Source organism: Acetobacter sp. DmW_125128, from assembly GCF_008704325.1.
GTDB classification, from domain to species: Bacteria; Pseudomonadota; Alphaproteobacteria; order Acetobacterales; family Acetobacteraceae; genus Acetobacter; species Acetobacter oryzifermentans.
In genome coordinates, this window is sequence record NZ_VHOP01000003.1 from 1 (window position 1) to 57671 (window position 57671).

The window sequence follows — 57671 nt, forward strand, 5'->3', positions numbered from 1 at the left end:
GAGCCAGAGCCAGAGCCAGAGCCAGAGCCAGAGCCAGAGCCAGAAGTGGTTGCTGAGAATGTTGAGGGTGCTGCAGATCTATCACCAGAAATGGAAGATGCAGTGGTGACATTTGCATCTATTGAGCCGCATCCGCATATGACAGAACTGGTGGAACAGAACCGTCAGCTACGTCAGGATCTGGCAGATGTGCTGGTGGAGCTAGAAGAGTTCCGTAAAAAGCTGGTTTCTTAAAAAATTGTGTCAGGGGTGGGTTGTGTTGCAGAAAACCTCCTGCTAAACACCACTCCACACTTAACGGGCAGTAGCGCAGTCTGGTAGCGCATCAGTCTGGGGGACTGGGGGTCGTGGGTTCGAATCCCGCCTGCCCGATATTTTCTCTGAAAAATCAGTGTTGCAGAACAACCCAAAAGCCTAACTGGCTTTTGGGTTGTTTCCGTATGCCCACCGGCACCACAGCAGATTAAGTGCAGCCATAGCCGCAGGCCCAACAAACAGGCCAATCAGCCCCCATGTTTCTGCGCCGCCCAGAATACCCAATAGCACCCAAAGGAAAGGCAGCTTGGTGCTGCCGCCAATAAGGGCAGGGCGGATAAAGTGGTCAGCGGTAAAAATAATCACTGCGCCAATGCAAAAAGTTGTAATGGCGGCAACAGAGCTACCCTGCACCAGAATGAGCAGAGAGACCAAGCCGACAGCTATCATGGCGCAAAAAGGAATCATGGCTGCCACGGCCGTAATCACACCAAATAAAGCAGGGTGGGGGGCATGGGCAAATACATAGATAATGCCAAGCAGCAAGCCTTCCCCAATACCTACCAGCACCAGCCCTTGAACAGAGCCGTGAATGGAAGCAACAATCTGGCGCCCGATGCTTTCTCCGCGTTTACCAAAAGCGCGGCATGAAACCACGCGGCACTGGCGGATAACGGAAAGCCCATCTTTATACAGAAAAAACAAGGTTAGGATGGAAAAGCAGAACAATGTGGCGCGATGCGCAACCTGCGAACCCACGGCGCGTGTAACAGCCACACCCTTGCTATCCAGATTACCCAGCATGCCAGAAAGATCACGCGGGTCTGAAAGATGCGCCTCCCACCATTTGCTTATCGCGGCACTTCCAAAAGGTAGGCGATGAATAGCATCGGGCACAGGCACACCATATTCGCGCGCATGAGATAGCCATTCCAGTGCGCTCTGGGCTTCTCCCACAGCTTCCAGCGTTACAAGAGTAAGCGGAATAACAAATAGCAATGCCATGGCTGCCGTAAATAACAAGGGCAGAAGCGTGCCAGAGGCTGCATGAGGCCATTTATTACAAGCGCGCGTATAAAGAGGCCATGTGGCAATGGCAAAAACACTTCCCCATGCCAATGCGGGCAAAAAGCCTTGGATAGTGTAAACGGCTACTCCCACAATAAACAGCGCCAGAACTGTACGCGCCATTTCCTGCCCCCGACGAGAACGCTGGCTTGGTTTGATAAAAGAGCAGCGCGGTGAATCCGGAAGAAATTGTGATGGCAATGAATCGGGCATATTCTGGTGTGTTCTCCCAGGGGTTCCGCAATAACATTTTATCTTCAGCATATTTTGTATGCTGGGGGCGAGCATAAGCTTTGTTATCAGACCATATCGCGGTATGGCGGCGCTGCCTATGCCATAACCAGATATGCCGCATAAGGATCATATTTCCGTATCTTTTTCTGACACTTTCGTTAGTGTCGCGCAGTTTCCTGCGGCGTAGTAAGAACTGATCCTGTCATGCTTAAAAATTTCCTTACCGTTGGCGGCTGGACAATGCTCAGCCGTGTTCTTGGCCTTGTTCGGGATCAGCTTCTGGCAGCTTTTATGGGTGCAGGGGCATTGCAGGATGCCTATCAGGTGGCATTTCGTCTGCCTAACATGTTCCGGCGCTTGTTTGGAGAGGGTGCATTTAACGCAGCCTTTGTGCCTTTGTTTTCTTCTGTAATGACGCGAGAAGGCAAAGAGGAAGCACAGCTTTTTGCACGCAGGGCCTTGGGCGTTATGCTGGTCTGGCTGGTATTTTTATGCGTGCTGGGCGAAATTTTTATGCCGCAGGTACTTAAGGTTATCGCTCCCGGCTTTTTACAAAGTGGGGATAGATACGCTCTAGCCGTCAGCCTGAGCCGTATTACCTTTCCTTATCTGGTGTTGATTTGCGCGGCAGCGCTGCTGGCCGGTGTTCTTAATGGTTTGCACCGGTTCGGTGTGGCCTCGGCGGCTTATCTGGCTTTCAACGTAGTGGGTATTGCAGCCATTCTGCTGGCTTCACCCTTTTTGCCGAATGTTGCTTACGCTGCGGCATGGGGGGTAACGGCATCTGGCGTTGCACAACTGGGGCTGCTGTTCTGGGCGTGTGAGCGTGCGCATTTTGGCCTAATGCCTTTGTGGCCAGCCCTTACGCCCCGTATCCGCCTGTTGCTGCGCCGTATGGTGCCGGGGCTGATCGGCAGTGGTGTTGGGCAGATTAACCTTACTATTGATACCATTATTGGCACACTGCTTCCGGCAGGCAGTGTTTCCCTTATGTATTTTGCGGACCGGATTAACCAGTTGCCTTTGGGGGTTTTGGGGGCGGCGGCTGGCACCACGCTTTTGCCTGTGCTCACGCGCCATTTAGCAGCAGGAGAAACAGATGCAGCGCACGCAGCGCAAAACCGGTCTATTGAATATGTTCTGCTGCTCACACTTCCGGCTGTAGCTGGCTTGCTGGTATTGGCAGGGCCGATCATGATTGTTCTGTTCGGCCACGGATCTTTCACCGAGCATGATGCGCTGCTTTCAGCGCAATCCTTGCGGGCTTATGCTATTGGCTTGCCCGCTTTTGTGCTTGTGAAAGTTCTCTCTCCAGCATTTTTTGCACGCGGGGATACGCGCACACCGGTTTACATCGGTGTTGGTGTGCTGCTGCTTAATTTTGTGCTTAATCTACTGTTCATGAAGCCTCTGGTTCATATGGGGCCACCTTTGGCCAGTAGTTTGGCCGCTGTTATAAATGTGGCTGTGCTGGCTTTTTTACTTCGGCAAAAAAATGCGCTGTTGCTTGCTCCGGAACTATTGGGTGGCATTGCTCGGGTTGGCCTAGGGGCGGCTGTTATGGCGCTGCTGCTTGTTGGCGTAGAAACCTTGCTGCCGCTGCCCACACATTTTCTTATGCGGTTAATATGGCTGACCGTTATGGTAGGGGCCGGGGGCATATTTTATGCCGGTATGTTGCACATGCTGGGCGTTATAGACTTGGCAGATGTGCTGGCGGGGCTGCGCAGGCGCTTAAACCGTAAGCGCGGCTAACGGGCATAAAAAACAAAGGGAGCCGGGGATGGTTGAGATTGTACTGGCGCACCAGGTGGATCTGGCAACATGGCGGGCCGCTACACGCCATTATGTGCAAAAGCAGGTGCTCCCCGAAAGCATAACCTGGCGTGTAGCGGGCAAAGGGCAAACACCTTGGGTGCTGGAAGCGCTAGATTCCACCGATAATGACGCGCCTCTTAACCTTCCGCGTAAGTTGGTAACTGCCGTGTTGGAAGCATTGCAGGCGCATCATCCAGGGCGTTTTGAGCTTTTATATCGTGTTGTTTACCGCTTCACGCATGGCTTGCTGGATATGGAAAATTTACGGGAAGATCCGGATATCCAGCAGCTTCGAGAGCTTGTGCAGAGCGTTAAGCAAGAAACGGAGCAGTTTCGCCTAGCTTTTTCGACATTCAGTAATCAACACCAAAGTAAAAGCCTGCAATACACACCGCAGAACTACATTGTGGAAGCAAATGGACGCTTCTGCATAGAGCGCAATGCCCAACCATGGGAGGTTATGACACCTTATCGGCGGATGTGGTGGGATGGAAACCAACTGCATTTTGCCGTAGGTGAGGCTGAGGCCGCGCATGTTTCTGCGGATATGTGGCAGGCAGACGGGCAGGGCATGTGGCAGGGGTATCCCAACACAGTGCTGGTGCCTACGTTAGAGGATGTTGCACAGGCGGCTTCTCTCACGTCTTTGTCTGCAGAGGCCATGGACTGTAGAGCTTGTTCTTTATGGCAACCTGCCAAGCGCACGGTTTTTGGAGAAGGCGTAGAAAATACGCCTCTGATGTTTGTTGGGGAACAGCCGGGAGATCAGGAAGATCTGGCAGGCCGTCCATTTGTTGGGCCAGCAGGGCAGGTGTTTGATAAGGCGCTGGAAGAAGCAGGTATTTTACGGAATCACATTTACGTGACAAATGCTGTAAAGCACTTCCGCTTTACATGGAGAAACACCAGGCGCCTGCATCAGAAGCCAGATCAGGAGTCTGTCGAGGCCTGCCGAATCTGGTTGGATGCAGAGCGTAGGCTAGTACAACCCAAGCTGATTGTTATGTTAGGTGTTACGGCAGCGCAGAGTCTTCTCAAGCGGCCTGTTACCATCTCGCGCGAGCGCTCTCGCATCTTCCAGTTGAATGAGCAGTGCTCGGGGTTGGTCACGGTGCACCCGTCTTACTTGCTGCGCCTGCCGAATGAAGAGGCCAAAGCGCGGGAATATGCACGCTTTGTAGAAGACTTACGCCTGGCACATAGTTTTATAACGCAGCAGTCAGACTGAGGAGCGTGAGCGTTTGCTACCACTAACAGGCTTGTTCAGGCGCTGGTGTAGCTCTTTGCCCGTTTTAAAGAAGGGAACGAGCTTTTTGCCAACCTGAACCTGCACCCCTGTTTTTGGGTTGCGGCCAACGCGTGGGTCACGCTCTTTTACAGAAAATGCACCAAACCCACGTAATTCTACGCGACTGCCTTCCGCAAGGCTGCTGGTAATGGTGCCAAATACAATATTTACAAGTCGTGTTGCTTCTTTCAGCTGAAGATGCGGATTTTTTTGCATCAGGGCTGTAATCAGCTCGGATCTGGTCATCTTAAGTTCTCCCACCCGGCTGTTGTGTGTACAATAATTATACTCAGAACATTCCGTAATGATGAAGAAGACGTCAAGATAGAAAAGTCTGACGGTATGAACCAGAGAAATACCGCCAGACCTTTTTAGTCGTCAGTTCCTACAAATTTATGCTGTAGGAGACTTCTTGCGGCGGCCACGGCCACCCTGTTCTTCTTCATCCCCAGCGGCATGAATTTTACGGCCAAGGCCAATTTCACGAGCCAGAGTAGAGCGGCGCTCTGCGTAGTTAGGGGCTACCATCGGGTAGTCTGCGGGCAGGCCCCAACGTTCACGGTATTGTTCAGGTGTCATGCCATAAGCGCTCTGTAGGTGGCGCTTCAGCATCTTCAGCTTTTTCCCGTCTTCCAGACAGATAATGTAATCCGGGAATACCGAGCGCTTTACTGGCACTGCTGGCTGAAGTTTTTCCGGCTCATTCTGCGGATGTTCAGCGGTTTTCAGTGCCTGATAAATATCACGGATCATGCCCGGGATAAGTGCAGGGTCTGTCTGGTTATTGGAGACGTGTGCGGAAACGATCTCTGATACCAGATCAAGAAGGGGAGAGTAGTCCTGGTTCTCACTCATGATAAATCCAATAGGAATTTGGTGTGAATATCTGCACTCCATACTCCTTTAACTGTAGTTTGTGAATGGTGAACTCACAATTTCAGCGCATAATTGTCCATAAAAGAACATTATTGGAAGCAATGCAGAAAGTTTTGCTCATTTCAAATAATAAACAAACGGTAATATTTCGGCTCTCTGTAATCGTGTGTTCGGGTTTATTGTTCTGCTTAGGGCTGTGTGCTCGTTTTATGTAAACGCAGAAACATCACTTAAGGTTGCAAGAAATATCCAGTGCCATGATTTTCTAAAATGTTTGGTTTTTACATAAGCTCAAAGTAAAATATTATGATGGAAGACAGATGCAGCAAAAATTACACATATTTATCAGAAAAAATTAAGAATAAGAGCTACTGGAATATTTCTGTTGAGAGGGACGGTGGTATTTGAAAATAAAAAAGCCCGCCCCCTAAAAATGGGGGCAGGCTTTTTATTGTGAGATATTTGGTAATGCGAGAATATTTACCGAATACCTAATTCACTCATAAGAAAATCACGGAAAACAGCTACGCGTTTAGAGCTGCGCAGTTCTTCCGGATAAACAAAATAAGCATCTACAGTTGGAGTGGTAATTTCCGGCAGGATCTGAACCAGATCTGGAAATTCTTTTGCTGCGTAAGTTGGAATGGACCCAATGCCCAAGCCCGCAGCAATAGCAGAGGCCATAGCAGCCATGCTGTTAACTTCTAGCCGAGCAATTTGCGTGCTGCCATCGTTGCGGCAGGCTTGGGCCAGCCAGTTAACATGCGCAACCGGAGGATGGTGTTCACCAAACAGCACCAATTGATGTTCTTTGATTTCCTCCAGAGATTTTGGCATGCCGTATTTCTCAATATAGAGAGGGGCAGCAAAAATTGGCAGGCTAAAATCCGCCAGATGGCGTTGGATCAGGTCTGGCTGTCTGGGTGCATGCATACGCACCGCCACGTCAGCCTCCCGCATGCCTAAATCAAGATCATTATCTTCCAAAATCAGGCAGATATCTATTTCTGGGTTATCTGCCATAAAGCGATGAAGCCGCGGCATAAGCCAACAGTTACCAAAGCCGGTGGTTGTGGTTACGCGCAGCCGCCCGGCTGCCTTTTCCTTACTTTCTGTCAGCAGTGTTTGCGTCATTTCCAGTTTGGAAAAGACTTCGCGCACGGTTTTATGAAGTGTTTCACCCTGTTCCGTTAGGATCAGGCCGCGGGCGTGCCGATGAAAGAGAGGAACCTGAAGGACGTCTTCCAGCGCAGAAATCTGCCGTGATACGGCAGATTGGCTGAGGTTGAGCACATCCCCCGCGTGGGTAAAGGAACCGGCTTCTGCCACTGCATGGAAAACCCGGAGTTTGTCCCAGTCCACGCATGCCTCCTGCAAATTGAATGAAGTTACAAAAACACAGCCGTGTTTTATGCGGTGTATTACGTGCAGGAATTGGCTCCCTTGGTCAAGGGATGAAGCCGTTTTCTGTTAAGTTATCAGGCTAAACCAGCAAGATAGCGTTCTGCATCCAGCGCTGCCATGCAGCCAGTTCCTGCGGCTGTTACGGCTTGGCGATATGTTTTGTCCTGCACATCCCCCGCAGCAAAGACTCCGGGTACAGAAGTGCGTGTGGTGCCGGGTGAAGTTTCAATATACCCTTCAGCATCCAGCGTAAGCTGATCACGGAAGATAGCTGTGTTGGGGGCATGGCCGATTGCAATAAATACGCCATCGGTGGGGATGGTCTGTTCGCTTTCATCTTGCGTATTTTTCAGTCGGACACCACACACTGTTTCAGGCGAGCCATCAGACAGAATGTCTTCCACAACACTGTTCCAGATAACGGAAACCTTGGGGTTTGCGAAAAGCCGGTCTTGCAGAATTTTTTCAGACCGCAAGCTATCGCGCCGGTGAACCAAGGTAACATGCGCAGCATGGTGGGTGAGATACAGGGCTTCCTCAACAGCAGTATTGCCGCCGCCTACAACCACCACATTTTTCCCGCGGTAGAAAAAGCCATCACACGTAGCGCAAGCAGAAACACCAGCACCTTGTAGGCGTTTCTCGCTTGGTAGGCCTAGCCAGCGAGCCTGTGCACCTGTGGCAACAATAACTGAACGCGCTTTGTAAATGGTGCCCGAATCGCCTGTGAGCAGGAATGGTGAGCCCGCTTTGAAATCAACAGATGTAATAATGTCGTATTCAATACGTGTGCCCACATTCTGCGCTTGTTCAGCCATTTGTTCCATCAGCCACGGGCCTTGGATGGCTGTGGCAAAACCGGGGTAGTTTTCAACTTCCGTTGTAATGGTGAGCTGGCCACCTGGTTGCAGCCCGGCAACCAGAACAGGAGAAAGGTTGGCGCGTGCCGCATAGATAGCAGCAGTATACCCGGCCGGTCCTGCGCCAATAACGAGCAGATCAGTTGTAATGGTTTCAGCCATATTGGCAGCGCTCCCGCATATGGAAATCAGGCATACAGGCCGCTATTGTGGAAGCAGCCTGCATATAACTGTTGGAAGCATATGGCTGCCACATGGGTTTTGGGCAAGGGTGTGCCTCTTTAGGTGTTTGCCGCCAGATGTGGTGCGTGGCATATACTCGCCCGAGTTGAATTGGGGTGCATGCCTCTTGTGCAGGATGGATCAGGAAACGTGACAGATCTGGACGCAGTTGATCTTCGCATTGTGGCAGAGCTTCAGAATGATGGCCGCATGACCAATGTGGAACTGGCCCGCCGTGTCGGTATTTCAGCGCCTCCGTGCCTGCGTCGTGTCCGGCGTTTGGAAGAAGAACGCATTATCCGTGGCTATCATGCAGAGCCTAATGCTGCCGCTTTGGGCTGGCCCATTACCTTTTTTGCGTTGATCGGGCTGGAAAGCCAAAAAGAGGCCATTCTGTGCAGTTTTGAGCAGCAACTGGCCCAATGGCCAGAAGTGCGCGAATGCCACATGATCCGTGGGGGAGGCGATTTTCTGGTTCGTTTGATTGCGCGTGATGCCGCGCATGAAAACCTGCTGACCCGCCAACTCACAGAGGCCCAGCACGTGATACGTGTGCAAACTTTGCAAACCATCCGGACAAGTCTGGAGCGCTGGGGGGTGCCGGTGCAGGTTGAGGAGGAAGGGCAGACCCCGTGACAGACCATCAAACGGTTTCAACAGAAACCGTTGCAAGAGGGCCGGATATTAGCGTGGTTGTGCCATGCTATAACGAATCGGAAAATGTGGCGCCTCTTGTCAAAGCTCTGGAACAGGCGCTGGCGGGCAGGCGGTGGGAAGTTATCTTTGTAGATGATAATTCGCCCGATCATACAAGCCAGCGTGTGAGAGATCTGGCGCGAAATAATGCCCGTGTGCGTGGTATCTGCCGCATAGGGCGGCGGGGCCTTTCATCAGCAGTTATTGAAGGTGCGCTATCTTCTTCCGCGCAGGTGGTGGCGGTGATGGATGGAGATCTTCAGCATGACGAATCACGCCTTGGCGCGCTGATAGATGCCGTTCTGAACAATACATGTGATGTTGCAGTTGGGAGTCGGCATGTAGAGGGTGGCAATAATGCGGGTTTGGCTAATGCGTGGCGGCATGCGCTCTCTGATGGGGGCATTTGGCTTGCGCAACGCTTTTTGCCAGTAAAGCTGACAGACCCGATGAGCGGTTTTTTTGCGTTAAGGCAAGAAACATTCGCCGCAATTGCCCCGCGTTTATCTGGTACTGGTTTTAAAATTTTACTGGATTTGTTGCTTTCTGCCGCCAAGCCCTTGCGCGTGCAGGAGGTGCCTTGTGGGTTCCGTCCACGTGTGGCGGGGGAAAGTAAGCTGGATGCATTGGTTATGCTCCAGTTTGGCGCACTTCTTTTAGATAAATTCGCCAAAGGCTGGGTGCCTTTGCGGTTTGTTGCCTTTTGTATGGTCGGGCTGGCGGGCGTTGGCACAAATCTTGCCGTTATGCAGTGCGCTCGGCTTGTGGGGGCGCATTTTTCTATGGCGCAGGCCATTGGCACTGTTGCCGCCATGATTCTGAATTTCTTTTTGGATAACAACTTCACGTATCGTGACAGGCGCTTGCGTGGGTGGGCGTGTATGCGCGGGCTTGTTCTTTTCATGCTGGTGTGTTCGGTGGGGGCATTGGCGGATGTGGGTATTGCCCGGATGATTTACGGCCAGAATCATATGCCGAATGAGGCAAGCTTGGCTGGTGCTATTCTTGCCGTGGTGTGGAATTACGCCATGTCTTCAACTGTTGTCTGGCGCTCGTGACTGCAAAAATTTCAAACCACAATCGTGGTGTATGGATGTGCCTGGTAGCACTAGGGCTGCTCACATTGTTCCGGCTGATTCTGGCCGCATGGATTCCGCTTTCCCCAGATGAAGCCTATTATCGCCTCTGGGCATTGGCTCCGGCTGCGGGGTATCTTGATCACCCCCCCATGGTGGCGCTGTGGATGCGCATTGGCATGTTTTTTGCGGGTGATACCGCTGAAGGCCTGCGTTTTATGGGGCCAGTTTCTGCGGCTATCGGCACGGTTTTGTTGGTGCAGGCCGCGCAGCAATGGCTGCAATCTCAGAAACTGTTTGCTGTCAGTGTCGGCAACGGGTTTGTAACGGCTCTTAAACCCGGCATTATATTAAACTGCACATTAGCTGTGGGGTTGGGCACTCTGATCATGACACCAGATACCCCTCTGGTGTTTTTTATGGCCCTGCTGCTGTGGAGCGTAAGCAATCTGCTTTCTGGCAGGCATCCAGCATTCTGGTTGCTGGTAGGTCTTTCTGCCGGGTTGGGGTTTGATAGCAAATATACGGCTCTTTTGCCTGTAGCTGGTTTAGGCATGTGGTTGCTGGCAACACGTGCAGGCAGGCAATGGTTACGCACTCCATGGCCTTGGCTTGGTGCTGTAGTGGCAATGGGATGTATGGCGCCGGTGGTTGAGTGGAATGCGACACACCACTGGGTTAGCTTTCTTAAACAAGGAGGCCGAGCAGGGGATTGGCAGCCCACCCGTATGTTCACCTTTATGGGGGAATTGCTGGGCGGTCAGGTTGGTTTGGCATCTCCGTTTATTTTTGTGCTGTTCGCGGTGGCCATAAATTATTTGCTCAGGCTGCGTGATCAATTTGCCCAATTACTGCTCTGCATGGTTTTGTTGCCTGCGGCTGTTTTTTTGCAGCACGCTATAGGTGCGCGCGTGCAGGCAAACTGGCCTGTTGTGCTGTATCCAGCGCTTGCCTTGTCTGTTGTGTGTGTACCGTATCGCTGGTGGAAAGCAGCCTGCGCGCTTGGCGCTGCCATGTTTGTTGTTGTGGTTGTGCAAGCTTTGTGGGCTCCTGCACATTTTTCGCCCCATTTTGATATGACGTTACGGCAAATGGGCGGCTGGCCTGAATTTGTGCAGACCGTAGAAAAGCAGATTCCACCTGATGCCCTGCTGATTGCAGATGAATATGGGCTTGCGGGTGAACTTTCTTTTTATGCCCAGAATCGCAAAGTGCTGGCGGTTGAACCGAGATGGCAGTTTTTTGCGTTCCCACATTCTACATGTGGAGCGGAGGGGTATTTGCTGCGCAGCCACAGGCGGCATGATCAACCTGACCCAGCACTTTTTGATGTTCTCTCTCAATATCCAGACATTTCACGCAGCCGCCGGGGATCTGTGGCCGATAGTTACGCAGTTTATCGTGTAAGATTGCGTTGCTTAGGCGGCGCTACGGTGCGGGAAGACACTGCGGTATTGCCCGCCAATAAGCGTTAGACCCGCGGCCTCTGGTTGAGTGTTGTTTGCACCGGGCAGGCAAGGCAGGATACGCTGCATTCTAGTTTTTATGGCCAAGAATAACAGGAAACATACCTCAATGGCATCATCCTTACAGGTTGCGGTTCAGATGGACCCTCTGGAGCACATTAACATCCATGGGGATTCAACCTTTGCGCTTATGCTGGAAGCTCAGAAACGCGGGCATGCCCTGTATGTGTATGAGGTGAATACGCTGGCATTGGGTGAAGGGGCAGCGGAACCAGAGCAATCTTCCAAAACTCGGGTAACGGCTTTGATGCGGCCTGTGACCGTCCGGCGGGAAGAAGGAAACCACGCCACATTTGGTGCACCAATGCGCCAGTCATTAGGTGATCTGGATGTGGTGCTGATGCGGCAGGATCCGCCTTTTGATATGGCATATATTACAGCTACGCATATGCTGGACCACGTGCATGGTATTGGGCCGGGCAAAGCTTTGGTGGTGAATGACCCGCGCTGGGTGCGTGACAGCCCTGAAAAACTTTTGGTAACCCACTTTCCAGATCTGATGCCGCCAACATTGGTAACATGGGATATCGAACAGATTCGAGCTTTCCGGGCCAAATGGCACGATATTATTGTAAAGCCACTTTTTGGGAATGGCGGGAGCGGCGTTTTCCGTATCCGTGAAGATGACCAGAATTTAAATGCTTTGCTTGAAATGCATTTTGCACGCTCGCGCGAGCCGCTGATGATCCAGCGTTATGAACCCGCTGTAACAGCCGGAGACAAGCGTATTATTCTGGTGGACGGAGAGCCCGTAGGCGCAATTAACCGTGTGCCATCGGGGGAAGATCACCGGTCAAACATGCATGTAGGCGGTGTGGCTAAACAGATCGGGCTGAGTGCGCGTGACCGTGAAATCTGCACGGCTATTGGCCCATTTCTGAAAGAACATGGCCTGATTTTTGTGGGAATAGACGTGATTGGCCAGTATTTAACAGAAATTAACGTCACTTCTCCTACTGGCCTTCAGGAGTTGGAACGTTTTGATGGAATCAATGGCGCAGGCGCAATCTGGAACTGCATCGAGCGTAAACTGCACGCTGCGTGATCTTCAGTCTTTGCTTTTTTCCTGTGCAGGTGGTTCGTCCTGTTTGCTTGCTGCTTCCAGATCAGCCAAGGGCGTGTCCTTCCCAAAGCGGTTGTCTAGCCATTGAAATATCGATTCACGGAAATAGTAGGCACCAATACTGATCCAGACAGCGATGGCGAAGATGGCGAGAAGAAATTCTAACATGGCTCTATATTAACACTATCTATTGCACTGTTGCAGCGTAAAAGGAGTATATGCCCTTACACAAGGGCGCTTTTGTGACGCGTGCCTTGTGCAGAAGAGGAAGACCTTTTGTGGCTCTTGAAGAAATGTCCACCAGCAGGCAGAGAGAGGACATGAGTGACGTTCTCCAAAATTATCCTTCCGGCGGGGGGGATAGTCCCGCGCCTCCTCCTTCCCGTTCGGCACTGGATGCGGAGGCTGTCAAAGCCGCCTATCGTCGGTGGGCAAATGTGTATGATGTTGTTTTTGGCGGCATCTCCCGGTTTGGGCGTTTGCGTGCTGTAGAAGCCGTAAACGGTCTGCCCGGCACGGATGTGCTGGAAGTGGGGGTGGGCACCGGCTTGGCGTTGCCTCATTACCGGGCAGAAAAGCAGATTACCGGCATTGATCTTTCTGCCGATATGCTGGCCAAGGCGCGTGAGCGTGTGCAGCGTGATAAGCTGACAAACGTTAACGGCCTGCTGGAAATGGATGCCGAAGATACGAAGTTTGAAGATTCTTCCTTCGATATCGCTGTGGCCATGTTTGTGGCTTCTGTGGTGCCGCATCCACGCCAGTTGCTGCATGAACTCAAGCGCGTTGTGCGCCCCGGTGGTTATATTCTGTTTGTAAATCATTTTCTGGCTCCCGGTGGCGTCCGTGGTGCTGTCGAACATGCGTTGGGCCGGGCCTCCCACTCCTTGGGGTGGCATCCTGATTTCGCAATGGAATCGTTGTTACCAGCCGAAGATATTCGGCGTGCATTTATTCAGCCTGTTCCGCCATTAGGGCTGTTTACTTTGGTCACCCTAGAAAATCTGCCTGCATAACCTGTGCGCTCCTGCCAAGGCAGGGGCGTTTCTTCTGCGTGGCAGAAAATGGTATTTGCGCGTATGTAACGTAAATACGATGGAACAGTTTTATGCCGTGCCACGCGCCAAGGGCGTAGGGCTGCATGATGCCAGTAAGAAATTGGAAATTGGAGCATGATGGTCGCCCATAACCAGAGCCAACAGAATGAGACATCTGGAGATGGCATGCGTGTTGCCAGAAAAGGGAACGGCACGGGGGCTGCTTACGTGGTGCTGGCTGCTCTGGCGGCATTAGCTGGCGGAGGTGCTTCTACACTTTCTGAAATGGGCATGATGCCAGCAACAGCCGGATGGCATGCTGTTGTGCAGGCCCATCCTGTTCTTATGCTTTTATATGTTGTTGTTCCGGCTTTGCTGGGGGGATTTGGTTCCTTATGGCTGCCGCGTGCCGTGCAGCGTGCGGGCGTATTGCTGCCGCGGTTGAATGATGCTGGTTTTCTGTGTGTCTTTGCTGGAGCCGCGCTGACGGTTACAGGGGCTGAGCTTAAAACCGCTACGTTGCTGTGGTGTGTAGGCACGTTGATGACAAGCATGGCCCTGTTGGCAACTGTGTTTGATAGCCGCGCCGATATGGATGAACGCAAGCCATTCTCTCCTTTTGTGTGGGGAGAAATGCTGGCGGCCGCTGTTATGCTGCTTACGGTGCCTGTTATGGCCGGGCAGATTGTTAAACATTGGCATGATGCAACTGCGGTAAATGTAGAAAGCTTTGCTGGCCCAGTAGGGCTAGTTGTGCTGCTTGCTGGCTTTGGTGTGGTGTTTGAAATTAGTGCCCGCGTTGGCAAGTTTTCTGAAAAACCTGTTGCGTTCATTATGGCTGCCGCCGCTGCTTCTGGCGTTGTGGCATGGACCAAAAGCGTTTTTATGCAGGGCACGGAAAGTGCTGGTGCCATGCAGGTGGGTAGCACCATGCTGGCTCTGTGTTCCTTTGCGGCCACCTGTCTGGCTGTATTGTGGCTGGCAGGTGCATGGAATGCCCGTGCCACACTTCGTGTACCTTTGCTGTGGGGCTTGGGTTTTATGAGCGTGGTTTCTGGTGGTTGGCTTGTACAACTTGTGCAGGGGAATGGCCTGCATTCTGCACTTCAGCTTGGCGCCTTGTATGTTGTGTGCGGCGGTTTTTATCTGTGGCGTGGTGAGGAGTGCGGATATTGGTATCCGCAGCTTATGGCGTATCTGCATTTTGCCTGTACTGCTGTAGCTACGGCCTTGGTATTTGTGCCGGGTGCACAAATGGCAAGTGGTGCATTTTTTGGTTTGGCAGCCCTGTGCTTTATTGGAGCTGTGGTGGTGAGCTTTCGGCGTAACCAGCAGGCAACAGCACATTGTGCGGCCATGCCTGTTCAGGTTTCCAAGGGATACCGGGCATGAGTGATAGCGTGGCAACAGCTTCCTTGGAAGCAACAGCGGAACGTCGTCCGCGGTTTAAAGCCGATCAGGTTGGCACCCGTGCGCGAGATTGGATTCAGCTATTAAAGCCACGCGTAATCTCACTGGTTGTTTTTACAGGTGCGGCAGGCATGATTGTCGCGCCCGGCCACATGAATTTTTTTGTGGCGTTGGTGACCATCTTTTGCATCTGTATGGCCTCGGGTGCGGCCGGTGCCATCAATATGTGGTATGATCGCGATATTGATGCCGTAATGCAGCGTACTATCACCCGCCCCATTCCGGGTGGGCGTATTCCAGAAAACGAGGCACTAGCTTACGGGGTAGGGCTTTCCTGCCTTTCCGTGTGTTTGATGTGGATGGCAACCAATACGTTGGCTGCTGGTATTCTGGCGTTTTCTATTTTCTTTTACGCCGTTATTTACACAATGTGGCTCAAGCGCTCCACGCCCCAGAATATTGTTATTGGCGGTGCGGCTGGCGCATTCCCGCCCATGATCGGGTGGGCAGCGGTAACAGGCCATATGGCCGTTCTGCCTGTTGTAATGTTCGGAATTGTCTTTTTCTGGACACCTCCGCATTTTTGGTCGCTCTCTCTGTATGCCTGTAAGGACTACGGGCGCGCAGGTATTCCCATGCTGCCAGTTGTGCGTGGTGCGCGGCATACACGTTGGCAGATCTTTATTTACACACTGGTACTGCTGGCTGTTTCTCTGGTGCCATCCTTTATGCATCTGTGCGGTTGGCTTTATACGGTTACAGCTTTGGTGCTTGGCCTTGGGTTTGTGGCATGTGCGGTGCGCGTGTTGTTGGAACCGCAGGATGCACAGGGTGTAAGCCTAAAAGGGGATAAAGCGGCCCGGATTTCCTTCCGCTTTTCTCTGGCCTACCTGTTCTTTCTTTTTTGTGGTCTGCTGGCAGATCACTTCCTTCAGGCATGGGTGTAAGTGGTATGAATGCACAGCAGGATGGTCTGCTTGAGCAGACAGAAAAGCACAAACGGCAAAAAGAACGTGTGCGCACCATGCTGGGGTTTATGATGGTGCTGGCGGGTATCATGTTCGGGCTAACTTTGGTTCACCCATAAGGTTTAGCTGTTAAAGCCAAACCATACTTTCTCATCCCAGCGCATAGAGCTGCGGTGAGATAAGCTCTTAGCCTTGCTTTTGTGCAGGGTTTTGTGCGTTTAGAAGCGTATCTTTGCTGATATCTATGCCCTGTGTGCGCAAATGGATGAGATCCGCTTCCAGCTCTGTCAGTTTACGTTTCTGCCAGAACAGAAAAAACACACCAAAGCAGATTGCTAACGTAACACTGCATGCAGTCAGAACTTCAAGCAGCAGCATAATAGCATATCCCCCGGTAGGTATCAGGTAGGCAATAAAAAGCCCTGCCCTTTAAGGTTAAAGGGCAGGGCTACAAAATGCCAGTGCTTACTGACGGGTTTGCTGTATGGCGGAAAGAAGCCAACGCCCCCCGCGAGAAGGCCGGGTAAAGGTCCATAGCTCGGTAATGTTCACCGGCTCGGTCGAACTGCCCTGAATAACCTGCCCAGTGGCATTGGTTGTAAGGTCAATCAGGCTGTAGCGCATGGCAACAGTTGCAAAATCCATGCCGTTTTCACGCCATGCTTCTGCCAGATCGCCTTGGATGAAATGCACATCCGAAACAACATTACGGGCCCCTTGGCTGGCAAGGGTAGAAAGCTGCTCGTTAAAGTAAGAGACCATTTCAGGTGTGGCCATTTGCTGCATGGCCGGAATATTCTGCTGGTTCCACGCTGTTTGGATGTCCATTAGCGTTTGCTGGAAAGCCTGATAATCCGCAGTATTAATCTGCAAAGAGGCACTTCCACCACCGGCAGAAGGCATTGCCCCAGGCGTTATACCCGGTGCATTGGCTACCCCGCCTGAACCCATGGCAAAATGGCTGCCACCAGAGCTTTTGTTGCCAGTGAAACGCCGCACCAGCCACATAACAATCATAACCACAAAGGCGATCTGGATCATCAACCCGATCAGGCTGAAGAAGCTGTGCATACCGCCAAAAAAGCCGTGCCCACTCAATAGGCCGAACAAGCCAGCCCCCAAAAACCCACCAGCAAATCCGGTTAGGAATGGGTGCCGAACACCAGACTGAGCAAAGGGCGCCGCCGGACGTGCAAACGGTGCTGTTTGCGGCCCATAGTTAGGGGAAGGCGCGGTGCGCGGCGTAATGGAACGTTCCATTGGGGCCGCACTATAAGGTGCCGTGGGTGTGGGTGGGGGCGCGCTCCATGTTCTGCTGCCACGGCTACCCATAGAGCCACCTTGGCCGGGGCGGGCATCAGCATGCAGGGCCAAAGGCCCGGCAAGAAGGCTGATGCTTAGGAAGGCAGTGAGAACAGGTGCAAAAATGCGGGGTTTCACAGAAAGAATAATCTCCGGCTGAGAGAGGTTATGCCCCGGCAATGCTTAGGGCATCTGTACGTAATGTGGGGGCGTCCGTGCCAAAACGGAAGTCCAGATCATGAGCTAATGTAATGGACGCAAAAATATCCAGAAGGTTGCCTGCCAAGGTGAACTCGGCAGCGGCTTCTGCAATCTTGCCATCGCGAATCATAAACCCAGAAGCGCCACGGCTGTAATCACCGGTAAGGCCATTGATGGAAGATCCCATCATCTCGGTAATATAGAGGCCTTCCTTGATATCCGCCATCAGTTCGGTGGGAGAGAGTGTGCCGGGTTCAAAAAACAGATTGGTGGCAGACGGGCCGGGTGGGCCAGATGTTCCGCGAGAGGCATGGGCATTGCTTTGTAGCCCAAGTTGGCGCGCACTTCGGCTATCCAAAATCCAGCTTTGCAAAGTGCCATTTTCTACCAGATGCAACGGTGCAACTTGCATGCCTTCACCATCAAACGGGCGGGAACGCAGGCCTTTTTTGCGGGTTGGATCATCCGTAATGGTTACGTTTTGGGCAAAAATAGTCTGCTCCAGTTTGTTCTTTAAAAAGGATGTACCACGGGCAATGGCCGTGCCTGTAATGGCTCCTGCAAAGTGCCCCAAAAAGCTATTTGCTACCCGCGGGTGAAACACAACAGGGTAACGGCCAGTACGGGGTTTAATGGGGTTAAGGCGTGCAATGGCTTTTTCACCGGCACTTTTGCCCAGTTCTGCCGCATCTTTCAGATCACGCAGCCATACTGTGCCGTGGTAATCGTAATCACGCTGCATGCTGTCACCAGCACCAGCCAGCACGCATACAGAGTTGGAGTGCTGCGTACGGGTATAGCTTCCGGCAAACCCGGCGGATGTAACCAGATATACTTCTGTGCGCCCACAAGAGGCACTGCTACCGGCGCTGTTGGTCACGCCTTTTATGCCCAGAGCTGCTTCTTCTCCAGAGCGTGCACGGGCCAACAGTTCTTCGGTTGTAGGTTCAGCCGAATCTGCCAATTCCAGATCATTTTGGGTAAAGCGGCCTTGCTGGGCTAGTGGGTTAAGCCCCGCGTATTGATCTTCCGGCAGAACGCGGGCCATGGCCATGGCTTGTTCTATCAGCGCATCAAAGCGCGAAGGTTCCGGCGTGGTGGTAGAAAGAATGGCACTTTTTTTGCCAGCAAAAACACGAAGCCCCAGATCCGTGGTTTCAGATCGTTCCAGCTCTTCTGTCACGCCATTGCGGACACCGGCACCTGCCGCCACGCTGCGGACAAATACGGCATCTGCCGCATCTGCCCCAGCTTTGCGTGCGCGGGCAACCAGATCAGAAATACGGTCTAGGGTTTGTTCCGTCATGCTGCCAGTTTCTCCGTAATGATCTGCAAGGAAGGAATGTGCTCAATCGGGCCAAGTGCCGCAAGCGTGGGTGTGCCCGTAAAGATGCGCGATGCCGCACGGCAAATATCCCCAGCGTTTACAGCCTCAATTTTGCGGACAGTTTCGGCTGTGGGAATAATCCGACCGAAAATCTGCAACTGTCGTGCAATCTGTTCGCATCGGCTGCCGGTACTTTCTAGGGACATCAAAAGCGAGGCCTTAAGCTGTGCCCGTGCGCGCACCAGTTCTTCTTCCGTAACATACCGCTGAATTTTGTTCAGTTCTTCCAGCGTTACGGGCACCAGTTCCGCACATTCCTTGGCGCCTGTGCCTGCGTAAATGCCGAAAATACCACCATCAGTGAACGGTGCATTGAAGGAATAGACCGAGTAAACAAGTCCACGTTTTTCCCGAATTTCCTGAAACAGGCGCGAAGACATGCCACCACCCAACACCGTGGAAAGCAGAAGAGCCGGAAAGTAATCCGGGTCTTCATATCCAAAGGAGGGAAAGCCCAGCACAACATGCGCCTGATCCAGTTCCTTCACCTGGCGGAATTCCCCGCCGCCATAACGAGCAGAGAGTGTTACCGGCGCAGAGGATGAGGACAGGTTGGCAAAATGCTGCTGCACACGCTGCACCACATCTTCATGGTGCAAGTTACCAGCGGCTGCCACAATCATGTTGTCCGTGGTGTAATGCGCTTTCATATAGCGCATCAGGGTTTCGCGGCTCATATCCCGGATCAGGCTTTCCGTGCCCAATGTTGGGCGGCCCATTGGTTGGTCAGGGAAAGCTGTTTCCTGAAAATGATCAAAAATCACATCGTCAGGCGTATCATTTGCCTGTCCGATTTCTTGCAGAATAACCCCGCGTTCGCGCTCCATTTCCGCAGGATCAAACGTGGAGTTGGTGAGGATATCACCAATGATATCAACTCCCAGCCCCAGATTTTCCTTAAGAAGCTTGACGTAATAAACAGTCTGCTCCCGTGCGGTGTAGGCATTGATGTGCCCGCCAACATTCTCGATTTCCTCGGCAATGCGCAGGGCGGAGCGGCTGGTTGTGCCTTTAAAGGCCATGTGTTCCAAAAAGTGAGAAACACCGTTTTCTTCTGCCGTTTCGTGGCGTGTGCCTGTGGCCACATAGGCCCCGAAAGAAACTGTTTCCACCCGTTCCATGCGTTCTGTCACAACAGTTAAGCCGGAGGGCAGGCGGGTAATGTTGATGGGGTCTGTCATTCTTGTCCTGAAAAAGAAAGGCCGCCGGGCAAGGCGGCCTGACACGGGAAAGTAAGATGTGGGGTGTTAGGGAGCGTTTGCCAGTACCGCAGCGCGCACAGCGTCCTTAATTGCGCCTTCGGTTGCCGGAACAGTGCGGTAACGTTCTTCCCGTTCAAACAGATCTTCCAGATGCACAGGCAATGCCGGATGGATACCCGTGGCCGCCACCATGGCATCGGGGAACTTGGCCGGATGTGCTGTGGCTTCTGCAATCATCGGCACGCCAGCCTGCCGGAATTTGCGGCCAGCCGCAATACCAATGGCGCTGTGTGGGTCTGCCAGATAATTGGACTGCTGGTGCAGGTTGCGAATTTCCGCTTCCGTTTGTTCATCATCCAGCGCAAGGCCAGAGAAAACGGTGCGGGCATTTTCCCACACTTCTTCAGGCACATCCATATGCCCTGTGGCGCGGAAGCCCGTCATAATGCGTGCGCAGGCAGCGGCATCACGGCCCAGAAGTTCAAACAGCAGACGTTCAAAGTTGGAAGACACCTGAATGTCCATGGATGGGGAAAGGCTGGGTACCACGCCTTTGATTGTCATGTCATTGGCGTTCAGGAACCGGGTGAGAATGTCATTCCGGTTGGAGCCAACGCACAGGTGCTTGATAGGCAGCCCCATTTTGCGTGCGGCCCAAGCGGCAAGAATATTGCCAAAGTTGCCTGTAGGCACAGCAAAGGAAACTTCACGCTCTGGGGCGCCAAAGTTTAGAGCCGCATAAACATAGTAGGGAATCTGAGCTGCAATACGTGCCCAGTTGATGGAATTGACGGCTGAAAGATGCATTTCCCGGCGGAAAGGCAGATCAGCAAACAGGGCTTTGACCAGATCCTGACAATCATCAAACGTGCCTTCAACGGCGAGGTTGGTGACGTTGGAATCCAGAACGGTTGTCATCTGGCGGCGCTGCACTTCAGAGGTGCGGCCTTTGGGATGCAGGATGATAACAGACAGACGGTCCCGCCCACGGCAAGCTTCAATAGCGGCAGAGCCTGTATCACCAGAGGTGGCGCCTACAATGGTGACGTGGTCATTCCGCTGGGTGAGCACATGTTCAAAAAGCTGGCCAAGCACCTGCATGGCCATGTCCTTGAACGCCAGCGTGGGGCCGTGGAACAGTTCTTGTACAAACAGCCCATCTTCCACCTGCGTAAGTGGTACAATGGCTGGATGATCAAAATTGGCATAGGCCTTGGCGCACAGGCCGCGCAGTGTTTCCAGATCTATGTCCGGTGCTGCAAACGGGGCCAGAACACGGGCTGCCAGTTCCGGATAGGGCAGGCCACGCAGGCTTTCCCAATCAGATAGCGAGAATTCGGGCCATGTTTCGGGCAGATACAGGCCGCCATCCTCGGCAAGACCGGTAAGCAGAACATCGGCAAAGGAAAGGACGGGAGCATTCCCGCGTGTGGAAATATAGCGCATGGAGAAACTTATATCCTGAATGGCGAACGCCGCGAAGTGTCCTTTTTAGGGGAAAAGCCTGTAGTCTTTATTGGGGTGGAGGCGTTGTGGGCAGCGTAAGCTGATACACCGTAATCGGCCATGAAATAGAAGGCGTTGCAGCACCAAACCCTACGCTGTGATCAAGCTGACTGGCTGCTACGTACAAATGGCCGTGGCCATCCAAACCGGGCGTGGTGGGCCATTTCAGGCGCTCATCCATCACCAACCGGCGCGGAATGCGCCCAACTGTGTAACTCAGGATGCTACCTGTGGTGATATCAGACCAGTAAAGCGTGCCATCATTATCAATGGTCAGACCGCCCAAAGCGGGGGTTTTATACCATTGTGTCACGCCTTCTTCAAACGCTGCCGGAGTAACGTCCGGGTCCGTGAACAAAGAGGTGGAAACACGATACAGAAAACCTGCGGGTGGCTGCATAACAATCCATGTGCCATCCGGGCTTACGGCAATCATGCTGGTATCTACGGCAATGGCCTGACCATTCGCGTTTAGCAGCGGGCCTGTGGGGGTCTGGATCGGCTTAGTGGCGGTAAGGGCAGGGTGATGGTCCAGAAAACGCCGACCGGATGCAGATGGAATATCAATAAGCAACAGTCCAGCTACACCAGAATCCGGTACGTAAGCCGTGGTGCCATGCACAGCAATGCCAGAAAGAATACTGCCCTGATGCAGCAGATTGGCTTCTATCGGCACTGTGTGGGTGACAATGTTGGTGGTTGGGTCAATCTGGATCAGGCGCGGGGCCGCAACAGGTGGTTTTTCACGGTTCGGTACGCCGCTATCCAACACCCAGATGCTGCCATCTGCGGTGCGTGTCATGCCTGCAAGGGCTACAAAATGGGTATCGTTTGTGGCCTCACGGGTATTCCAGCCTGCATCTGGGTATGGGGCAAGGCTGCCATCAGTCTGCCTTACCCATAATTGCGGGCCTGTGTTGCCAACCCACGCAGGGGCTTCCAGCAACATCCGTCCATCCGGCAAGGGCAGAATGGCATCCCATATCTGTTGGTTGGACTGCATAAAAGGCACCAATGCAGACGCAGGAAGTTCCGGCACTTTGGGCATATGCACTGCCCATGCAGAGTGTCCGATAAAAGGAGAGAGCAGGGCAGCCGCCAGCATGGCACGGCAAACCGTGCGGCGCGGCAGAACAGAACGCAGGAAAGAATGCTTCATCAGGGGCGTCCGGTCAGAAATCTTGCAAACGGGTGAAAAATGAATGTGGCAGTCTCGGGGCTGTAAGGCGTTTATGCAAACGCGTTCTGTGCGGGGCGGATGCCCCGCTGCCACATTCAGACATGAAGGAAAGAAACGTTGGCTTATGCGTCTTCCGCGCGTTCCACATAACGGCGCTGGATATGGGCCAGATAGGCCGAGGCATCCAGCTTGCGCCCTGTGGCGTCCTGTACAATCTGGGGCATGGAGGCGCTGCGTGCACGGCTATGCACGTTTTCACGCAGCCAGCCCAACAGCGGCGTAAAATCACCTTTGGCAATGGCAGGCATAATTTGCGGCACCTGTTTGCAAGCGGCTTCTCGCAGTTGTGCGGCTGTTAAGGCGCCAAGAGTGTAGCACGGGAAGTAACCGAACAGCCCCTCCGGCCAATGAATATCCTGCAAGCAGCCGCGCCCATCATCTGGCACATGCAACCCCAGAAGTGCATGGATGCGCTCATTAAACGCAGTGGGCAGGTCGGCCAGCGGTAAATCACCAGAAATTAGTGCTTTTTCCAGTTCATAACGTACCAGAATATGAGCCGGGTACGTGACTTCATCAGCGTCAACCCGAATAAAGCCTGGCTGCACCTGGGTGAGAAGCCGGTGAATATTTTGTGCATTCCAGCCAGCGGTGGTTGTGGGGACATCAAAAGCGGCCTGAAGTTTGGGTGCAAGCCACCCCGCAAAAGCGTTGGAACGGCACACCTGCATTTCCATCAGCAGCGATTGGCTTTCATGCAGCGTCATGCCCCCGGCCTGCCCAACGGGCTGAGAGAGCCATGCTTGCGGCAGGCCCATATCATATAGTGCGTGGCCGGTTTCATGTAGCACACCCATCATGGCGGGGATGAAATCATTTTCATCATAACGGGTGGTCAGCCGCACATCATGCGTTGCCCCACCGCAGAAAGGATGGGTGCTGACATCCAGCCGTCCGCGCGTTACATCAAACCCAAGCTGCTGCATAAGCTGGCGGCCCAGAGCTTCCTGCCGCGGCACGGAAAATGGCCCAGGCAATGGCGTGGCGGCGGGTAGGCTGTTCTGTTTTTCCAGCACTGTGCCAATCAGTTCAGGCAAACCAGCAGCAAGTTGTGTAAAAACCGGGTCTATATCTGTTTGGCGGGTGCCGGGGTCAAACGTATCCAGCAGTGCATCGTAAGGGGAGAGGCCCAGCTTTTCCCCTGTAGCAAAAGCAACTTCACGCGTGAGGCGTAGCACTTCAGAAAGCGTGGGAAGAATGGCTGCAAAATCACCATTCTCGCGTGCAGTGCGCCATACCATTTCGCAGCGCGCCGTGGCCTGCGTGCTGGCTTCCACCAGTTCTCCGGGTAAGGCTGTGGCGTGGGCGTGCAGGCGGCGCATTTCTTCCAGATTGGCGCGGCGCCAAACATCATCACCCGGTTCTGCCTGTTCTAGTAGTGCGGTAACAACTGGAGCAGTCAGAATTTCGTGGCGCAGACCTTCCAGCATTGCCAGATTTTCTGCCCGGCGTTCTGCTGCGCCGGAGGGCATGATCACCTCTTTATCCCAGCAGAGTATGCCGATGGCATCATTCAGGGAGGAAAGGCGGGCAAAGTGGCGTTCAAGGGAAAGATAGGCTTTATTCATGGCCTATATGGTAAAGCATACACGCCGCGCACGGAATGCACTTTCTGAGGCATCTCAGATGACAAAAAGGAGTTAGCTATAACCATGCAGATAGATACACAGGTCGAATCTGCACTGGTATTGCTGGCGCAGGGTAATGCGGAACAGGCTTTGCGTGTTTTGCAAAACTGCTTGCAGCAGAATCCGGGCCATGCGGGCGCACTGCATGGCATGGCCTGTGTGGCGCGTGCGGGTGGAGAGAACCGCGCCGCAGTGGCCTTGGCGGCCAAGGCTGTGCAGTTACAGGCCGAACCGCATTTTCATATTACGTTGGGTTTGGCTTTGTTGGCAGAAGGGCAAATAGAGGCTGCACGGGCAGCCATTCATGTTGCTGTTCTTGCATCACCAAGAGACCCACGCGCGCATGATGCTATGGCCTCGGTTCTGGAAGCACAGCATCGTATTGCAGAGGCCGAACGCGCTTTGCGCACGACCATAAGATTGCGGCCATTGGAGCAGGAACGCCATCTGGCGCTGGCAGCTTTTTTGTCCCGCCATGGGCAGTTGGAAAAAGCGATAGAGGTTTCCGGCAAAGCTTTACGGCTGGATACACAAAATCTGTTTGCGCAAAATCTACATGGCATGATCCTGCATGGGGCAGGCAAGGCGGCAGAAGCCGAACCCTATTTTCGGGTTGTGGCCGCAGAGTTGCCAACATCTGCGCCTGCTCTGGCTAACCATGGAGCAGCGTTGTTTGCCACGCGCAGTTATGAGCAGGCCCGAGACGTTCTGGCAAAGTCTGTGCAATTAGAACCCGAAGCGGCAGAAACACGCAGCAATCTGGGGCTGGTGCATATGGCGCTTGGGCAGTTGGAAAATGCTGCCCAAGAACTCCAACTTGCGTGTGCATTACAGCAGAATGATGCCCGCTTGATGCTCAATTACGCTACGGCTCTTGCTGATTTAGGAGAGAATGAGCGGGCAGAGGCATTGTTCCTCAGGGCAGAAACCCTAGCAGGCAAAGGTATGGATGCCGCTCGTGCACGGATGAACCTCGGCGTGTTGTATTTAGCGGAAGGTCGTTTTGCTCAGGGCTGGAAATTGTTTGCGGCACGCCGCCAGATTGTTGCCCCTCCGGCGTGTGCGGCTGGCTTGCCGCAATGGGACGGTACGCCACAGGAAAGCCCGGTGTTGCTATATGCAGAGCAAGGGTTGGGCGATGTATTGCAATTTCTGCGTTATGTTGCTCCGGCGGCGCGGCGCGTTCCGGTGCTGCTGTATGTGCCGCAAAGCATATGCAGTTTTGTGCAACAGATGGATGTAGCGCGCCTGCCAAATGTAACGGTATGTACAAGCCAGCGCACTTTAAAAGCTAAAGCAGCTTGCGGGCTTATGAGCCTACCTGATGTGCTGGGGATGGAAGTGCCGTTTGCGTGGCAGCCCGATATTGCGGGTGTTCAAAAGTCTGCACCCGGCAAAAAATCTGCTTTGCATGTCGGGCTATGTTGGGCGGGTAACCCAACTTATCAGTTTGATCGCAGGCGTTCGATCCATCCGCAAGTGCTCGAACCATTGGGGCGGCTGAATAATATTGTGTTTCAGTCTCTCCAAAAAAATGCGGAAGCGCAGCAAACTCCGTTTCCAATGGCACAATTGCCGCAAGGGGATGTGCTGGACACATTCCGTATTATGGCGGGGCTGGATGTGGTGATAACCGTGGATACGATGATAGCGCATTTGGGTGGTTTACTCGGGCTGCCCGTGTTGCTGCTGGATCGCTTTGGTGGAGACTGGCGCTGGGCGGCTGGTTCCACCATTACGCAACCAGACGGAGAGGTGCGAAGCCTGTGGTATCCTTCCGTTAGGGTTATTCGCCAGCCTCAGGCCGGCGAGGGTGATGCCCCGTGGCAGCCCTGTATCGCAACTGTTGTGCAGGTTTTGCAGAAGATGGCTGAAAAACGCACGGATATGGTGCCCTAAAGGCTGTTGCCGCTGTGCGAGAGCACTTTATGATAGCGGTATGACACGCATTTCCTCCAAAGGCGCTACGCCGGCAATGGCGCAGTGGTTCACCCTCAAGGCCGAAAATCCTGAAGCCCTGCTGTTCTTCCGTATGGGCGATTTTTACGAACTGTTTTTTGATGATGCCACGGCTGCTGCTGCCGCGCTGGATATTGCCCTAACAGCACGCGGCACACATGCGGGGGAACCGATTCCCATGTGCGGGGTGCCTGTGGCGGCGGCCCCAGCTTATCTTGCGCGTTTGATCCGGCGTGGTTTCCGGGTGGCGGTGGCAGAGCAGACAGAAACACCCCGTAAAGGCAGGCCAGCAAACAAGGGGCCTTTGGCGCGTGGTGTTGTAAGGGTGATTACCCCCGGCACGCTAACAGAAGATGAATTGCTGGAACCGGGGCGTTCCAACCTTTTGCTTGCGCTGGCGCTCACAGCGCCGCAGGGGAAAGGCAAAAAAGCTGAGGCATCCTTTGCGGATACAGTTATTGGCGCGGCGTGGATTGATGTTTCAACCGGCTTATTTGAAACTGAAAGCCTGACAGGCAAGGGGCTTCCCGCGCTTTTAGGCCGTTTGGACCCTGCGGAAGTTCTTGCACCTGCCGTTCTCAATCTGGCGGATTATGAGGCCCGCCGTGCGCCGGAAACTGTGGCATCTGGCGCAGATACGGCCCGCCAGCGTTTGGCCAGTGCCTTTGATGTGGCCAGCATAGAAGCCTTTGGCACTTTTACGGATGAAGAAAGCGTGGCCGCTGCCATGGCGGTGGAATACGTTCAGCGTAGTCAGGCTGGCAAGTTGCCACGTTTGGCACATCCTGTTCCACAAAACGAAAGCGGGATTCTGGGCATAGATCCGGCCACACGGGCCAGTTTGGATATTTTGCGTGCGCGGGATGGAGGGGATGAGCACACGCTATTTTCCGCCGTAAACCGTACGGTCAGTGCCGCAGGTGCGCGTATGTTGGCAGAGTGGCTGGCGGCCCCACTTACACATGCAGGCCAGATTGCTGCCCGGCAGGAAGGTTGGTGGTGGCTGAAAGAAGATTCTGTGCGGCGTGAGGCGTTGCGTGGAATACTCAAAAAAGCACCGGATATTGCTCGGGCATTAGGTCGCTTATCCCTTGGGCGTGGGCAACCGCGAGATCTGGCCGCCATGCGCGATGGCCTTATGGTAGCGCGGGAGGCCGCACGTATTCTTACGGCCTCTGCGGCCTCATTACCTCCGGTGTTACATCAGGCGGTTACAAGGTTAGGCGGAGGGCAAGCGCTAGAGGCTGAACTCATGCGCGCGCTGGCAGAAAACCTTCCAGCACGGTTGGATGATGGCGGCGTTATCGCGCAGGGCTATGATGCCAAACTGGATGAATACCGAGGGTTACGAGATGATTCACGCCGTCTGATAGCAGGCTTGCAGGCGAAGTATGCCGCGCATTATGGGCTAAACAGCCTTAAAATCCGCCACCATGCGCAGCTTGGCTACGTGATGGAAGTGCCCGTGGCGGCCAGCGCCAAGCTGAAGGACAAGCCAGAACTTATCTTGCGCCAAGGCACAGCCAGCAATGCGCGTTTTGCTACAGAAGAACTCTCAACGCTGGATGCCCGTATAACCGAGGCCGCAGAAAAAGCATCTCAGCGTGAAAAAGAGTTATTCAGCGCGTTGGTAGAACAGGTTCTAGCAGAACGCAGTATGCCGGTTTTGGCTCAGGCCTTGGCTGTGCTGGATGTTTTGCAATCCTGTGCAGATCTTGCGGGAAGTGGCACGTGGTGCCGGCCAGAGGTGACGGAGGATTTCGCATTCGCGTTGGAAGGATGCCGCCACCCGGTAGTAGAAGCAGCCTTGCCAGCCGGCACGCGTTTTACACCCAATACGTGTGATCTGGCACCGCAGCAGCGGGTTATGCTGCTAACAGGGCCAAATATGGCCGGTAAATCCACCTACCTGCGCCAGACAGCGCTAGCAGTTATTCTGGCGCAAGGGGGGTTCCCTGTTCCGGCAGACCGGGTCCGAATCGGAGTGGTGGATCAGCTTTTCTCTCGCGTAGGGGCTTCGGATGATCTGGCGCGCGGGCGCTCCACTTTTATGGTGGAAATGACGGAAACTGCCGCCATTCTTAACCAAGCTGGCCCGCGTTCTCTTGTTGTGGTGGACGAGATTGGGCGCGGCACGGCCACATTGGATGGTTTGGCAATTGCATGGTCTGTGCTGGAGGCTTTGCATTCAAGCGTGCGCTGCCGTGCAATCTTTGCAACGCATTTTCATGAACTTTCGCGCCTGGTGGATACACTTCCGCGGCTTTCTTTGCATACTATGGCGGTGCGGGAATGGCGGGGGCAAATTGTGTTTTTGCATGAAGTGCTTGCAGGATCAGCCAAAAAAAGCTGGGGTGTACACGTTGCACGGCTGGCTGGTGTGCCGCACGCTGTGGTGGATCGGGCAGGGCGCCTGCTGCGGGAGTTGGAACGTGCTGAAAATACAATACCCGAACCTCTTCCGTTGTTTGACACGCAGAAGGCATTACCCCCAGAGCCCCAAAATACGTTAAGTAAACGTTTGATAGAAATCGACCCGGATAGTCTGACACCCCGCGCAGCGCTGGATCTTCTGTACGAATTGCGCAAGGAAGCGGCGCAAGAAGAACATGCGCAAGTGGCAGACTAAACACTATGACGCCAGACCCCATTCAGGAGCAGAACTCGCCTCTCATGCCCACCCCTTCCGTAGAGCCTGCCGCAGCGCAGCAGTCCGACATGACCATGCTGGCAACCCTAACGCCAGAAATGCTTTCTGCGTGTCTGACGCGGGAATTAAGAGATGCAACACCGGAAGATGCGGTTATTCCTGAACGGGATGATGCTGTTGCCATTTTCCGCCGTCATCTTGGGCGGTATCAGGCGGATATACGCAACCGTTTTGAACGGCATGAACTTAAAGGCGCTGGGGCAGCCAAAAAGATAGCTGTTTTTACCGATGTTATGGTGCGTGCCATTGTTGATCTGGCCGTACGCGCCACCATTGGGGCGGGCACTGTAGAAAGTGGCATGCTGCCCAGCTTTGCCATTGCCGCCACGGGTGGTTATGGGCGCGGGCTTTTGGCCCCGTTCAGCGATATTGATCTGCTGTTTCTGGTGGCGGAAGAAAGTGCAGAACGGGCACATCCGCTTATTGAATACGTTCTATATTTCCTGTGGGATCTGGGTGTGAAGGTAGGGCATGCCACCCGCACAATCAATGAATGTATTGAAGAAGCTAAAAAAGATACCACAGTGCGCACCGCGCTGCTTGATGCGCGTTTGCTGGCTGGGGATTCAGCCCTTTTTGCCACGTTTGAGGCCCGTTATATTCTAGCCTGTGTGGATGCAGGTGCCGCTGGCTTTATTCATGATAAACGGCGTGAACGTTTGGAACGCCACCGGCGGTTTGGTGATAGCCCGTATCTGGTAGAGCCCAACATAAAGGAAGGGCGCGGGGGGCTGCGTGATCTGCAAACCCTGTACTGGATGTGCCGCAACACTTTTGGCACGCGCCATGTCAAAGATCTTTTGGCTCCGGAATTTATCTGGATGGGGCTGCTCACAGAGCAGGAAGCCGCACGTGCCCGCCGGTCTTGGGACTTTTTGTGGACAGTGCGTTTGCATCTGCACTACGTGGCAGGGCGTGCAGAAGAACGGCTGACCTTTGACATGCAGCCCGTTATTGGCGCACGCATGGGGTATACCCGGCACGGGCGCCAAAATGGGGTAGAGCGCTTTATGCGCCACTACTTCCTGACAGCCCGGGAAGTTATGCGGTTAACCCATGTTTTAGAACCCGCTGTGCTTCGGCAGGCCCAAGGGCCGGTGGCCAATGCCGCCAAGCCAGATGAAGCTATGCGGCAAGCCGGGTTTACCTTACTGGATGGCCAGATTCTGCCTGATCGTGGCGTAAGTTTCGATCAAGAACCCATTAAAATGATGCAGATTCTGGATTGGGCGCGTGTGCGCCGCCGTCCGCTGCACCCGTTGGCGCGGCATCAGCTCATCCGGTGGGAGCGGCGGGCTACCAGCCTGCGGGATAACCCGGAAGCCGCGCGTATTTTCCTTGATCTGCTGTGTGGTGATGAATCCACGGTGGAGCAAAAACCACGCCGTCGTCCGGCAACGGCTTCTGTGCCTTCCGTAGTGGAAGAAAGTGGTTTGTCCTATTCTGCCGCTTATGGGGAATATCCGCCAGCAGGGCATGCGCACTGGCTGCATATTCTGAACGAAACCGGCATTTTTGGCCGTCTGATTCCAGATTGGGCGCGCATTGTCGGGCAGATGCAGTTTGATACGTACCATGTGTTTACGGTGGATGAGCACACCATAGAAGCCGTGCGTATTCTGGATGAAGTGGCCTCTGGCCGCATGGCGGATGAAATCCCCATTGCCTATGAACTGGTAAAAGGGCTGCATTCCAAACGGGCGTTGTATATGTCCGTTCTATTGCACGATGTTGCCAAGGGCCGGGGTGGAGACCACTCTGAAATTGGGGCAGAAATTGCGGCTGAACTTTGCCCGCGCTTAGGTATGTCCGGCGAAGAAACAGAAACTGTTTCGTGGTTGGTGCTGCATCATCTGCTGCTGAGCCATACAGCGTTCCAGCGCGATATTGATGACCCCAAAACCATTTTGGATGTGGCAGACATTGTGCAGTCTCCAGAACGTCTGCGGCTGCTGTTGCTGCTGACTATTGTGGATATGCGCGCCGTGAGTTCCCGCGTGTGGAACGCATGGAAGGCCACGCTGCTGCGTGAGCTATATGTGCGTGTAGCAGAAGTTCTGGCCGGTGGTCTGGCCACCACGGAACGAGATGTGCGCGTGCGCCATGCCAAGGAAATTACAGCCGATATTCTCACTGAAGAAGGCGTGCCCCAAAAGGATATCGAGCGCTTTTTAGGGCTGGGTTACGCTGGTTACTGGCTTTCCTTTGACTATGAGACACATCGCCGCCATGCACGGCTTATCCGGGCGGCAGATGCCAAGGATGCACCACTTACGGTAGAAGTGCTGCCTCTGCCTGCGCGTGGGGTAACGGAAGTAACCATTTACACAGTGGACGTGCCGGGCCTGTTTTCCAAAATAGCAGGGGCTTTGGCTTTGGCGGGGGCTTCCATTGTGGATGCGCGTATTCATACCATGACACACGGCATGGCGCTGGATACGTTCTGGATTCAGGATACCTCTGGACAGGCCTATGAAGAAACACACAAGCTTGCCCGTTTGGCATCTTTGATTGAGCAGGGCTTAAGCGGCCATATTGATATTAGTGAAGAAATTGCGCGGGCCGGATTTGGCCATATGCCCATGCGTATGCGGGCCATTCATGTTCCGCCACGTGTGGTGATAGATAACGGCATTTCCAATACGTACACCGTTATTGAAATCAACGGGCGCGATCGTCCCGGCCTGCTGCATGACGTCACGGCCGCCATGAGTCGTGAGAACCTGCAAATTGCCTCTGCCCATATCACTACGTATGGTGTGCGAGCAGTGGACGTTTTTTACGTAAAAGACCTGTTTGGCCTGAAAATTACGGATAAAAAACGGCTGGAAGAAATCCGTGAGCGCTTGCTGGCCGGGCTGAAGGAAGCTGAAGCCGAGGCCAGCGCTTGCGCAGATGCCCGCTATTCAGCCTGAAAAATCAGGCTGAAACAGGGTGGTGTCCGGGGCTGGCAGCGGAAAGACCGTGGTTAAGCCCCGTGCGTAGCTGTTGGCCTGCTAATGTGTTGGCATCTATCAGGCCATGGCGCAGGAACAGATCAATCAGTACCAGATTGACGTTGAACTTAAATTCATCCGTATCTCGCACAATCTGGAACACTTTAGCTAGCGGCAACAGCGCGAAAGATTCCACTTCGCCATCAGCGGCTTCTGGTTCAAAGCTTTCAGGCAGGTAGAGATCATAACAAACAAGAATATCTCGCCTTAGTCCTTCTGGCCGCTCCATGGCGTAAACCAGATGCCCCGTTTCCTGTGCCTGAGCTACAAGATTGTGGGGAATGCTGGCTTCTTCTGCTGCTTCCTTAATCAGGGCTTCACGCGGGGTGTGGCCTGTAGGTACGCCGCCTGCTACCAAGTGGTCTAGCTTGGAAGGGTCTAGCCGCTTGTTTGCAGCCCGGCGTCCTGTCCACAGATAAAGACCGTCTGCTTTGCGCACCAGCCCGTTCATGTGCACGCCCGTGGCCACCAGCCCAAAAAGAGGCAAGGCTCCACGATCAATGCGGGCAATGGCAGGTTCACCTACATCTGTTCGCACATCAAACAGTTCGTGGTGGGAGCGGTAAAAACCTTCTTGCGCCAAAGCTTCACCCAAAGCTTCCAGCTTGCTCGGGTCTGGCAGGTTAAAACCTGTTGTGCGGTTGCCCAAGCCTGCTTTTTCCAGCCTGTCAAACAGTTCTGGCGTAATCCACCCGGCAGATGTGCCAGCCAGAGAAAAAGGGGCACGTTTGCCAGGAATGATAGCAGTGTTGCACTGCCTGAGATGCCGAAGAAAGGGCGTGATGTCGGGGGACATGGAAACAAAATCCTGTTGAACTGTGCCGAGCGTGTTTAAGGTTGTTATCGGGTGTGGCAAAGGCGGTGGCAAGGTGTGGCGGGGTTGCAAAATGCGCCCAGCATGGCACATGCGAGTTATGCCACCACGTCGCGCGGCTGCCGGGCCGCTTAAAAAGCCGGTTTCCATCACACTTTCGCGTTTACTGCCATATTTGTGGCCACAGGAAAATCGTGCCCTGCGTTGGCGGGTTGTACTGGTTCTTGTGGTTATGCTTGGGGGCGAACTGGCCACGTTGGGTGTTCCGTTAGTTTACAGCCAGGTGGTGGATAGGTTTACGCATCCTCACTCGCTGGCCATGGCGCCTGCGGCTTTAATTCTCTGTTACGGATTGGTGCGGCTGGTTTCCGCGGCCCTTACCAATTTGCGAGATGCTTTATTTGCGCCAGTCCGGTTTAGAGTGGCAAGGCAGGCGGCTTACCGTAGTTTTGAGCATATGCACGCGCTCTCCTTGCGCTTTCATCTGGATCGGCGCACCGGAGGGGTCACGCGTGCTATTGAGCGCGGCACAGAGGCCGTGGAAACGCTGCTGCGGATGATCATGTCTATTTCCCCCACCATCCTGCAGGCGGCGTTGGTGATGGTGGTTATCTGGCGTGTTTTTAATTGGCAGTATGTGGCGTTGATGGCGCTGATGATTGCGGCCTACATTCTGTTTACTGTACGGTTTACATCTTGGCGGTTGGGAATCCGGCGTGAGATGAATGAAACCAACAGCGAGGCCACAGGCAAAGCGCTAGATAGCCTGCTGAATTACGAAACCGTAAAATATTTTGGCAACGAAACGCACGAAGCCCAAAGGTATGATAGTGCACAGGCGCGCTACGAACAGGCCGCGCGCAAAACGCAGTATTCCTTAGGCTTTCTCAATTTCGGGCAGGCAGCCATTATCGCTTTGTCTCTTACGGCCATTATGCTGTTGGGTGGGCACGATATTGAGGCCGGGCGCATTACGGTTGGCGAGTTTGTTATGGTCAACACGTATTTGCTGCAACTTTATGGGCCACTAAATTTTCTGGGTTCTGTCTATTCTGCCATTCGCACTGCACTGGTTGATCTGGAACACATGCTAGGGCTGGCGGAAGAGGAAGTGGAAGTTGCAGATCCTGCGCATCCTCTCCCTATAGCCACACGCTTGCAGGTTTCTGCGCCTGCACGGGTGGCGTTTAGGGATGTGCATTTTGGATACCGGCCAGAGCGTGAAATTCTGCACGGTATCAGCTTTGAGGTGGCGCCGGGCCGTAAGGTTGCCATCGTAGGCACGACAGGGGCGGGAAAATCTACCATCAGCCGGTTGTTGTTTCGGTTTTACGATGTGTGGTCGGGTTCTGTGTTGGTAGATGGGCACGATGTGCGCGATTATCGGCAGGCAGACTTGCGTGCCGCCATTGGTGTGGTGCCGCAGGATACCGTGCTGTTTAACGAGAGCATTGGTTACAACATTGCCTATGGTCGCTTAGGGGCTACACCGGCAGAGGTGCAGCATGCGGCCCAGTTGGCGCAGATACATGATTTTATCATGTCCTTGCCCGAAGGGTATGAAACACAGGTGGGTGAACGCGGGCTTAAACTGTCCGGCGGAGAAAAGCAGCGAGTGGCCATTGCCCGCACGATTTTGAAAGACCCACGCGTTCTTGTGCTTGACGAGGCCACGAGTGCGTTAGACACACATACTGAAAAAGAAATACAGGCAGCGCTTAAAACGGTTTCCGCACGCCGCACAACTCTTGTTATTGCCCACCGTTTGTCCACCATTGTGGATGCAGACGAAATTTTGGTGATGGCCAAGGGGCATATTGTTGAGCGTGGCACGCATGCAGCCCTGCTGGCCCAGAATGAGGTGTATGCATCCATGTGGGCTGCTCAGGGGGGAGAAAGCGGGCAGGAGACGTGATAAAAGGCGGAGGCCTGCTGGTAAGGCTTGGCTGTGTCTGACGAATCGCGCGCCCGCAGAGAATGTGGGACGCAGAAAAATGAAGGATCAAAAGAGATGACCGAAACAGCAGGGCAGACTCCCGCAGCAGGCCCGAACATGGATGTGCCCGAAGATCTGGCGCGGTGCGATATGGTTATTCAGCACGCTATTGAACATCTGCGGAGTGAAAAATATCCGCCGCTGGCAGTGGCATCCGCTCTTTTGGGTAATTCTGTAGGTATTCTTGCCCAGATTATGGATAAGGACACCGTTTTGCGCATTCTCGATTCAGCTGCTCAGAGCGTTAGATCGGGTGAAGTGCATGCGTCTGTTCGGGCACAGACCGGGCAGGAAAACGAGAAAGCCTGAGCACAACCCTTGACTGAAAGCCGTGGCTAAGCCATAAGCCGCGCCAATCCTGAATGTGGTCGCCGGGCGCTTGTCTCGGCCCTCTGTTCCTATTTTGTATAAGACAAGGATGAGACAATGTCCCGTCGTTGCCAGATTACCGGCAAAGGTGTGCTGACCGGAAACAACGTCAGCCACGCTAACAACAAATCCCGCCGTCGCTTCCTGCCGAACCTGCAGGATGCTTCCTTGGTTTCCGAAACTCTGGGTTCTGCCGTGCGTATGCGCGTAAGTGCTCGTGGCCTGCGCACCATTGAACACAATGGCGGCTTGGATGCATTCCTGCTGAGCACGCCTAACCGCAAGCTTCCTGAAGAAGCACAGGTCATCAAGCGCCGCGTTCTGCGCGCTCAGGCCAAAAAACAGGCAGCCGCAGGCGCCTGATTCAGGGGTTTACCTAATTCAGTGGAGCCGGATCTGCTCTTTTGGTGGAGTGGGCCGGTTTCTGCGGTGTAGATGTCTGGCAAGGTGCCAGACATCGTCGTCTATCGGCCGGTTTCCGGCAGCCGGGTTTCCTGAAGATTTTAACATCACAGGTGCCAATACGGCGCGCGGCGGCCACAGGCGCGAAGGGATTCCCATTCGCGCCTGACCTGTTTTCTGGAGGTTTTCGTGTCCGCCACATCCGATCTGTCCAAGATTCGTAATATCGGTATTACCGCGCATATTGACGCAGGTAAGACGACCACGACCGAACGTATGCTGTACTACACCGGTGTTTCCCATAAAATTGGTGAAGTGCACGAAGGTAACACCACAACAGACTACATGGCTCAGGAACGTGAGCGTGGTATTACCATTACGTCCGCCGCCGTGACCTGTGAGTGGGACGGCCACCGTATCAACATTATTGATACGCCCGGACATATCGACTTCAACATTGAAGTGAACCGCTCCTTGCGTGTGCTCGATGGGGCCGTGTTCATTATTGAAGGTGTGGCTGGTGTTCAGCCGCAGTCCGAAACCAACTGGCGTCTGGCAGACCGTTACAAGGTGCCTCGGATCATCTTCATCAACAAGCTGGATCGTACCGGTGCAGATTTCTACCGCGCATTTGATACGCTGAAAGAAAAGCTGGATATCGTTGCTATCCCGCTTCAGCTGCCAATTGGCGCAGAAGACAAGTTTGTTGGCGTTGTTGATCTGGTGGAAATGAAGGCCATCGTCTGGGAAGGCGGTGAACTTGGTGCGAAGTTCCACGATGAAGAAATTCCGGCTGACCTGAAGGAAAAGGCTGCAGAAGCACGCCAGAACCTGCTGGATACGGCTCTGGCTGTGGATGATGCAGCCATGGAAGAATACTTCGAAAAGGGTGACGTTTCTGTTGAAACCCTGAAGCGCTGCATCAAAAAGGGCGCTATTTCTGGCGAATTCCGTCCGGTTCTGTGCGGCACGGCGTTTAAGAACAAAGGCGTGCAGCCTCTGCTTGATGCCATTATCGACTACCTGCCAGCTCCAGACGATGTTGAAGGTATTCGTTGCGCTCCGCCGGAAGGTGAAGAAGACGACGAAAAAAACCAGCCCATCATTCCGGTTGACCCGAATGGTAAGTTTGCTGGCTTGGCCTTTAAGATCATCAACGATAAGTACGGTACGCTGACCTTTGTGCGCGTTTATCGCGGCGTGCTCAAAACCGGTGATACGGTTCTGAACACCACCAAAGGCCACAAAGAACGTATCGGCCGCATCTATCAGATGCATGCTGATAAGCGTGAAGAACTGACAGAAGTGCACGCTGGTGACATTGCTGCGTTTGTGGGTCTGAAAGACTCCCAGACAGGTGATACGCTGGCAGATCCGGCAGATCCGGTTGTTCTGGAACGTATGTCCTTCCCGGTTCCGGTTATCGACATCTCCGTCGAACCGAAAACCAAGGACGCAGTGGAAAAGATGACACTGGCACTGCAGAAGCTGGCTGGTGAAGATCCCTCCCTGCAGCTCAAGACCGATCAGGAAACAGGCCAGACCATTCTGTCCGGCATGGGCGAACTGCATCTGGACATCATTATCGACCGTCTGCGTCGTGAATATGGTGTGGATGCAAATGTGGGTGCACCGCAGGTGGCATACCGTGAAACCATCACGCAGCCGCATACGGAAACCTATACCCATAAAAAGCAGTCTGGTGGTTCCGGTCAGTTCGCTGAAGTGAAGATTGAGTTCCAGCCGGTTGAACGTAACGAAGGTATCCTGTTCGAAAACAAGGTTGTTGGTGGTTCTGTTCCCAGAGAATACATTCCGGCCGTTGAAAAGGGTATTCGCGTTCAGTCTTCTACTGGTGTGCTGGCAGGCTTCCCGACAGTGGACTTCAAGTTCACGCTGCTTGACGGTAAGTACCATGACGTTGACTCGTCCGCTCTGGCGTTCGAAATCGCGGCTAAGGCTTGCTTCCGTGATGGCATGAAAAAAGCTGGTCCGGTTATTCTGGAACCGATTATGGACGTGGAAATCACTACCCCGAACGATCACGTTGGTGACGTGGTGGGTGACCTGAACCGTCGTCGTGGCATGATCCAGAGCCAGGAAACCTCAGGCTCCACCGTTATGGTGCGTGCTTATGTGCCGCTGAAAGAAATGTTCGGCTACATTTCTCACCTGCGCTCCATGACGAAGGGCCGCGCTTCCTTCACCATGCAGTTCCATCATTACGATCCGGTGCCGCGCAACGTTGCTGAAGAAATTATGGCTCAGTCCAAGTAATTTCAGCCGTTTTTCGGTTTCGGAATATAAAGGCCGCTCCCTGTAAAGGGGGCGGCTTTTTTATTGTGCAAAACCAGATTACGTTGCGTGCGCTAAATACAAAGCGGCATGGTATGGCATGAATATGTCATGCGCTGGGTATGTGTGATGGCGCAGAAAAGAAACGGAAAGACGAGCAAGATGCCGAAGCTGTTTGAATGTGCAATGGATGAGACCGCGCAGAAAACACGGGTAAACCGGCGTGCGCTTATGCAGTTTACGCTGGGGGGCATGGCATCGGGTTTTTTTGCCCATAAAGCCTTTGCTCAGGCTCCTTCGTTGGCTTTTGCATCGTCTTCCGTAGATAAAATGCCGCCTATCAATGGGGTGTATGATTGGCGTGCTTTACCGCCCACACCCTTGGCGCTGGAAGCTGAAAGTGGTGGCTTACCTGTTGATACGGGCATGGTGCCAGCACAAGGTAAGGCCCAATTATATTACGCATCAGCGGGGGAGGGTGTGCCCGTCATGCTATTGCACGATGGTTTGGCCAATTCCAATTATATGGGAGACCTTGCCCGTGCGCTTTTGCGTGCCAGATGCCGTGTGATTGTGATGGATATGCGTGGGCATGGGCGCAGCACAATGGGGGCTTTGCCCTTGGGGTATGATTTGCTGGCCGATGATGTGCTCACAGTTATGGCGTTTTTACACCTGCGGCGCGTGGCCTTGGTGGGATGGGGGGATGGCGCAGTGCAGGCGCTAGACGTTGGTATGCGCCACCCCAGCAGTGTCAGTCGGATATTTGCTTTTGCACCGTGGAGCACGCCAGATGGTCTGCTCGCACGCGCAGGAGATATTCCTGCTTACAAATCTTTTATGGAAAGAACCCGGCAGGAATACAGGCAGCTTTCTTCCACACCACATAGGTTTGGAGATCTGGAATCTACAGTGCAGACTATGCGCAGCAGGCAACCCAATTGGACGGATGCAGATCTTATGCGGATAACAGCACCGTTATGGGTGGCTGCCGCAGATCATGATGGTATTGTGGGGCGTGTTCAGGCCGAGCATATGGCGGCTACGGTAGAAGGGGCAGGGCTCTTGGTGCTGCCTAATACCAGCCATTTTGCATTTTTGCAGAATCCGCAGCTCTTTACGTTGGCTGTGGAGAGCTTTCTAGGGGGCAGATAAAATGCGGGGCCACCATTAAGGCAGCCCCTTATTTTATAAAAAGACCTCAGCCAAAAGCGCCGATATTGTGCATGATGGCGACGCTGATTTCACGAATAAGCTCAAACATCTGTTGCATTGGCACAAAGATGTCTCTGTGCTCGCGCTCGTAAATACCTTCTTCGCGCGGGCCGCGTGGTTCATGAAAATCAAGGTTGGTTGGGCCAGTGCTGGTGGGGAAGATATGCTCAAGCTCTTCCAGCACAACCGAAATATCCAGACACAGTATATGCTGCATCATGACATCATGGTTAAAGCCCCCACGGGGCATAAAGAAGGGCACACGGCATGCCAAAAGCCATATTTGCTCAATAAGCATAATGCGGATGGCATGCAGAAGCCGGATTTGAGGCTCTGTGCGTGGTGCGTGCTCCCAAGCTTCTCTTAACGCAAGATGGTCGGCCTGAATGCGGCGGAACATAGTGAGAAGTTCGGCTGATAGGTCTAGCTTTTCCAGATCCTGCATCAGGGAAAGAAAAGCCTTCCGACGAGCCGGTGTTTTTTCCTCGGTAGCGCGATCAAGCCAGAAGCCAGGGTCCAGCAAACAGACAACGCTTTTCAGAACCTTGTCATCCGAGCACGCAAGACCATGTTGGGCAAAATCCAGAGCACGATGAAAACGTGGGCTGGATGTACGGAATGTTTCAAAGGTTTCCGGGTGGCGGCGTACGGCTGCTCCCAAGCCTTGCAAAGTGTTGGCGCACCATCCGAGTTGCTGAAGGATCGCGTTGTTGGGAATGGCGCGTAGCTGGCTGGGGTGAGTAATACGCTTATGGGTTGCGCTTTCTGCACTTTGGCGAGCAGGTGGCCGAGAGCCGGTTCTATCAATAAGGGAAGGCCCAAAAGCCCCCAGCAACGCGGCATAACCGGGGTCTTCCACCAGTTTTTTCATGCCTTCGCTAATGCTGGAGAAGAAATCAGCCGAAAAATCGGGCTGATCATAAATAGGGTCTTCTTCCTGCCGTAAGGGTAGAAACAGGTTTTCAGCAATAGTGGCCATTGTGGCGCCTGCCAGTTCCGGCGTACCAAAAAGGAGATAGCCATCTCCCCCCTGAAAAGCTGTTTCCTCACGGCAGGCAATGCCTGTGGCTTTAAACCGCGCCCGCACATGGGGTGGGGAAAGGTAATCCAGCCGATCTGCCATACGGAAAGGGTGCGCGCCGCGGCCTATGCTTTCACCGTGGGTATCAAAAAACACCACGGTAATATCCTGCATATTCCATCGAACCAGCAGATCATGAATGCGCAGGCGCAGGCGCTCTATCTGATACGTTGCGGCCAACTGGCCGACATACCGCCCAGAATCGGAATATCCAAACTGGAAGCACATGCGGCCGATACGACGGATATATGCACGCCATGTGGGAGAACGCAGGGCTTCTTCCACAATGTGCTCACCGTTCATAAGGGCATCTTCAGTTTCAAACAGTGGCGAGATTTCAATTTTATCTGCCACGCCAAAGCAGGAAGCCACCCATAGGGCGGAGAGCAACGTGTAACCGGTTTCTGTTTCTGCAATCAGAAAGCGAACAGGCGTATCGGAATCGATAAATTTGACCATTTGCGCAATGGTCATCATCAACCGCCCAGCACTGGAAGGATCGCTCAGCAGTGCGCCAAAATCCACCGGGACAGGCGTAACAGCTTCTAGCGCCTCGTTAATCTGGTTCAGCAATGCTCGGCGATGGGCCGGGTTGTTGGGGTCATCCAGCAGGTTTAGCTTCTGACGCACAAAGTTATGAATCTGGGAGGCATTGAGCCGCACATGTGTATGGGCCAATCCCAGCCCATGCGCCACAAACCCAGCGCGGGCAACAGCAAGTGGAATGCGTGCAGAAGGCGGCGCTGTATTAATGGCAGCCTCGAGCAAGCTATCTAGTTCTGCGGCGTGTGTTAGTGCTGTATTGCGCTGAGAAACCAGAAGTTTTGCAAAATTTGCCACAGCTTGCGCATCGGCAGGGCCAGCAGGCACAGCGCTAATTTGTTCTTTTACACAGGCAATGGCCCGTTGCAGTTTTTCTGTGAGTTCCGGGGCCAGTAAGCCTTCGTGCATGATCTGGCTTTCCAACCGCATCAACTGGAACAGTTTCATACGTAGGCGTAGACGTAGAGTATCCCACCATCCAATATCTGTGCGGCCATCGGTATCGTAGCCAACCCAACTGGTTGCAATAACCGGGCAGGGCTTCAGTCTTGTCCATTCCTGTGGCCAACGGGTGGCAGCTTCTTCCAGCAAAGCAGTTGCTAACAAATCCATGGCGTCACGCGCACGGGTGATGGCTTGTGCAGCTAGTGTAAATTCTTCTTCCAGCGTAGGAGGCGTAGAACGTCTGTGCGTTTCAAAAAACGGTGCTTCCTGCGGGGGGATGGCTTGGGATGCACTTTCTGCTAAAGCCGCGTACACTGGGTTGCTGAGGGCAAAAGTAGGGTGTGCTGTAAAAACCGCTGCAAATTGAATGGCGGAAATGCGATCCTGATACTCTGTAAAAGAACCGGTAGGGCATGTGTCTGCTACCGAACGTGCAACATTACGAAGCTTTTCTTGTGTGGCTTCAAGTGTTGCGCCGCCTACATAGCGGTGCAGTTTACGGGCACGCGCCAGAAAGGCTTCGTCACGGAGCTTTTGCACCAGGCTTACAATATCTGCCTGTGAGATTTCCTTGTTGGTAAAAGCTTCTCCCAGTCGGAGCGCGATACCCATAACAGGATTTGTGCCTTCAGCTGCTATGCCGACATCTGGCCGAGCAGTGGCGGACGCAAGGATACTGTCCAAACGGGAAAGAGAAGATGTGTTATCCATAGTCATAAGGGCGTCCTGAAGGTTCCTGCAGTAAAACAGTTATAAAGCCGGAATGAATCGAAATAACAACGAAATAGCTTGAAAAGAATGATGAACAACTTTTCACGTCTATGTTTTGTATGCAACCAGCTCACGCACTCTTGGGGGTGTTTGCGCACAGTGCTATTGAGTGGGATATGACATCTCAACCTCATCAGGACGCGGATTTCGCTGCCCGCCAGACACTGCGGCGATACAAAAATGCAGCTACAGGGCTGGTTGGCCTTATGGCTGGGGTAACGGTGTTGGGGTATGCAGCACCAGCCGCCGGATGGGTAAGAGATGGATTCTGGCTGGAAATGTTGCGGGCTGGGGCGCGGGCAGGCGTTGTAGGCGGCTTGGCAGACTGGTTTGCCGTGGTGGCGCTATTTCGTCGGCCTATGGGTTTGCCCATTCCGCACACCGCTATTTTACCTGCACAAAAGGATAGGCTTGGCCGCGCACTGGGGCGGTTTGTTGCGGGGCAGGTGTTTACCCAAAAGGAAGTTGAGCGCGTATTGGGGCAGGTCGATCTTCCTGCTTTTTTGGCGGATATGCTGGATGATCCCGGCACGCGGGATGCTTTGGTAAAATCCATAACACGCTCTTTGCCCCAGATGCTGGACAGGCTGGAAGATGGGCGCGCCAGCAATGCAGTTGCCCGTGTTATGCCAAAGCTATTGGGTGGCAGTAATCTAGCACCTATTATTGCGCGTGCCCTGCGCAGCCTTGTGGATGATGACAAGCATCAGGAAGTACTCTCCTTTCTGCTTGAGCAGATCAAGGATGCGTTACAATCCAAAGAAGGCGCGCTGCGCCAGATGATTGAAGAGCGCGTGCGTGAACAGGGCGGTCGTTTGCTTGGTTGGGCCATTGGTGGATCTATTGCCACCAAGGTTTTGTTGGCAGCGGCCAAGGAACTTGAGCGAATCGACCCACAGAATTCTAGCCTGCGTGAAGGCTTTACCAACTGGGTGCGTGGCCAGATTGACCGCATAGAAACAGACCCTGAAAAGGGAAAAGAGTTTTCCCAAACCATTATGAGCGTGCTTTCCCATGAAAGTGTTGTGGGGTGGTGGGGAGACATCTGGCTGCGCTTTCGGCGTATGGTGGAAGCAGATGTGGAAGATCCAGAAGGCCGCATAGCATCCGTGGTGCAGGATGCGCTTGAACGCATGGCTGCCCAGATGCGCTATGATCAGAACATGCGGCAACGGATTATGGATAGCGTAAACCGCACTGTTTTAAAGATGCTCCCTTTCATGCGTGAACGTATGGCAGAGTTTATTGCCCGTGTGGTTTCTGGCTGGAATGCTGTGGAAATAGCTGAAAAACTGGAACTTCGGGTTGGCAAGGATCTGCAATTTATCCGGTTTAACGGCACCCTGGTTGGCTTTGGTGTGGGGGCGCTGCTTTTTGCTGTATTGCGGCTTCTATTTGGGTTGAACGCGCAATAAGGCAGCCGATCACGTTTGCGCTGGATGCTTTTGTCCGCTTGTTTTGGGTTGACGCAAGGGCAGTGTGTCGCCATGTATCCGAAACAGGACCGCTCAGGTCTTTAATTGGGTCAAGGGCAGATAATGCTGAAACTTTCCCGCCTGGCGGATTATGCAATCGTCATCTTGGTAAAACTGGGTGAGCAGGAAGGCGTTGTAACGTCTCCAACACTTGCAGCTATTACAGGGGTGCCAGAGCCAACAGTGGCCAAGGTGCTTAAGGTGCTGTCTGCGCATGGGTTTGTGCTTTCCCAGCGTGGGGCAAAGGGCGGATACCGCCTTGCCAGACATTTGGCAGATATTTCTGTTGCCAGTGTTATTACAGCCGTAGATGGCAAGATTGCGCTTACAGCCTGTGTAGATGGCGGAGAGTGTGATACCGGCGTGTCGTGCGGTCTGTGTGGCAGCTGGGATACCATTAATCAGGCCATACGAACCACGTTGGAGGGCATTTCCTTGGAAAGCATGCGCAGCAAGGCATCGTGTTTTTCAAATATGCCACGATCCAATACGCAGCCCGGCGCTGCTATGCCACGTGAGGGGATCTGAACCATGCCGGCAGTTACTGAAACCCGCGAAGCGGTCGAAAAGCTCGGCCAGTCCACTTACAAGTGGGGCTTTGAAACAGATATTCAGATGGATCTCGCCCCAAAAGGGTTGAATGAGGACATCGTCCGCCTGATTTCTGCGCGTAAGAACGAACCAGAATGGCTTCTGGAATGGCGCCTGACGGCATTCCGCAAATGGCAGTCCATGCAGGAGCCTACGTGGGCCAAGGTTTCTTACCCGCCGATTGATTATCAGGATGCGCATTACTATGCCGCTCCGCGCAAGAAAGAAGGCCCGAAATCTCTGGATGAGGTTGATCCGGAACTTCTGAGAACCTACGAAAAACTGGGTATTCCCCTACATGAGCAGGCTATGCTGGCAGGTGTGGAATTGCCCGAAGGTGAAACGGCGCGTCCACCTGTTGCTGTAGATGCGGTGTTTGACAGTGTTTCCGTTGTCACCACTTTCCGTAAAACCTTGGAAGAAGCAGGGGTGATCTTCTGCCCTATTTCTGAGGCCGTGCAGGAACATCCAGAACTGGTGCGTAAATATCTGGGTAGCGTAGTGCCGGTGGCAGATAATTTCTATGCCGCCCTTAACTCCGCAGTATTTACCGATGGCTCTTTTGTGTACGTGCCCAAAGGGGTGCGTTGCCCGATGGAGCTTTCCACCTACTTCCGTATCAATGCGCGCAATACAGGGCAGTTTGAGCGCACACTGATTGTGGTGGAGGATGGTGCTTCCGTTTCCTATCTGGAAGGTTGCACAGCCCCTATGCGGGATGAAAATCAGCTACATGCGGCAGTGGTGGAGCTGGTGGCGATGGAAGATTCTTCCATCAAATATTCCACGGTGCAGAACTGGTACCCTGGTGATTCCGAAGGGCGCGGCGGTATCTACAACTTTGTGACCAAGCGTGGCGCGTGCCGTGGGGCTCGCTCCAAAATTTCATGGACACAGGTGGAAACAGGTTCTGCCATTACATGGAAGTATCCATCCTGCATTTTGCAAGGTGATGGATCTGTGGGTGAATTCTATTCCGTGGCTGTTACCAACAACTGCCAGCAGGCAGATACAGGCACGAAGATGATTCATATCGGGCGCAATACCCGCTCCACCATCATTGCGAAAACTATCAGCGCAGGGCGCTCAGACAGCACATATCGCGGTCTGGTGCGTGTGCAGCCCAAGGCTTCTGGCGCGCGTAACTTCACCCAGTGTGATAGCCTGCTGATTGGTGATGAATGCGGCGCGCATACTGTGCCGTATATCGAAAGCCGGAACATGGCAGCGCGTATTGAGCACGAAGCCACAACATCCAAGATTTCAGAAGATCAGCTTTTTTATTGTCGCCAGCGCGGCCTGTCTGAAGAAGATGCGGTTGGGTTGATTGTAAATGGTTTCTGCCGGGATGTTCTTAAGGAACTGCCCATGGAATTTGCTGTGGAAGCACAGAAACTGTTGCAGATCAGCCTTGAAGGCAGTGTAGGCTAAGGGAGTACAGAACATGAGCCAGTTTTTGGAAATTTCCGGTCTGTGCGCCCGGATTGATGCCGATGGGCAGGAAAAGCAGATTCTCCGTGGTGTGGATCTCACCATTCCGCCGGGTGAAGTGCATGCCATTATGGGGCCGAACGGGTGTGGTAAATCTACCCTTTCCTATGTTCTGGCTGGGCGTGAGGATTACGAGGTTACGGCTGGATCTGTTACCTTCAAGGGGCAGGATCTGCTGGCTATGGAGCCGGAAGAACGTGCTGCTGCGGGCCTGTTTCTGGCGTTCCAGTCTCCTATTGAATTGCCGGGTGTGAATAACGCCAATTTCCTGCGCACGGCGGTAAATGCTGTGCGCCGTGCCCGTGGATTGGAAGAACTGGATGCCGTTGCATTTCTGAAAATGGCGCGTGAGGCTGCCAAGTCTCTCTCCATGGCGCCGGATATGCTCAAGCGTAACGTCAACGTTGGGTTCTCTGGTGGTGAAAAAAAGCGCAATGAAGTGTTGCAGATGACACTTCTTCAGCCTTCTTTCGCCATTCTGGATGAAACCGATAGTGGGCTGGATGTGGATGCCCTGCGTATTGTGGCGGAAGGGGTGAACCGTTTGCGTTCACCAGATTTCTCTGCACTGGTTATTACGCATCATCAAAAGCTGCTGGACTATCTGGTGCCAGACCGCATTCACGTTATGGCCAAAGGCCGGATTATTCTTTCTGGTGGGCCAGAACTGGCCAAGAGAATTGATCAGGAAGGCTACACCAAGTTTCTGACGGAGGCGGCGTGAACGCGATCAGCAAAGATATGAGCGGCCCTCTATCTTCGTTCGCGCAACGCCTGAACGATGTTGAAGGGGCAGAGCGGCAAGCAGCCATTGGCGCACTGCTCAGAACCGGCTTGCCAGACAGGCAGATAGAGGCATGGAAATATACCAGCCTGCGCCCATTAGCTGCGCAGGAATTTCAGGCCCCACCAGCGCAATATGATGCAGCGCAGGCAAAAAGCCTGTTGGATAACCTGCTTAGCAAGCATGATACGGTGCAGTCTGTGCCACGCATTGTGTTTGTGAATGGCCGATTTGTGAAAGATCTCAGCCTTCTGCCAGAAGGTGTGGATGTTTCCTTTTTTAGCCAGAACAATCTGGCATCAGATGTGCAGGCCAGCCCGGATAGAGATCCTCTTGTGGCGCTGAACACGGCTTTGGTGGAAGACGGTGCCACACTGCACGTTGCAAAGGGTGCAGATGCAGGGCGCGTGCTCCTGATTTCTCTGGGCGTAGCGGGCGATACCGCAATCTCTTTCCATCCACGCCATAGCGTGGTGTTGGAAGAAGGTGCGCATCTTTCCTTGCTGTCACTCAGCGCAGGTGTTGGGCAGTATTTCCATAATCCGGTTATGGAAGTAACGGTGGGAGAAAGAGCCAAACTCTATCATACCACGTTGCAGACAGAAGGGCTGCAAGCCATAGCGTTGGCCACAACCTATGTGCAGGTTGCTGGGCATGGCGTTTACAATAGCTTTGCCCTTGGTTTGGGTGGCTTGTTGTCTCGGCATGAAGTGCATGCACGGTTGAAGGCACCACATGCTCAGTTGCATGTAAATGGTGCGCAAAATCTTGCAGAACATCAGGTGGGGGATATCACGAGCGTTATCACCCATGCAGCTTCGGACTGCACTTCCCGCCAGACTGTTCGGAATGTGCTGGATGGCCATGCGCGGGGTGTTTTCCAAGGCAAGGTGCTGGTTGAACAGGTTGCCCAGAAAACCGATGGCTACCAGATGAATCAGGCATTGCTGCTTTCTGAAAACGCAGAAATTGACGCAAAGCCTGAGCTTGAAATCTATGCGGATGATGTGCGTTGCAGCCACGGGGCAACCGTGGGGGCGCTGGATGATGACCAACTGTTTTATATGCGTAGCCGTGGTGTGCCAGAGGCACAGGCCCGCCAGATCCTGATTGCAGCGTTTCTGGATGAGGCGCTTTCCCTCATTGAAGATGAAACGGCGCAGGAATACTGCCGCGCCATGCTGGCAATCCGTTTTTCTGCTGAAAGGAAGGCCGCGTAATGTCTCATCCTTCTATTACAGACACATCCGGGCTGGATCTGGCTGCTATTCGTAAGCAGTTTCCTATTCTGTCGGAAAAAGTGCACGATCGCCCGTTAGTGTTTCTGGATAGCGCCGCTTCGGCCCAAAAGCCGGATGCCGTTATCAACGCTATGGTGCACACCATGCACCATCAGTATGCCAACATTCACCGTGGCCTGTATTGGCTGAGTGAACGTGCAACCGAGGCTTATGAAGCTGTTAGAGATCAGGTTGCGGGCTTTCTCAACGCACCTTCGCGGGAAGAAATTGTTTTCACCCGTAACAGCACAGAAGCTATTAATCTGGTTGCGTATTCCTTTGGTTCTCTGCTTACGCCGGGGCAGGCTGTGGTTATTTCCGAAATGGAACACCATGCCAACCTAGTGCCGTGGCAGATGCTGCGTGACCGTATGGGCATTGAATTGCGCATAGCTCCGATTACCGATGCTGGTGATCTGGATATGGATGCGTTCGGCCAGCTTTTGTCTGATGGCAAAGTAGCACTTGTTGCTATTACCCATATGTCCAACGTGCTGGGCACCATTACACCAGCGCGCCAGATTGCTGATATGGCGCATGCAGCCGGTGCGCTGGTGCTGTTTGATGGCAGCCAGGCCGTGGTGCACCACCGCACAGATGTGCAGGCTTTGGGAGCAGATTTCTATACCTTTACCGGGCATAAGCTATATGGCCCAACCGGCATTGGTGTTTTGTGGGCGCGGCGTGCGCTGCTGGAAGATATGCCGCCATTTATGGGCGGGGGGGACATGATCTCCACCGTAACATTTGAAAAATCCACATGGGCGAATGTTCCACATAAGTTTGAAGCGGGCACGCCTGCGATTGTTGAAGCTATAGGCCTTGGTGCTGCAATTGCTTGGGTGGAAAAGTTTGGTTTTGATGCCATTGCAGCGCATGAACAGGCTTTAACCAGCTACGCGTTGGAGCGTCTGAGCACTGTTCCGGGGCTGAACATTGTTGGGCAGCCCAAAGAGCGTGGAGGCGTTATTTCCTTTACCATGGCGGATGTGCACCCGCATGATATTGCCACGTTGCTGGATCGCAACGGTATTGCCGTACGTGCGGGCCACCATTGTGCAGAGCCGCTTATGCGTCGCTTGGGGCTAACGGCCACAGCACGTGCCAGCTTTGGTATTTATACCATGCAGGAAGAAATAGACGCGCTTGCCGATACGTTGGTGCGTATCCGGGAATTTTTTGTGTGACACAAACCGTGCCAGATTCTGATGCCCTGTATGACCGCGTGATTGTAGAGCGCGCGCGTGCTCCGCAATATGCGGGCAAGCTGGAAGCACCTTCAGTGCAGGGCGAAGGCAAAAACCCCATGTGTGGGGATAAAACACGGGTGGATATCGCACTGGATGCAACCCATATCCAAAGTGTGCGCCACACCACACGTGGATGCGCCATTTGTGCAGCAGCGGCTGATTTAATGGCGCAGCAGGTTTCTGGTTTGGATGTTGCGCAAGCTGTCAGCCTATCTGGTCGGTTTTCTGCCATGCTGGTGGGGCAAAGTTCCCCTGCCGCACCGGCGGATACTTCATTAGGGCCGTTAGAGGTTTTCCAGCCTCTGCGGTCTCACAAGGCACGGATACGATGTGCCGAACTGCCTTGGATTGCGTTAAAGGAGGCGCTTTCTCATGCCGACGTCTGAAGACGTGCATGCTCCCGTTCTGCCAGGGGTAGAAAAGGAAGCTAAAACAGCAGAGGCTTCTGCCGATGTGCTGCATGCTGATCATGCACCTGCCGGAAACGAAGCCGGAAAAGTAGAAAGCTGGACACCCGATGAAGGGGCAGAACAGCCCGCTAAACCGCAGTCTGCCGGTGCAGTTTCGGAAGATGCGGTTATTGAGGCGATTGCCACAGTGCATGACCCGGAAATTCCGGTGAACATCTATGAACTTGGCCTGATTTACGCAATCGATCTGTATGATGATGGCCGCGTGCGTATTGAAATGACACTAACAGCCCCCAACTGCCCCAGCGCGCAGGAACTGCCTGTGCAGGTGAAAGAAGCAGTGGAAAAAGTGCCAGGTGTAAAATCTGCAGAAGTGGAAGTGGTGTGGGATCCACCGTGGGATATGTCGCGTATGAGTGATGAAGCCCGTCTCGCGCTGAACATGTTCTGAACCGAAAACAAGGTGAGGGTATAAAATGTCTCAGAAAACGGCTGTTGCTCCCACAAAGCGGGAACTTCCTCCTCTTATGCGGGTGTCTCAAGCTGCGGCAGATCGGTTGCAGCATTTATATGCCACGGCACATGCGGGCCAGTTGCTGCGTATTTCTGTAAGCACCAAAGGCTGCTCCGGCAAAGCATATGACATGCAGTTTGTGGATACAGCAGGTGAGGGCGATGAAGTGGTAAAAGATCACGGCATAACCTTGCTGGTAGATCGCAAAGCTACGCTTTACCTGATTGGTTCTGAAATGGATTATCAGGAAGGTGATCTGGAGGCCGGGTTTGTTTTTTCCAACCCTAACGAGAAAGGCCGTTGCGGCTGCGGCGAGAGCTTTCACGTTTGAAGCTACAAATGGCTTCAATTTCTGCAGACCATAAAAACTGGTCAACTACAGTTACATTTTCCACCGTATATCCAGCTTTGGCCAGCAGGCTTGCATCCTGCGCCAAGGCGGCGGGGTTACAGCTTACATAAATAATGTGGGTGGGTAACCCTTGAGCAATCTGGCGCATTTGCAACTTTGCCCCTGCGTGCGGGGGATCCAGCACAACCACAGCGGAAGCTGTTATTTCCTTAGCCAAAACCGGCTGATGGTTTAGATCCCGACAGAATGTACTGATTCGCGTGCCGCCTGTCGCTTTCTTCAGGGCCTCCAAAGCGGGTGCATAGCCTTCGTAAGCGTTTACGCGGGCACGTTCTGCCAATGGAAACGTAAGTGTGCCACAACCGGCATAAAGCTCGGTAATAATATCACGGCGGTTCAGCTTGGCGGGCAGGCTTTTTACAACGGCATCCTGAATATATTTTTCACTTTCACCTGTTGCCTGCAAAAAAGTGCCAGGTGGCGGTGTGATTTGGTGAGAAGCAATTGTCTGAACAACAGAGCCTGATTGTGCCGCGACTTCTGGCTGACCTGTATCTTTAATCAACTGCCAACTGATACGCGGAATGCGCTGCTCTGTAACCAGTTGCGCCAAACGCACGCGGTCTGGTGCAGTTAGCGGCCCATCTGTTTGCAACAGAACATCCAGCCCAGAATCCAGCAGATTGATATGTAAATTGGCTTCACGCCGAATGGCGTTCAAGCTGCGGAGTGTGGCCCGAAAAGCGGGTAGGGCCGCTAGAATGTCGGGGTGCAACACAACGCAGGTGGTAAGGTCTGTAACTGCGTGGCTATTGCGCGCATGAAGCCCAATGATGATGCCATCAGGCTGACGCCTTACAGCCAGATCTGCTCTACGGCGAGAGAATGGCTGCACCTGCTTGGCAGAAAATGCTGGAAGGTTGTTAAACCCAGCCTTTTGTAAAGCGTGTTGAACAGTAGCCATTTTCCACTGCAAAATAGCAGCAGGTTTTACATGTTGGAGCGTGCAGCCACCGCAGCGTTCACACAAGGAGCAGGGCGGTATCTGCCGGTCTGGTGAAGGTTGAAGAACTTCAACAAGCTGCCACTTGCCATCTGAATTTTTATTCAGACGCACATGCTCACTAGCAAGAGTTTCTGGAACGTAAACTACAGAACCATCTGGCGTACGCACGGCGCCATCGCCCTGCGTTGCCAGATAGAGAACATCCGTATCGTAAGTTTCAGTCACAGATTATGTTCAGGCGTGCGTATCTGCGGCGCGTTCAGCCGTTGCATCTGTGCCCGGTGAGGCAGGCCTAACAGAGTTTCGGCGTGGCAACAGCATGAACGCTGGTACCATATCGCCAAAGCCCTGTACATCACCACCGGGAGCGGGCGGAATTTCATCCCGCTGATGGCGTGTATTGCGCGTAGGCTGACGTTCTGGGCGTGCTGTCTGCTGGAGTTTGGCTTCAGGCTGCTGCTGTTCGCGTGCTGCAGGAGCTGGATTTTCACGTTCCCGATTACGCTGTGGTGTGTGGGGTTTGCGTGCGCGCCCCGCTGGTGGCCGCTTTTCATCAGACCATTCAAGCTGCTTCACACCATCCAGCACCATGCGCGGAATTTCTTTGCCTGTCAGCTTTTCAATAGCTTCGGCCAGAGCTTTATCATACGGCGTTGCAATGCTGTAGGCGTGGCCTTCACGCCCTGCACGGCCAGTACGTCCGATTCGGTGCACATAGTCTTCTGCATGGAAGGGCAGATCGAAATTGAAGACGTGCGAAAGACCGCCAATATCAATGCCACGTGCGGCTACGTCTGAGCACACAAGCACTTTCAGTTCATCGTTCTTGAATTTTTCCAGCGTGGAAAAGCGCACGGACTGGGGCAAATCGCCATGTAAAGCGGCGGCTGAAAAGCCATGCTTCACGAGCGATTTGGTTAAAATATCCACATCACGCTTACGATTGCAGAACACAATAGCATTCTGTAGCGCTGGGTCTTTCAACAGTTGGCGGAGCGTTTCCCGCTTGCTGTATTCATCCACCACCACAATGCCGGTTGTAATGGTTGTGGCCACAGAAGATTGCCGTGCAACCGTAATTTCTTTGGGAGAATGCAGGAAGGTATCTGCCAGCTTACGGATGGTCGGTGCCATAGTGGCGGAGAACAGCAGTGTTTGCCGGTTAGGAGGCAACAGCCCGACAATTTTTTCAATATCGGGAATGAAGCCCATATCCAGCATACGGTCAGCTTCATCAATTACCAGAATGCCGGTGTGGTTCAGCATCAAACCGCCGCGTTCAAACAGATCAAGCAGGCGGCCGGGGGTGGCAATTAGCACATCCACACCACGGTTCAGTACTTCTTTCTGATCTGCCATGCTTTCTCCGCCAATCAGCAGAGCATGGTTGAGCTTGAGGTATTTGCCGTAGTTCACAAAATTTTCTGCAACCTGTAGCGCCAGTTCACGCGTGGGTTCCAGAATAAGGGAGCGCGGCATACGGGCCCGTGCCCGCGAATCCGCCAAAATCTCCAGCATGGGTAGCGTGAAAGACGCAGTCTTACCCGTTCCTGTCTGTGCAACGCCCATAACATCCCGCGCCATCAGAATGGCCGGAATAGCCTGAGCCTGAATGGGGGTGGGGTGTGTGTAGCCCATGTCCGAAATAGCACGTAGGAGAGGCTCGGAGAGTTCCAGATCAGCAAATGTGATGGAGGCCGTATCTTCTGCGGCTTCAACGGTAATTTCTGCGGTTTTTTCAGCAGGAACCAGTTCTGGAGTGGCGTTTTCTTCTGCTTTGGCTTTTGGAGCAGGCTGCTTTTCCGCAGAGGGTTCCGGCGCAACTTCAGGCGCTTGCTCAACAACCTCAACAGCAGAAGCCGCGGCTTCTACGGGAGCGGGAACTTCTGTTGCTAGGGTTGCTTCGGCCTGTTCTGGGGCGATTGGAGCTGATTCTTCAGCTTTTTCTACTTTTGGCTTCCGGCGCCTTACAACACGTTTTTTGGGGGCAGGTTTTGCCTCGGCTGCAACCGCTTTTTCAGCGGGAGCTTCGGTTGCCGTGCCCGTATCTTCTGCGGCGTCTGCTGCGCTCACAGGGGCAGGGGTAGCCGTTTTTTTGCGGCTACGTGTTGCTGTCTTGCGGGGGGAGGCGGGCGTTTTAGCTGTCAATCTGCTCTCGGAACCGTAGGTCTGTCTGTTGTCAGCACTGGCTGAAGAGCCTGCCCGTATCGGGGTGCCTCAACTAAAGTGACTGAGGCACCGATTCACGTATCTACCCGGTCAGGCGTTTGTTCCGATAAAGCTGTTTTGGCCTGAAATCAAGTTTTTGGCAGAATGTTACTGTGTTTCTTAGGCAAAAGGATGGCCAAGGCAGGCAGAAAGCACTGCCAGCACGCCCAACGCAACAATAAGCAGCACGCGGGAGCGGATGGAGTCGAACACAGAAGGCTGCGGGCGGATGGAGCGCCGTGCTTTCTGGTAAGGCCCTGTGTACATCATAACAAACAGCACAGCCATGATAATGCCCAAAAGCTGCATGAGGTTGGTTGTCCATGGTGCGTTTGCAAACCCACCTTCATGAATAATCAGCAGCCAGCCGGTAATCAGTGCTGTGGGGATAACGTGCGTTAAAACCTTAAAAAAGCGGGCCAATGTCTGCAAATGCACAGAGTTGCGCTGTGTTGCATCCAGTAAGCGTAGGCTCGGGCGCAAAATAATAACGGCATAGGCACCACCACCAATCCACAAGATGATGCTGACAAGGTGGAGGGTGAGAACAAGGCTCCAGAGAATGGAATGGGGCATGCTGAACTCCGCTTGGCGTTAATGCAGGAAAAAGGCGCGGGGCGGGGAAGGGGGTATCGTCCAACGCTTGTCTGCTGCCTGATTGCCAAGGGGACGGACACTGCGCAAGAGGCTATATTTGCACAAATTATCGTCTGCTCTATGTGTGGAGGCTCGGTATGGCAGCAATATATCCTTCTCTTCTGAGCGTTTATTCCCCTGATGAAATGGGGAAAATTGACCATATTTCGGCGCAGACTGTGCCCGTTTCCGTATTGATGGAAAATGCTGGTCGCGCGGTGGCGCGCGCTATTTTCCGATACGAAAAGCCAGCCCGCGTGCTTGTGCTGTGTGGCCCCGGCAATAACGGGGGGGATGGATACGTGGTTGCGCGGCATCTTCATGATGCAGGTTGGCCTGTGGCTGTAGCGGAAATGGTGGCGCCCAAGCTGGGCGGCGCGGCGGCAGAAGCCTCGGCCCGATTCCGAGGTGTTCGCGTGCCATTTTCAGCACAGGAATCTGCGCGGGCAGATTTGGTGGTTGATGCTATCTTCGGTGCAGGATTGAGCAGAGACGTTACGGGTTTGCCTGTTGAAGTTCTGCAAGCGGCGCGGCGTATTGTTGCTGTTGATATGCCTTCAGGTGTGGATGGCGCGACAGGCTTGGTGCGTGGATATGCACCGCAGGCCGCCATGACGGTAACGTTCTGCCGGTTCAAGCCGGGGCATTTACTATATCCGGGCAGAGAATATCTGGGGCGGTTGATTCTGGCAGATATCGGAATCCCAGAAGCTGCGTTGGATCAGGTGCCTCCAACAACGTGGCGGAATGAGCCCGGCTTGTGGCATTTGCCGATTCCTGGCCCTGAAAGTCATAAATATACGCGCGGTGTGGTGAGTATTTGCGCGGGCGAATCCATGCCGGGGGCAACCCGCTTATGTGCGGGCGGTGCACGCGCTGCCGGTGCTGGTTTGGTGCGTGTGGCTGCTGGGGCGGGTGCTGCGGCTTATAAACTGGGTGCGCCCGGCCTTATTGTAGATGCGGCACCGTTGCCGACATTGTTGCAAGACAAGCGCCGCCGCGTGTGGGTTTGCGGCCCCGGTTTAACAGAGGCGGAAGTGCAGGCCACGCTGCCGGTGTTGTTAGCGGCAGAAAAGAGCGTTCTGGCTGATGCCGGTGCTTTAAGCGCTTCTGCGGGCGACCCTGAAAAACTTAAAGGCGTTGCAGTTATAACGCCGCATGTTGGGGAGTTTACCCGCGTATTCGGCCCAGTGGGCAGTAATCCGCCAGAGCATATTCGGCAGGCGGCCCAGCAGATTGGGGCTGTGGTGGTTCTAAAAGGGGCTTCCACCATGATTGCAGCGCCAGACGGACGGCTTGCAATTAATGACCATGCAACTCCAGCTTTAGGCACAGCGGGTTCAGGGGATACACTTTCTGGTGTTGTTTCAGCCCTGCTGGCTGCTGGTATGCCAGCGTGGGAGGCTGCATGTGCTGGCGTGTGGCTGCATGGGGAGGCTGGGCGGCAAGCCGGGCCGTGGCCTGTGGCGGAAGATTTGGACCTTCATTTGGGCGCTGCGCGAGAAAAAGCAGCTCATATGCAGAAACAGAGGGTGAACTCGCACATCGGCATCTTGCCGTGAGCGAATGTTTGGGTTAAGTCCACCCAACTCGTGACGGTGAGCATTGTGAGCGGGTGTGGTGGAATTGGTAGACACGCCAGATTTAGGTTCTGGTGACGCAAGTCGTGGGGGTTCAAGTCCCTCCACCCGTACCAATTTATTTTAGTCATGCTCCCGTCCTGGTCCGCGACGGCCTTTGCGTAGCGGGTGTTTGAGTTTTGTACCGAAAGGAAGGCCTGACCGATGCAGGTTACCGAGACCCTTTCCGAAGGGCTGAAGCGTGGTTTTACCGTAACAGTTCCAGCGGCGGAAATTGCCAGCAAGCGTGATGCGCGGCTGAAGGAAGTTGCAGCAAACCTAAATCTGCCGGGCTTCCGTCCGGGTAAGGTGCCTGTTTCTCTGGCCAAGCAGCGTTACGGCGAAAGCGTGTGGGCAGAAGTGCTGGAACAGACGGTATCTGATGCTCTGCGTAACGTTTTTGACGAACGCGGTATCCGTCCTGCTGGTCAGCCTAAGGTAGATCTGGTTTCGGGGCAGGCCGATGATGGAAAAGATCTGGAATTCACAGTTGAAGCAGAGCTTCTGCCAGAAATCGCTGTGCCAGACCTGTCTGATCTCACGCTGACACGCCTGAAGGCGAACGTAAGCGATGAAGCCATCAACAAGGTGCTGGAAGATATCGCTAAGCGCGGCCGCACTTTTGAAGTGGTGGAAGAAGTTCGCCCCGTTGCCAAAGGTGATGTGGTAGCTATCGATTTTGTTGGTAAGCGCGACGGTGTTCCCTTCGAAGGCGGTTCCGCTGAAGATGTGAACGTCGAAATCGGCGGTGAAGGCTTTATTCCTGGGTTTGCTGAGCAGATCGAAGGCATGAAGCCGGGCGAAGAAAAAGTTATTACGGTAACTTTCCCCGCAGATTACGGCGCAACTGAGCTGGCAGGTAAAGAAGCAACCTTCGATATCAAAGCCAAGCAGATCAAGAAGCCAGTTGATGCGCCGATTGATGATGAACTGGCCAAGAAGATGGGCTTTGAAAGCCTTGATCAGCTGAAAGATCTGATTCGCAAGCAGATTGAAGGCGAATATGATCAGCTTTCTCGTCTGCGTATCAAACGTGAGCTGCTGGATGAACTGGCAAAGAAAACTGATTTCACTGCGCCAGAAGGCATGGTGGATGCAGAATTCAACCAGATCTGGGCGCGCGTTGAAGAAGACCGTAAGTCTGGCCAGCTTGATGACGAAGACAAGAACAAAGACGAAGAAACCCTTCGCGCTGATTACCGTAAAATTGCGGAACGCCGCGTAAAGTTGGGTCTGCTTCTGGCTGAAATTGGCCGTAAGAACAATATTACGGTTACGCCGGACGAATTGGGCCGGGCAGTGCGGGCAGAAGCCATGCGCTACCAAGGTCAGGAAAAGCAGGTGTTCGAATTCTTCCAGAAGAATCCGCAGGCCGCAGAATCCCTCAGGGGGCCAATCTTTGAAAACAAGGTTGTCGATTACCTGATTGAACTGGCTAAAGTGACGGATAAAGAGGTCACACCAGAGGAGCTTTCAGATATTCCACCAGCGAATATCTAATAAGAAAAAGGCCGTGTCCCGCCAGTGTGAACTGGCGGGACATTCTTTTTGGGCATGTTTTTCTTTTCCGGGGTGGCATCTTTCCACTTTATCTCTATCTTGAACCAGAGTGCCTGAGCTTTCTTGTGTTTGCGCAGGAAGGCGGGAAGGGCTAATTCAGTTTTTTATACGGGAATGAGTGGTATGAGGGATCGTGATCCCGTTGAGATTTTCAGCAATGCGCTGGTACCGATGGTGGTCGAACAGACCTCTCGCGGTGAGCGGGCGTTTGATATCTATTCCCGCCTGCTTCAAGAGCGGATCATCTTCCTGACTGGTCCCGTGTACGATCAGGTTGCATCCTTGATTTCCGCGCAGCTTCTGTATCTGGAAAGCGTGAATCCGAACAAGGAAATCTCTTTTTACATCAACAGCCCGGGTGGTGTGGTTTCTGCCGGTTTGGCAATTTATGATACCATGCAGTACATCCGCAGTCCCGTAAGCACAGTGTGCATCGGGCAGGCAGCTTCTATGGGCTCCTTGTTGCTGGCTGGGGGTGAAAAAGGGCGCCGTTTCGCGCTGCCAAATGCGCGTGTTATGGTGCATCAGCCTTCTGGTGGCGCGCAGGGTCAGGCAAGTGATATCGAAATTCAGGCGCGTGAAATTCTGATCATTCGTCAGAAGCTGAATGAAATCTACCGTGAACATACAGGT

The 57671-nt window shown here is 53.6% G+C and carries 48 protein-coding genes, 2 tRNA genes and 1 pseudogene (1 of these 51 running past the window's edge); 33 read left to right on the forward strand and 18 right to left on the reverse strand.

Translation table 11 applies throughout. The features are described from left to right. Window positions 1-234 (forward strand): annotated as a pseudogene (locus FKW19_RS01075) (MerR family transcriptional regulator); the annotation flags it as partial. 64 nt (window positions 235-298) lie between these two features. Continuing rightward, window positions 299-372: transfer RNA gene (locus FKW19_RS01080), tRNA-Pro, on the forward strand. A gap of 42 nt (window positions 373-414) precedes the next feature. On the opposite strand, the gene FKW19_RS01085 is transcribed toward FKW19_RS01080, so the two are convergent. Beyond that, window positions 415-1587: an AI-2E family transporter gene (locus FKW19_RS01085; protein WP_063354276.1), complete on the reverse strand. Its 1173-nt coding sequence runs from the start codon at window positions 1585-1587 to the stop codon at window positions 415-417. A gap of 174 nt (window positions 1588-1761) precedes the next feature. On the opposite strand from FKW19_RS01085, the gene murJ reads away from it, so the two are divergent. Together murJ and FKW19_RS01095 are read left to right on the forward strand one after the other, a co-directional pair. Next, window positions 1762-3312, forward strand: coding sequence for a murein biosynthesis integral membrane protein MurJ (gene murJ, locus FKW19_RS01090; protein WP_089179254.1), 1551 nt, complete (start codon window positions 1762-1764; stop codon window positions 3310-3312). A gap of 28 nt (window positions 3313-3340) precedes the next feature. Then, window positions 3341-4603, forward strand: coding sequence for a UdgX family uracil-DNA binding protein (locus FKW19_RS01095; RefSeq protein WP_089179253.1), 1263 nt, complete (start codon window positions 3341-3343; stop codon window positions 4601-4603). Here the strand turns inward: FKW19_RS01095 and FKW19_RS01100 are convergent. The 4 genes from FKW19_RS01100 to trxB form a co-directional block, all read right to left on the reverse strand. Next, window positions 4595-4909 (reverse strand): integration host factor subunit beta, encoded by a 315-nt coding sequence (locus tag FKW19_RS01100; protein ID WP_035352595.1) that lies wholly within the window; start codon window positions 4907-4909, stop codon window positions 4595-4597. The two genes, FKW19_RS01095 and FKW19_RS01100, sit on opposite strands and share 9 nt — an antisense overlap. Window positions 4910-5056: 147 nt before the next feature. Next, window positions 5057-5560, reverse strand: a complete 504-nt coding sequence (locus FKW19_RS01105) for a MucR family transcriptional regulator (RefSeq protein WP_006116515.1) — start codon at window positions 5558-5560, stop codon at window positions 5057-5059. A gap of 459 nt (window positions 5561-6019) precedes the next feature. Beyond that, the gene (locus FKW19_RS01110) at window positions 6020-6901 is read right to left on the reverse strand and encodes a LysR family transcriptional regulator (RefSeq protein WP_035352600.1); all 882 of its coding nucleotides are present in this window, start codon (window positions 6899-6901) and stop codon (window positions 6020-6022) included. 116 nt (window positions 6902-7017) lie between these two features. After that, window positions 7018-7965, reverse strand: coding sequence for a thioredoxin-disulfide reductase (gene trxB, locus FKW19_RS01115; protein WP_089179251.1), 948 nt, complete (start codon window positions 7963-7965; stop codon window positions 7018-7020). A gap of 180 nt (window positions 7966-8145) precedes the next feature. On the opposite strand from trxB, the gene FKW19_RS01120 reads away from it, so the two are divergent. The 4 genes from FKW19_RS01120 (at window position 8146) to gshB (ending at window position 12368) form a co-directional block, all read left to right on the forward strand. Continuing rightward, complete coding sequence (locus tag FKW19_RS01120) at window positions 8146-8661, forward strand: Lrp/AsnC family transcriptional regulator (RefSeq protein ID WP_035352683.1); 516 nt, start codon at window positions 8146-8148, stop codon at window positions 8659-8661. Next, window positions 8658-9779 carry a glycosyltransferase family 2 protein gene (locus tag FKW19_RS01125; protein ID WP_089179250.1) on the forward strand — a complete coding sequence of 374 codons (1122 nt, stop codon included), beginning with the start codon at window positions 8658-8660 and terminating at the stop codon, window positions 9777-9779. Before FKW19_RS01120 ends, FKW19_RS01125 begins: the two co-directional genes overlap by 4 nt. 35 nt (window positions 9780-9814) lie before the next feature. Beyond that, window positions 9815-11272, forward strand: coding sequence for an ArnT family glycosyltransferase (locus FKW19_RS01130; protein WP_370512889.1), 1458 nt, complete (start codon window positions 9815-9817; stop codon window positions 11270-11272). 100 nt (window positions 11273-11372) lie between these two features. Next, complete coding sequence (gene gshB / locus FKW19_RS01135) at window positions 11373-12368, forward strand: glutathione synthase (protein WP_089179248.1); 996 nt, start codon at window positions 11373-11375, stop codon at window positions 12366-12368. 3 nt (window positions 12369-12371) lie between these two features. Here the strand turns inward: gshB and FKW19_RS01140 are convergent, their stop codons facing one another. Next, complete coding sequence (locus FKW19_RS01140; protein ID WP_006116521.1) at window positions 12372-12554, reverse strand: hypothetical protein; 183 nt, start codon at window positions 12552-12554, stop codon at window positions 12372-12374. Window positions 12555-12604: 50 nt separating this feature from the next. Here FKW19_RS01140 and FKW19_RS01145 point away from each other — a divergent pair, with 50 nt between their 5' ends. The 4 genes from FKW19_RS01145 to FKW19_RS15920 all read left to right on the forward strand — a co-directional run bounded on the left by FKW19_RS01145 (window position 12605) and on the right by FKW19_RS15920 (window position 15920). Continuing rightward, entirely contained in the window at window positions 12605-13402 is a 798-nt protein-coding gene (locus FKW19_RS01145; RefSeq protein WP_006116522.1) for a class I SAM-dependent methyltransferase, read from the forward strand. A 156-nt stretch (window positions 13403-13558) separates the two neighbouring features. Continuing rightward, entirely contained in the window at window positions 13559-14815 is a 1257-nt protein-coding gene (locus tag FKW19_RS01150) for a cbb3-type cytochrome c oxidase subunit I (protein WP_089179246.1), read from the forward strand. Then, window positions 14812-15780 (forward strand): heme o synthase, encoded by a 969-nt coding sequence (locus tag FKW19_RS01155; RefSeq protein WP_089179245.1) that lies wholly within the window; start codon window positions 14812-14814, stop codon window positions 15778-15780. Before FKW19_RS01150 ends, FKW19_RS01155 begins: the two co-directional genes overlap by 4 nt. 5 nt (window positions 15781-15785) lie before the next feature. Next, window positions 15786-15920, forward strand: coding sequence for a hypothetical protein (locus FKW19_RS15920; protein ID WP_255411703.1), 135 nt, complete (start codon window positions 15786-15788; stop codon window positions 15918-15920). A gap of 67 nt (window positions 15921-15987) precedes the next feature. Here FKW19_RS15920 and FKW19_RS01160 read toward each other — a convergent pair whose 3' ends face one another. The 7 genes from FKW19_RS01160 to FKW19_RS01190 form a co-directional block, all read right to left on the reverse strand. Next, the gene (locus FKW19_RS01160; RefSeq protein WP_089179244.1) at window positions 15988-16179 is read right to left on the reverse strand and encodes a hypothetical protein; all 192 of its coding nucleotides are present in this window, start codon (window positions 16177-16179) and stop codon (window positions 15988-15990) included. A gap of 87 nt (window positions 16180-16266) precedes the next feature. Beyond that, the gene (locus tag FKW19_RS01165; protein ID WP_089179937.1) at window positions 16267-17241 is read right to left on the reverse strand and encodes a TIM44-like domain-containing protein; all 975 of its coding nucleotides are present in this window, start codon (window positions 17239-17241) and stop codon (window positions 16267-16269) included. 28 nt (window positions 17242-17269) lie between these two features. Next, entirely contained in the window at window positions 17270-18610 is a 1341-nt protein-coding gene (locus FKW19_RS01170; protein WP_089179243.1) for a TldD/PmbA family protein, read from the reverse strand. Then, window positions 18607-19872 (reverse strand): pitrilysin family protein, encoded by a 1266-nt coding sequence (locus FKW19_RS01175; RefSeq protein WP_035352617.1) that lies wholly within the window; start codon window positions 19870-19872, stop codon window positions 18607-18609. The genes FKW19_RS01170 and FKW19_RS01175 overlap by 4 nt, the downstream gene beginning before the upstream one ends. A gap of 66 nt (window positions 19873-19938) precedes the next feature. Beyond that, on the reverse strand, window positions 19939-21339 hold the full coding sequence (gene thrC / locus FKW19_RS01180; RefSeq protein WP_006116529.1) for a threonine synthase: 1401 nt from the start codon (window positions 21337-21339) through the stop codon (window positions 19939-19941). A gap of 67 nt (window positions 21340-21406) precedes the next feature. After that, window positions 21407-22558 (reverse strand): L-dopachrome tautomerase-related protein, encoded by a 1152-nt coding sequence (locus FKW19_RS01185; protein ID WP_089179242.1) that lies wholly within the window; start codon window positions 22556-22558, stop codon window positions 21407-21409. Window positions 22559-22701: 143 nt separating this feature from the next. After that, window positions 22702-24207 carry a carboxypeptidase M32 gene (locus tag FKW19_RS01190; RefSeq protein WP_089179241.1) on the reverse strand — a complete coding sequence of 502 codons (1506 nt, stop codon included), beginning with the start codon at window positions 24205-24207 and terminating at the stop codon, window positions 22702-22704. Between the two features lie 84 nt (window positions 24208-24291). On the opposite strand from FKW19_RS01190, the gene FKW19_RS01195 reads away from it, so the two are divergent. Genes FKW19_RS01195 through FKW19_RS01205 form a run of 3 tightly spaced genes read left to right on the forward strand, consistent with a single transcriptional unit; the run spans window position 24292 to window position 31851 of the window. Continuing rightward, window positions 24292-26166: a tetratricopeptide repeat protein gene (locus FKW19_RS01195; protein ID WP_089179240.1), complete on the forward strand. Its 1875-nt coding sequence runs from the start codon at window positions 24292-24294 to the stop codon at window positions 26164-26166. A gap of 40 nt (window positions 26167-26206) precedes the next feature. Beyond that, window positions 26207-28855 (forward strand): DNA mismatch repair protein MutS, encoded by a 2649-nt coding sequence (gene mutS / locus FKW19_RS01200; RefSeq protein ID WP_089179239.1) that lies wholly within the window; start codon window positions 26207-26209, stop codon window positions 28853-28855. A 5-nt stretch (window positions 28856-28860) separates the two neighbouring features. Continuing rightward, window positions 28861-31851, forward strand: coding sequence for a [protein-PII] uridylyltransferase (locus FKW19_RS01205; protein WP_006116534.1), 2991 nt, complete (start codon window positions 28861-28863; stop codon window positions 31849-31851). A 4-nt stretch (window positions 31852-31855) separates the two neighbouring features. Here the strand turns inward: FKW19_RS01205 and FKW19_RS01210 are convergent, their stop codons facing one another. After that, a complete protein-coding gene (locus FKW19_RS01210) occupies window positions 31856-32728 on the reverse strand; it encodes an NUDIX hydrolase family protein (RefSeq protein WP_089179237.1) in 873 nt (290 codons plus the stop codon). A gap of 109 nt (window positions 32729-32837) precedes the next feature. Here FKW19_RS01210 and FKW19_RS01215 point away from each other — a divergent pair, with 109 nt between their 5' ends. The 5 genes from FKW19_RS01215 to FKW19_RS01240 all read left to right on the forward strand — a co-directional run bounded on the left by FKW19_RS01215 (window position 32838) and on the right by FKW19_RS01240 (window position 38963). Beyond that, on the forward strand, window positions 32838-34661 hold the full coding sequence (locus tag FKW19_RS01215; RefSeq protein ID WP_193561094.1) for an ABC transporter ATP-binding protein/permease: 1824 nt from the start codon (window positions 32838-32840) through the stop codon (window positions 34659-34661). 96 nt (window positions 34662-34757) lie between these two features. Then, complete coding sequence (locus tag FKW19_RS01220; protein ID WP_035352632.1) at window positions 34758-35051, forward strand: hypothetical protein; 294 nt, start codon at window positions 34758-34760, stop codon at window positions 35049-35051. A gap of 117 nt (window positions 35052-35168) precedes the next feature. Further along, on the forward strand, window positions 35169-35474 hold the full coding sequence (rpmB, locus tag FKW19_RS01225) for a 50S ribosomal protein L28 (protein ID WP_003624085.1): 306 nt from the start codon (window positions 35169-35171) through the stop codon (window positions 35472-35474). A 228-nt stretch (window positions 35475-35702) separates the two neighbouring features. Beyond that, window positions 35703-37790: an elongation factor G gene (fusA, locus tag FKW19_RS01235; RefSeq protein WP_006116539.1), complete on the forward strand. Its 2088-nt coding sequence runs from the start codon at window positions 35703-35705 to the stop codon at window positions 37788-37790. 147 nt (window positions 37791-37937) lie between these two features. Continuing rightward, a complete protein-coding gene (locus FKW19_RS01240; RefSeq protein ID WP_063354933.1) occupies window positions 37938-38963 on the forward strand; it encodes an alpha/beta fold hydrolase in 1026 nt (341 codons plus the stop codon). A gap of 46 nt (window positions 38964-39009) precedes the next feature. Here FKW19_RS01240 and FKW19_RS01245 read toward each other — a convergent pair whose 3' ends face one another. Continuing rightward, window positions 39010-41808, reverse strand: coding sequence for a phosphoenolpyruvate carboxylase (locus FKW19_RS01245; protein ID WP_089179235.1), 2799 nt, complete (start codon window positions 41806-41808; stop codon window positions 39010-39012). 104 nt (window positions 41809-41912) lie between these two features. Here FKW19_RS01245 and FKW19_RS01250 point away from each other — a divergent pair, with 104 nt between their 5' ends. The 9 genes from FKW19_RS01250 (at window position 41913) to FKW19_RS01290 (ending at window position 49988) form a co-directional block, all read left to right on the forward strand. Then, window positions 41913-43277, forward strand: a complete 1365-nt coding sequence (locus FKW19_RS01250) for a DUF445 domain-containing protein (protein WP_006116542.1) — start codon at window positions 41913-41915, stop codon at window positions 43275-43277. Between the two features lie 123 nt (window positions 43278-43400). Continuing rightward, the gene (locus tag FKW19_RS01255; protein ID WP_035352634.1) at window positions 43401-43865 is read left to right on the forward strand and encodes an SUF system Fe-S cluster assembly regulator; all 465 of its coding nucleotides are present in this window, start codon (window positions 43401-43403) and stop codon (window positions 43863-43865) included. A gap of 3 nt (window positions 43866-43868) precedes the next feature. Next, entirely contained in the window at window positions 43869-45359 is a 1491-nt protein-coding gene (sufB, locus tag FKW19_RS01260) for a Fe-S cluster assembly protein SufB (protein WP_063354261.1), read from the forward strand. Window positions 45360-45372: 13 nt separating this feature from the next. Next, window positions 45373-46143 (forward strand): Fe-S cluster assembly ATPase SufC, encoded by a 771-nt coding sequence (gene sufC, locus FKW19_RS01265; RefSeq protein WP_006116545.1) that lies wholly within the window; start codon window positions 45373-45375, stop codon window positions 46141-46143. 17 nt (window positions 46144-46160) lie between these two features. Continuing rightward, window positions 46161-47423, forward strand: a complete 1263-nt coding sequence (gene sufD / locus FKW19_RS01270) for a Fe-S cluster assembly protein SufD (protein WP_150176157.1) — start codon at window positions 46161-46163, stop codon at window positions 47421-47423. Further along, a complete protein-coding gene (locus FKW19_RS01275; RefSeq protein ID WP_089179233.1) occupies window positions 47423-48670 on the forward strand; it encodes an aminotransferase class V-fold PLP-dependent enzyme in 1248 nt (415 codons plus the stop codon). The genes sufD and FKW19_RS01275 overlap by 1 nt, the downstream gene beginning before the upstream one ends. Next, the gene (sufU, locus tag FKW19_RS01280; protein ID WP_006116548.1) at window positions 48667-49119 is read left to right on the forward strand and encodes a Fe-S cluster assembly sulfur transfer protein SufU; all 453 of its coding nucleotides are present in this window, start codon (window positions 48667-48669) and stop codon (window positions 49117-49119) included. The genes FKW19_RS01275 and sufU overlap by 4 nt, the downstream gene beginning before the upstream one ends. Continuing rightward, complete coding sequence (locus FKW19_RS01285) at window positions 49106-49594, forward strand: SUF system Fe-S cluster assembly protein (RefSeq protein ID WP_006116549.1); 489 nt, start codon at window positions 49106-49108, stop codon at window positions 49592-49594. Before sufU ends, FKW19_RS01285 begins: the two co-directional genes overlap by 14 nt. Before the next feature lie 25 nt (window positions 49595-49619). Next, window positions 49620-49988: an iron-sulfur cluster assembly accessory protein gene (locus FKW19_RS01290; protein ID WP_089179232.1), complete on the forward strand. Its 369-nt coding sequence runs from the start codon at window positions 49620-49622 to the stop codon at window positions 49986-49988. Here FKW19_RS01290 and FKW19_RS01295 read toward each other — a convergent pair. The 3 genes from FKW19_RS01295 to FKW19_RS01305 all read right to left on the reverse strand — a co-directional run bounded on the left by FKW19_RS01295 (window position 49942) and on the right by FKW19_RS01305 (window position 53799). Continuing rightward, window positions 49942-51240 carry a class I SAM-dependent RNA methyltransferase gene (locus FKW19_RS01295; protein ID WP_089179231.1) on the reverse strand — a complete coding sequence of 433 codons (1299 nt, stop codon included), beginning with the start codon at window positions 51238-51240 and terminating at the stop codon, window positions 49942-49944. The two genes, FKW19_RS01290 and FKW19_RS01295, sit on opposite strands and share 47 nt — an antisense overlap. A 9-nt stretch (window positions 51241-51249) precedes the next feature. Further along, window positions 51250-53163 (reverse strand): DEAD/DEAH box helicase, encoded by a 1914-nt coding sequence (locus FKW19_RS01300; RefSeq protein WP_089179230.1) that lies wholly within the window; start codon window positions 53161-53163, stop codon window positions 51250-51252. A 180-nt stretch (window positions 53164-53343) separates the two neighbouring features. Beyond that, window positions 53344-53799 carry a membrane protein gene (locus FKW19_RS01305; RefSeq protein WP_006116552.1) on the reverse strand — a complete coding sequence of 152 codons (456 nt, stop codon included), beginning with the start codon at window positions 53797-53799 and terminating at the stop codon, window positions 53344-53346. A gap of 158 nt (window positions 53800-53957) precedes the next feature. Here FKW19_RS01305 and FKW19_RS01310 point away from each other — a divergent pair, with 158 nt between their 5' ends. The 4 genes from FKW19_RS01310 to FKW19_RS01325 form a co-directional block, all read left to right on the forward strand. Then, the gene (locus FKW19_RS01310) at window positions 53958-55421 is read left to right on the forward strand and encodes an NAD(P)H-hydrate dehydratase (RefSeq protein ID WP_089179229.1); all 1464 of its coding nucleotides are present in this window, start codon (window positions 53958-53960) and stop codon (window positions 55419-55421) included. Between the two features lie 49 nt (window positions 55422-55470). Beyond that, window positions 55471-55555: transfer RNA gene (locus FKW19_RS01315), tRNA-Leu, on the forward strand. A gap of 88 nt (window positions 55556-55643) precedes the next feature. Continuing rightward, a complete protein-coding gene (gene tig, locus FKW19_RS01320) occupies window positions 55644-56978 on the forward strand; it encodes a trigger factor (protein WP_006116554.1) in 1335 nt (444 codons plus the stop codon). A 174-nt stretch (window positions 56979-57152) separates the two neighbouring features. After that, window positions 57153-57671: the 5' portion of an ATP-dependent Clp protease proteolytic subunit gene (locus FKW19_RS01325; protein WP_019088390.1), read on the forward strand. The gene runs 144 nt beyond the window's last position; only the first 519 of its 663 coding nucleotides appear in the window; its start codon is at window positions 57153-57155; its stop codon lies off the right edge, out of view.

What these genes read in the sequence shown, in the direction of transcription:
- FKW19_RS01150 (WP_089179246.1), top strand. Translation starts at nt 13,559, where the DNA reads ATGATGGTCGCCCATAACCAGAGCCAACAGAATGAGACATCTGGAGAT.
- sufB (WP_063354261.1), top strand. Translation starts at nt 43,869, where the DNA reads ATGCCGGCAGTTACTGAAACCCGCGAAGCGGTCGAAAAGCTCGGCCAG.
- FKW19_RS01175 (WP_035352617.1), bottom strand. Translation starts at nt 19,872, where the DNA reads ATGACAGACCCCATCAACATTACCCGCCTGCCCTCCGGCTTAACTGTT.
- FKW19_RS01130 (WP_370512889.1), top strand. Translation starts at nt 9,815, where the DNA reads ATGTGCCTGGTAGCACTAGGGCTGCTCACATTGTTCCGGCTGATTCTG.
- FKW19_RS01105 (WP_006116515.1), bottom strand. Translation starts at nt 5,560, where the DNA reads ATGGAGTGCAGATATTCACACCAAATTCCTATTGGATTTATCATGAGT.
- tig (WP_006116554.1), top strand. Translation starts at nt 55,644, where the DNA reads ATGCAGGTTACCGAGACCCTTTCCGAAGGGCTGAAGCGTGGTTTTACC.
- FKW19_RS01215 (WP_193561094.1), top strand. Translation starts at nt 32,838, where the DNA reads ATGCGAGTTATGCCACCACGTCGCGCGGCTGCCGGGCCGCTTAAAAAG.
- FKW19_RS01190 (WP_089179241.1), bottom strand. Translation starts at nt 24,207, where the DNA reads ATGAATAAAGCCTATCTTTCCCTTGAACGCCACTTTGCCCGCCTTTCC.
- mutS (WP_089179239.1), top strand. Translation starts at nt 26,207, where the DNA reads ATGACACGCATTTCCTCCAAAGGCGCTACGCCGGCAATGGCGCAGTGG.
- FKW19_RS01205 (WP_006116534.1), top strand. Translation starts at nt 28,861, where the DNA reads ATGACGCCAGACCCCATTCAGGAGCAGAACTCGCCTCTCATGCCCACC.
- FKW19_RS15920 (WP_255411703.1), top strand. Translation starts at nt 15,786, where the DNA reads ATGAATGCACAGCAGGATGGTCTGCTTGAGCAGACAGAAAAGCACAAA.
- FKW19_RS01255 (WP_035352634.1), top strand. Translation starts at nt 43,401, where the DNA reads ATGCTGAAACTTTCCCGCCTGGCGGATTATGCAATCGTCATCTTGGTA.
- FKW19_RS01145 (WP_006116522.1), top strand. Translation starts at nt 12,605, where the DNA reads ATGCCCTTACACAAGGGCGCTTTTGTGACGCGTGCCTTGTGCAGAAGA.
- FKW19_RS01285 (WP_006116549.1), top strand. Translation starts at nt 49,106, where the DNA reads ATGCCGACGTCTGAAGACGTGCATGCTCCCGTTCTGCCAGGGGTAGAA.
- FKW19_RS01290 (WP_089179232.1), top strand. Translation starts at nt 49,620, where the DNA reads ATGTCTCAGAAAACGGCTGTTGCTCCCACAAAGCGGGAACTTCCTCCT.
- FKW19_RS01240 (WP_063354933.1), top strand. Translation starts at nt 37,938, where the DNA reads ATGGCGCAGAAAAGAAACGGAAAGACGAGCAAGATGCCGAAGCTGTTT.
- FKW19_RS01160 (WP_089179244.1), bottom strand. Translation starts at nt 16,179, where the DNA reads ATGCTGCTGCTTGAAGTTCTGACTGCATGCAGTGTTACGTTAGCAATC.
- FKW19_RS01310 (WP_089179229.1), top strand. Translation starts at nt 53,958, where the DNA reads ATGGCAGCAATATATCCTTCTCTTCTGAGCGTTTATTCCCCTGATGAA.
- FKW19_RS01245 (WP_089179235.1), bottom strand. Translation starts at nt 41,808, where the DNA reads ATGACTATGGATAACACATCTTCTCTTTCCCGTTTGGACAGTATCCTT.
- FKW19_RS01275 (WP_089179233.1), top strand. Translation starts at nt 47,423, where the DNA reads ATGTCTCATCCTTCTATTACAGACACATCCGGGCTGGATCTGGCTGCT.
- FKW19_RS01085 (WP_063354276.1), bottom strand. Translation starts at nt 1,587, where the DNA reads ATGCTGAAGATAAAATGTTATTGCGGAACCCCTGGGAGAACACACCAG.
- FKW19_RS01170 (WP_089179243.1), bottom strand. Translation starts at nt 18,610, where the DNA reads ATGACGGAACAAACCCTAGACCGTATTTCTGATCTGGTTGCCCGCGCA.
- FKW19_RS01195 (WP_089179240.1), top strand. Translation starts at nt 24,292, where the DNA reads ATGCAGATAGATACACAGGTCGAATCTGCACTGGTATTGCTGGCGCAG.
- FKW19_RS01185 (WP_089179242.1), bottom strand. Translation starts at nt 22,558, where the DNA reads ATGAAGCATTCTTTCCTGCGTTCTGTTCTGCCGCGCCGCACGGTTTGC.
- sufD (WP_150176157.1), top strand. Translation starts at nt 46,161, where the DNA reads ATGAGCGGCCCTCTATCTTCGTTCGCGCAACGCCTGAACGATGTTGAA.
- FKW19_RS01155 (WP_089179245.1), top strand. Translation starts at nt 14,812, where the DNA reads ATGAGTGATAGCGTGGCAACAGCTTCCTTGGAAGCAACAGCGGAACGT.
- FKW19_RS01120 (WP_035352683.1), top strand. Translation starts at nt 8,146, where the DNA reads ATGCCTCTTGTGCAGGATGGATCAGGAAACGTGACAGATCTGGACGCA.
- FKW19_RS01100 (WP_035352595.1), bottom strand. Translation starts at nt 4,909, where the DNA reads ATGACCAGATCCGAGCTGATTACAGCCCTGATGCAAAAAAATCCGCAT.
- FKW19_RS01140 (WP_006116521.1), bottom strand. Translation starts at nt 12,554, where the DNA reads ATGTTAGAATTTCTTCTCGCCATCTTCGCCATCGCTGTCTGGATCAGT.
- FKW19_RS01095 (WP_089179253.1), top strand. Translation starts at nt 3,341, where the DNA reads ATGGTTGAGATTGTACTGGCGCACCAGGTGGATCTGGCAACATGGCGG.
- sufC (WP_006116545.1), top strand. Translation starts at nt 45,373, where the DNA reads ATGAGCCAGTTTTTGGAAATTTCCGGTCTGTGCGCCCGGATTGATGCC.
- FKW19_RS01210 (WP_089179237.1), bottom strand. Translation starts at nt 32,728, where the DNA reads ATGTCCCCCGACATCACGCCCTTTCTTCGGCATCTCAGGCAGTGCAAC.
- rpmB (WP_003624085.1), top strand. Translation starts at nt 35,169, where the DNA reads ATGTCCCGTCGTTGCCAGATTACCGGCAAAGGTGTGCTGACCGGAAAC.
- trxB (WP_089179251.1), bottom strand. Translation starts at nt 7,965, where the DNA reads ATGGCTGAAACCATTACAACTGATCTGCTCGTTATTGGCGCAGGACCG.
- FKW19_RS01220 (WP_035352632.1), top strand. Translation starts at nt 34,758, where the DNA reads ATGACCGAAACAGCAGGGCAGACTCCCGCAGCAGGCCCGAACATGGAT.
- thrC (WP_006116529.1), bottom strand. Translation starts at nt 21,339, where the DNA reads ATGCGCTATATTTCCACACGCGGGAATGCTCCCGTCCTTTCCTTTGCC.
- FKW19_RS01250 (WP_006116542.1), top strand. Translation starts at nt 41,913, where the DNA reads ATGTTTTGTATGCAACCAGCTCACGCACTCTTGGGGGTGTTTGCGCAC.
- gshB (WP_089179248.1), top strand. Translation starts at nt 11,373, where the DNA reads ATGGCATCATCCTTACAGGTTGCGGTTCAGATGGACCCTCTGGAGCAC.
- murJ (WP_089179254.1), top strand. Translation starts at nt 1,762, where the DNA reads ATGCTTAAAAATTTCCTTACCGTTGGCGGCTGGACAATGCTCAGCCGT.
- FKW19_RS01305 (WP_006116552.1), bottom strand. Translation starts at nt 53,799, where the DNA reads ATGCCCCATTCCATTCTCTGGAGCCTTGTTCTCACCCTCCACCTTGTC.